The sequence below is a fragment of the Sunxiuqinia sp. genome (assembly GCF_055140945.1).
In genome coordinates this window covers 1-57,671 of sequence record NZ_JBSQYS010000024.1, presented here as the reverse complement: position 1 = coordinate 57,671, position 57,671 = coordinate 1, and the positions used below count along the sequence as shown (strand labels likewise).

Genomic DNA, 57,671 nt, shown 5'->3' with positions numbered 1-57,671 from the left:
AAGCTTTATCTTGCACTTGAAAACGAGACGATAAGCTATGTTATTCAAGCAAATCCCATTGAGTCAACAAGTTTTGCTCTCAACACTGTTGGTCTTAGTGTAAACATCTTCGAAAAAGCTCCTAAAGACTTTTCATTCTTATCGTCGCTCGATTTTGGATCCATGCCTATTTGGAAGATTGCAGAAGCTGAAAAACTAAAAACCAACTATGACGAGCTATTGTTGCTTAACAGCAAGCATGCGATCTTGGAGACTCCCGGGAAAAACCTCTACGTTGTCAGTGGCAATCAGGTTTTAACTCCATCCCCAACATGCGGAGCTTACATTGATCCTGTTCAATCGGCAATAGCTAAAACATTAAAAATTTCAGGAATGGAATTGACAGCTACAGGAAATTTAAGAGAAGAAAATCTTTTAAAGGCAGATGAAGTTTTTGTTGCAAATTCACTGAGCGGAATAGAGTGGGTCAAAGCGTTCAAACAAAAACGATATTTCAATAAAAAGGTAAAAGTTATTCAACAGGAATTCAACCGGCTAGTGCTAGTTTAAAGAAGGATTTTCCGGAAAATGCTCCCATAGCGAGTATTTACCACCAATATCGCGGACAGCATGCACCCACATACTTTTGGTTTGTCGATCCATCATGACAAAGTCGTCGTTAATTTCGGAAACTAACCAGGAATTTTCATTGATCTCATCTTCTAATTGACCATCATCCCAACCGGAATACCCTAAAAAGAAACGTATTTGAGTTGGAAGAATCAACCCCTCACTGATCAGCTTCTTCACCTCATCAAAATCGCCACCCCAGTATAGATTATCTTTTACGTGCACACTACCGGGAATTAGCGAACCTAATGAATGCAGGAAGTATAAAGTGTCGGTACTTACCGGCCCACCAATGCATACATCTGATTCAAAATCAGGAAAATCTCCAAGAATTTCGTTTACAGGATATTCTATTTTTTTATTCAGAATAAAACCAACAGCACCCTTTTCACTATGAGCAACCAATAGAACAATCGAACGATTAAAATAACTGCCTGGCAGAAAGGGCTCAGCAATCAACATCCGACCTTTAGAAGGTGCAACATGATTCGTTTCTATTTTAAACAAATTGATATTCAAGTTCATAATCGATTAAATTCTTAGTCAATTTATGAAAAAAACAAGCATTAATCAAATACCTTATTGAAATTTATTCTAAATAGGTGTTTTGCATGATGATTTCTTACCGTCAATTATCAAGAAAAAAGAGGTACGGTAAAGAAAAACGAAATGAACTAGTCCTCCTCAACCACGACATAGACATCTTCGTTTTCTTTTTTCATCAGAAATTCTTCCCGGGCGAATTTTTCGAGATTTGTTTGGTTGGTTTGAAGCTCGTGAATCTTGCGTTTATCGGAAACTATTTTATTTTTCAAATAAGCTTCCTGCTCGGTGTACCGGGCTAGTTTTCGTTTATTCTGAAAATGTTGCAACAAGCTATGTTCATCAAAAAAACCAACCCACAAGACAAATATGGCCAATACGATACCATATTTTGTTCGAAGTTTAGACCAAATGATCGTAATCATTTTATTCATGCGCTTGTAAATTTACAATAACAAAAGTAAGGTATATTCAATCAAAAAAAAAAGGAGATGAAAAAATTCATCCCCTCTTCCGAGAAATATTGATTTGTTGTTATTTATTATCTGGCAAAAAGCTCGGATACATATAATCATGAGGTGGCACAAAATTTTCTTTGATGGTGCGAATAGACACCCATCTCAAGAAATTAAAGACAGAACCAGCTTTATCATCGGTGCCGGAACCTCTTGCGCCTCCAAATGGCTGCTGGCCCACGACTGCACCCGTTGGTTTATCGTTAATGTAAAAGTTTCCGGCAGCATTTTCCAAACGCTTGGTTATCTTTTCAATATTGTAACGATCTTGCGACATAACAGCTCCGGTTAAAGCATAAATTGAAGTATTATCCAAAATGGCAAGCGTTTCGTCCATTTTTTCATCTTCGTAAACATAAACCGTCAACACCGGGCCAAACAATTCTTCAACCATGGTCGTATAATCCGGCTTTTTAGCTAAAATTACGGTTGGTTCAATAAAGTACCCCACCGACTTATCATGATTTCCACCAAAAATAACTTCGGCATCTTCGTCCTCTTTAGCACGATCGATATACGCCGAAAGCTTATCAAATGAGCTTTCATCGATTACCGCATTTACAAAATTGGTGAAATCTTCGGGAGAACCCATTTTTATCGTCGACAAAGCCTTTCCTACACGTTCTTTAACGTCATCCCAAATACTTGCAGGCACATAACAGCGCGAAGCCGCCGAACACTTTTGCCCCTGATATTCGAAAGCACCGCGCACCATCGCAACTGCCAATGCCTGACGATCTACCGTATTATCAGCAAAAATGAAATCCTTACCCCCGGTTTCGCCCACAATACGAGGATACGATTTATACTTATAAATATTTTCACCTATTGTTTTCCAAATGCTTTGAAATACGCCCGTTGATCCTGTAAAGTGGATACCTGCAAAATCAGGATGAGCAAAAACGGTTTCAGCAGCAACAGGTCCGGAAGCGTAAACAATGTTAATTACCCCGTCAGGCAATCCAGCTTCCTTGAAAATTTCCATGATTACAGCAGCCGAATAAACAGCTGTTTTTGAAGGCTTCCACACAGCGACGTTCCCCATCATTGCAGGCGCAGCAGGAAGGTTTCCGGCAATTGAGGTAAAATTAAACGGAGTCAATGCAAATACAAAACCTTCCAATGGACGGAACTCACTGTAGTTCCAGATTCCCGGCGCTGATTCCGGTTGCATTTTATAAATATCAGTCATGCACTTTACACCAAACCTGAAAAAATCCGCCAGTTCGCACGCGGCATCAATTTCAGATTGGTAGGCATTTTTCGACTGACCAAGCATGGTTGCAGCGTTAATTTTATCACGGTATGGTCCAGCCAGCAAATCAGCAGCTTTCAAGAATATTGAAGCCCGATGCTGCCAACTCAAGGCAGCCCACTTTTCGCGTGCTTCAAGAGCCGACTCAATAGCCATTTGAACATGCGACGCATCGCCTTGATAGTAATAACCCAAGGTATGTTTAAAATCATGTGGTGGCGAAATTCTCATTCGTCTGTTAGTTGTAACTTCCTTTCCTCCAATAATCATGGGTAGCTCAACTTCCACACTTTTCAACTCCTCAAGCTTAGCTTTTAGCGAGACTCTTTCGGGAGATCCGGGAGCGAAACTTTTTACCGGTTCATTCTTTACAACCGGAACGTTAAAAAAACCTTTTGCCATAACCAATTTATTTAGTAGTGATTTCTATATCAGTGCTATTGCAAAACTATCGAAAGGACAACAATTAATTGCTAATAAAAATCAGTTTTGAAAATTAGAACAAACAATATGTTGGATAAAATTTATTCCCACCTAAAAATTGCTATATTTAGTCCGATTTTAAACGGCACATTTTTTCATGCTTAAAGCAATATATCACTTCATTACGAAACCCTATTTATTGTCAACAAGTGAGGATAAACGAAAAATTATCGGGCTTCACATTGTCTTGTTTCTGGGATTACTATATTCATTAACCGACTTTACCATTTCCATTTCAGGTTATAACCTGAATGAATGTATTCCCGGGGATGTTTCAATAATGGCTATCACGATTGTTGGCCTGTATTGTTTACGTAATGCACGTCCTCAATGCGCTGTAAATACCGCATTTCTTATACCGTTTGTCGTTTATTTCTTTTTTATCTCATCGCAGTATTCAATTCTTCCAATAAAGAATGCTCTTCCTTACACCGTATGGTCGCTCATTCCCGGATTTTTATTCATTCTTCTTTTAAGTAATAAGACTGGGCAAAAACTACTTATTAACTATGCGGTGAGCATTATTACAGTTTGCTTTCATTTATACAAGGCAGATCGTTTTGGGGATGCAACAGGCATTTATTGGCCAACCGATGAGCTAATACTAAACCCTCTGCTAATCATTACAATTGCTTTTACGGTAACTTTTCTTATTTCCACGAATTACGAACTTGTCCTTAAAGAATTACGAAATCAGGTTGAGACAACCGATTACCAAATTAATAATACGGTAAAATCGTTTCAGCAAGGGGTTTTATTAATGCGCATCATTAAAGATGAAATGAACACTCCTATTGGGTTGAAGGTGATAAAAACGAACCCGGCATTTCAACGAATGTTTAAGATTAATCCACGGGAAATTCACAACACCGATGCAGATGTTATTTTCCCAAAAGTTTTTCGCAACTCATTCGACTGGAACAACCACTACTTACAGAGCAAAACAAAACAACGGACGGAGGTTTTTGTAGAGCACCTCGACAAGTGGTTCGATGTTTATGTCCTAAATCCCGGATCAGATCAGATCGCCAGTATTTTTTATGACACAACCTCTCACAACGAAACCATTAAAGAATTGGGGGACAGTCGCAGACGCTACAAGGTTTTGCTGGAAGCAATTCCCGACATCTTCTTCATTATCGATAAAGATGGTATCTACATGGACTTTGTCATTAAAGAATCGGAGTTGATTCAGATTAATGCCGATGATATTATTGGAAATTCTATTTTCGAGGTTGGTTTTTCTGAAAAGATGTCGCGAAAAATCTTTCAATGTATTCAGGATGCCATTAGCCGGGATACCATTGAGACAATTGAATATGCGTTAGATGTTAAAAAAGGAACAGCGATGTTTGAAATGCGCATTGCCCGTTTAGATGACAACTCAGTAATTTCGATCGCCCGCGATATTACCAAACGAAAAATAGCTGAAATTCGCCTGGAAGAAGCCAAACATAAAGCAGAAGAAGCTGACCAGTTGAAATCAGCCTTTTTAGCCAATATTTCTCATGAAATCAGAACTCCGATGAATGCGATTATTGGATTTTCAAAAATGATTGGCTCTTCGGATTTCGACCTGGAAGAAAAAAATAAATTCATCGACATTATCGTCTCCAATGGTAAATTACTTATGGAAATGATCAATGACATGATCAGCCTTTCGAAGATTGAAAGCAAACAGGTGTATGTAAAAGAAGGCTTTTGTAAAGTTAATGACTTGATGGTTGACCTTTACCGTGAGTATAGTTTTGATTTGACTTCAAAACCTATCCGATTGAAACTAAACAACCAAAATGCCAATCCAAAGTTTGGTGTTGTAACGGACAAACAGTTGCTAACCGAAATACTAAAAAAACTGCTCGATAATGCCGTGAAGTTCACCAACGAAGGAGAGATTGAGTTTGGCTATCAAATGGATGGTAAAGAACGGCTCCAATTTTTCGTGAGAGACACCGGTATCGGAATTGATGAGGCCCAAATCATCCGTATCTTCGAACGCTTTCATCAGCTAGACAATAAGACAACCCGGAAATACGAAGGAACGGGATTGGGTCTGGCTATTGCGCAACATTACGCCAGCTTGCTGGGCGGACCAATTGAAGTTAATTCAGAAATCGAGAAAGGCTCCAGATTCTATTTCAGTATACCTTTTAAAAACGGAGAAGGAACCCTTCAGGTCGTTCGTTAAAAATCGGCTTTTAGTTGTTTGTAGCCTACCAACTGATCATACCTGCCGGATATGCCTTTATAATATACGAAAATCTGATACTCATTTTCGGTTTCGTAATGCGACCCTTCAAGAACCGTTGCATCGGCCTTTTTACTACCCTCGGGAACATAAACATACTGGTAGTTGTAATACCCTTGCTTCAACAACAGTGTCAATTCATAGCTGGCGGTTTCATAATTCCAGGTCATCTCATTACTTTTATTGGCATTCCAACTGGTCAATGCTCCAAATACATTCACCGACCCTCCAACCAGTTGTGCTTCCAATGGCAAAGTAAAATGTACGAAAAAATAATCGCACTCGGTGTCATAATCATCTACCCGATCCTGACTTTCAACAACGTACTTTCCATTCATTTCTTTGTACGGAAAATATTTCTTATTTGCCCGAAGCTCATCTGCCATCAATGTCGCATGATAATATGGTCTGAAAAAATTGATTGATGCGACATTCTCCCCGGTATACTTTCGCGTACGGATATCAAAATACCGATATTCATTGCCCCCGGGAAAAACGTTTTCCTTATCGTAATTATAATCCAACTCATGCTCCTTAATAAAAAGTGGTTTCAAATCGCGAATTGCGGTATCCCACCTTCCATTTTTCATGATCACCACTTTCACCTCTTCTCTTGGATTGAGAATCGGCAAATTTTCGTGATAAATTGTAAAGTCAACTTCCTGGTTATCTCCTTTAAACGGATCGAACGTAGCCCGTTTCACAATTCCCGCAACACTAACCTTGGGTTCAAGAACCTGAAACCTGCGGGTAAGCACTAATTTATCTTTATCCTGATCTTCGTATACAACTAATACATAATTACCCGACTTGGTAATGCGCACATCATCGTTTGGCACCCGGATCAGGTAATTGATATATGTCATTGTCGTATTAAAGCTGGGGGCATAATCGGTCACCGGATTATCAAAGAATCCATCTAAATATTCATTCTGAAGGATGTATGATTCATTCCAATCAGCATCGCAATGCAAGATCGTATAGTAGTAGTTTTTTGTTTCGTTTGATAAATCATCAAACTTAAAAATCAGATTAACATCACTTCCCGATTCATAGATTGGATCACTAAGCTCATACCCCTCCCGAAAAGCCTTTACCGTTCTAATTTCTTCTTTGAAAACTGCATTTTGATAATGGTACTCGCTCTCATTTTGTGCCTGAGAATTTAATGTAAAAATAACGCAGCAATTTATGACAATTATGTAAATGATAATCCGCATTTGTTTGATCTTTTTTCACCTAAGTTCTACATTTTCAAGTCAGAACTTACAATTACCGTTTAAACGTCTTTGGGTTCGAACGTTTAAACGTATATAAATATTTCAATCATTATAAGTTTGTAAAACAAAGATTGTGAAAAGTTTTTTAAATATGTACTTTTGCCACCCTAAATAATAACTACAACAAGGGATTACAATGTCAAAGCATTTTAAATTGAAACGCGGATTCAATATCCGGTTGAAAGGAACTGCCGAGGTGGTTCTGGAGGATGCTCCCGCACCGAAAACAGTAGCCCTAAAGCCAACTGATTTTCCAGGCTTAACGCCTAAGCTGAAAGTGAAAGCTGAAGCAAAGGTTAAAGCTGGTGATGCCCTCTTTTTCGACAAGTACAATCCAGAAATTATATTTACATCTCCCGTAAGTGGTACAGTAAAGTCTGTCAACCGAGGCGAGCGTAGAAAGGTTTTAGAGATTGTGGTTGAGCCTGACGGCACTAGTGAATATCTCAAATTCACAAAGGCTGATCCATCAACCTTGTCGCGTGAACAAATTCGGGAACAAATCCTAAAGAGTGGCATCTGGCCATTTATTAAGCAACGTCCTTATGGTGTTTTAGCAAAGCCCGGTGATGTACCAACCCACATTGCTATTTCAGCTTTCGATTCATCGCCACTGGCACCTGATTCCGATTTCTTGTTCTCCAAAGAGCAAGCAGCACTTCAAACCGGAATTGATGCAGTAAGCAAACTAACGGATGGAAAAGTATTTTTGGGATTATCACCGGAACAGTCTTCCGGTGTATTCTCGAAACTGAAAAACGTTGAAACCAATACATTCAGCGGTCCACATCCGGCAGGAAATGTAGGTATCCAAATCAGTAAAGTTTGCCCAATTGGCAAAGACGATCTTATTTGGACACTAAGTCCACAGGCGCTTGTTTATATTGGTCGTTTATTTGCTACAGGGCAGGTTGATTTCAGTAAAACGATTGCTTTGACTGGCTCGGAAGTGAAAACTCCCAAATACATAAAAACCATCCACGGAACTGAATTGACCGACCTTTTAAAAGGAAAAACAAAAGGAGAAGTCAAAGAAAGAATTATCAGTGGAAATGTACTGACAGGAGAAAAAGTTGATTCAGATAATTTTTTGGGTTATTTCGATCAACAAATCACAATTATCCCTGAAGGTGATGAGTATGAATTTATGGGCTGGGCTGCTCCTGGCTTTGATAAATTTTCAGCCAGCAAGGCCTTTTTCTCCAAGCTCCTTCCAAAAAAAGAGTATGCGCTGAGTGCCAACATGCATGGTGGTGAACGCGCATTTGTTCTTTCGGGACAATACGAAAAATTCCTTCCGATGGACATACTGCCAGTTCATTTGCTAAAAGCCATTTTGGTTAACGATATCGACAAAATGGAACAACTCGGAATTTATGAAGTAATTGAGGAAGATTTGGCTTTATGTGAATATGCCTGTACATCCAAAATCAAAGTACAGAATATTTTACGTGAAGGAATCAACTCAATGATTAAAGAGTTAGGATAAATGATGTTGTTCTCAAAACAAAATAGATAATTCAATGAAAGCGTTAAAGAACTTTTTTGAGAAAACGAAACCATATGTACAGAAAGGAGCCAAATACCATTGGCTACATTCGACACACGATGCTTTCTTCACATTGGCCTTCGTCCAGAAAGATACATCCAAATCAGGAACTCATGTCCATGATTTTATTGATTTGAAAAGAACCATGGGAATCGTGGTTTTTGCTCTTGTCCCTGCATTACTTATGGGAATGTACAACATCGGGTACCAACACTTTGGTGCTTTAGGCCAATTGGAAACGGCTGCATTTTTCGATCTGTTTCTTTTTGGATTCCTAAAAGTACTGCCTGTTATTCTTGTTTCATACATTGTTGGATTGGGTATTGAATTTATTTTCGCCCAATTCCGAGGTCATGAGGTGAACGAAGGATTTTTGGTTTCCGGTATTTTAATTCCGATGGTAATGCCAATCAATACACCACTTTGGATGATTGGTGTGGCCACAGCCTTTGCTGTTGTATTTGGAAAAGAAGTATTTGGAGGAACGGGAATGAATATTTGGAACCCGGCACTCGTTGCCCGGGCATTCTTATTCTTTGCTTATCCGGCACAAATGTCTGGTGATTCCGTGTGGATTTCAGCCAGTGGGATTGAAAAAATGGCAGATGGCTTTACCGGTGCGACGCCGATGGCTCAAGCTGTTTTAGGAGAAACAAACCTTAATGTTTGGGATGCCTTTGTAGGTTTGATACCCGGCTCGATTGGCGAAACTTCAACATTAGCCATTCTTATTGGTGCTGCAATTCTTATCATCACCGGTATTGGAAACTGGAAAATTATGCTCTCGACTGTTTTAGGTGGACTGTTTATGGGTATTCTGTTGAATATTTTTGCAGTAAATGCTTATATGGAAATGCCTTTCTGGGAACACTTAATCATTGGAGGATTTGCATTTGGTGCTGTATTTATGGCAACTGATCCGGTATCAGGAGCACAAACGGATAAAGGGAAATGGATCTACGGATTTTTAATTGGTGTGTTAGCCATTTTAATTCGCGTAGTAAACCCTGCTTATCCGGAAGGAATGATGTTGGCCATCTTACTGATGAATACATTTGCTCCACTGATCGACCATTACATCATTCAGGGCAATATCAAACGTCGTTTAAAACGTGTTCAACAGAGCGCTTAATCCCTAAAAGAATAAAGAAATGGATAGGAACAGTAATGTTTACACATTTATATACGCATCGGGAATGGTGATTTTGGTTGCTGCCATACTTTCATTGGCTGCCATCAATTTAAAACCATTTCAGGATAAAAATATTGAGATTGAGAAAAAGCAAAACATTCTCTCCTCCGTCAATATAGCAGCTGATGCGACAAATGCAGAAGAAATCTACGCTGAAAAAATTGTCAATAGTTACATTGTCAATTCGAAAGGTGAGAAATTGGAAGGTAATGCTTTTACCGTTGACTTGAAAAAAGAACGTGCAAAAGCATCTGACCAACAACAACTACCGGTTTTCGAATGCCAGATTGATGGCGACATCAAATACATTGTTCCACTTCGTGGAACTGGTCTTTGGGGTCCAATCTGGGGGTACCTGGCGTTGAACTCCGATATGTCTACTATTTATGGTGCTTCGTTTGACCACCAGGGAGAAACTCCCGGACTTGGAGCCGAAATTTCTACGCAGGTTTTTCAAAGCCAGTTTAAAGGAAAAGAGATTTACGACAATGGCGAGTTAGTCTCAATCACCGTTGCTAAGTCAAATGAAACAGCTCCGGAAATCCATAAAGTCGATGCAATTTCGGGAGGCACAATCACATCAAAAGGATTACAGAACATGATTTCTGATGATTTGAGTCTCTATAATGCTTTTTTCAACCAGAAAAAATAGAAGAAAATGAGCGATAAAGAACCTTTATTTTCAAAGAAAAATTTAAAACTGCTTAGCGATCCGCTTGATAGCAGTAACCCGATTACCGTGCAGGTTCTGGGTATTTGTTCAGCTTTAGCTGTAACCGCCCAATTAAAACCTTCGGTTGTTATGTCTTTATCAGTAATGGCAGTATTGGCATTCGCAAATGTTATTATATCGCTGTTACGAAATACAATTCCAAACCGGATTCGAATTATTGTTCAGCTGGTGGTAATTGCAGCCTTAGTAATTCTGGTTGACCAGGTACTGAAAGCATTTGTTTACGATGTAAGCAAGCAACTGTCAGTTTTCGTGGGCTTGATTATTACGAACTGTATCATCATGGGACGACTGGAAGCCTTTGCCTTAGGAAACAAACCCTGGCCGTCATTCCTCGATGGGATTGGGAATGCTGCCGGCTACGGTGCAATTTTAGTTATTGTTGGTTTCTTCCGCGAGTTATTTGGTAGTGGCACACTTTGGGGATTTCGTATTATCCCAGAGAGCTGGTACATCGAAAACGGTGGTTTTTACGCCAATAATGGTATGATGATCCTGCCTCCTATGGCCTTAATAACTGTAGGAGCAATTATTTGGGTTCAACGCAGCCGAAACCGAAAACTGATTGAAGACTAACCCGCAAAAGAATTGAAATTATGGAAAACCTGATTAATATATTTATCAAATCCATCTTTATTGAGAACATGGTTTTTGCCTACTTCTTAGGCATGTGTTCTTATCTGGCGGTATCCAAATCAGTAAAAACAGCTACCGGACTTGGACTAGCTGTTATCTTTGTTTTGGGTATAACCGTTCCTGTTGATTACCTATTGGAAAACTATGTATTAAAAGAAGGAGCCTTAACTTGGTTAAGCCCAACTTTTGGCAATGTTGACCTGAGTTTCTTAAGCTTTATCATGTTTATCGCAGTTATTGCATCCATGGTACAGTTGGTTGAAATGGTTGTTGAAAAATTTGCCCCGGTACTTTATACGCAGTTAGGTATTTTCTTACCGCTGATTGCTGTTAACTGTGCAATTCTTGGGGGATCTTTGTTCATGCAGCAAAAAGCCTTTCTAAATATTGGCGAAGCTTCAGTTTATGGTTTAGGTTCCGGCGTTGGTTGGTTCCTTGCTATTGTTGGTATCGCTGCCATTCGTGAAAAAATTGAATACTCTCATGTTCCCGGCCCTTTAAAAGGTCTTGGTATAACCTTTATTGTTACGGGTTTAATGGGATTAGCATTCATGGGATTCATGGGAATAAAACTATAATAAGATAAAAACTAAGAACAATGATATTTTTAGCAGCTCAAGCTACAGTGGTTATTACCAGTATCGCCGTCTTTCTATTGATGGTGATCCTACTGGTTTCAATCTTACTGTTTGTCAAACAAAAGTTAACCCCATCGGGTGTTGTTAAAGTTGATATAAATAAAGGCGATACAGTAATTGAAACCAATCCTGGCGACACCCTGCTAACCACTTTGGGAAATAACAAGATCTTCCTTCCATCAGCATGTGGTGGTGGTGGAACTTGCGCCATGTGTCGTTGCCAGGTAGTCGATGGTGGAGGTTCAATTCTTCCAACCGAAACCGGTTACTTCACCCGTAAAGAGCAAAACGACAATTGGCGTTTAGCTTGCCAGGTAAAAGTAAAAGAAGACATGGAATTGAAGATTCCTCAGGAAATTATGGGAATCAAAAAATGGGAATGCGAAGTGGTTTCCAACGACAACGTGGCGACCTATATTAAAGAGTTTGTGGTAAAATTACCTGAAGGTGAAAACTTAGATTTCAAATCGGGAGGTTATATTCAAATTGATGTCCCTAAAATTGAAGTTGACTTTAAAGACATTGAAGTTGATGACAAATTTAGACCTGAGTGGGAACAATTCAATCTATTCGACCTGAAAATGAAAAACCCGGAACCAACATTCCGTGCCTACTCTATGGCTAACCACCCTGCCGAAGGAAATATTGTAATGCTAAATATTCGTATTGCAACTCCTCCTTTCGACCGTGTTAATGGAGGTTTCCAAAAACTAAATCCCGGTATTTGTTCTTCTTACATCTTCTCACGTAAACCAGGTGATAAGGTAACAATTTCAGGCCCTTATGGAGAGTTCTTTTTAAAGGATAATGATAACGAAATGATGTTTATTGGTGGTGGTGCAGGTATGGCTCCCATGCGTTCGCACTTGTTTCACCTGTTTCATACCCTGAAAGAATCAGATAAGAAAATTACTTTTTGGTATGGTGCCCGTTCCTGGAGAGAAGTTTTTTACTACGATCAATTCCGTGACATTGAAGAAAAATACCCGAATTTCTCATTCCACCTGGCTTTATCCGACCCACAGCCAGAAGACAACTGGGATGGACCAAAAGGGTTTATCCACCAAGTAATTCACGATATGTACCTTGGCAAACACGATGAACCGGAAGAAATTGATTACTATTTGTGTGGCCCTCCAATGATGAACGACGCCGTTCAGAAAATGCTTTATGATTTAGGAGTTCCTGATGAAAATGTAATGTTTGACGACTTTGGAAGCTAATTCCAGAAATCAAAAAAAATACAGAGAGCTTTCAACTACAGTTGGAAGCTCTTTTTTTTATCTCTTATCCTGAAAAAAGGCAGTCATCAAATCTCCACAATCTTCAGCCATCACTCCACCTACTAACTCGGTTTTTGGATGAAGTGCTTTGGAAGCGAATTTTGAAAAGCCTCTTTTCTCATCAGAGGCCCCAAAAACAAGCTTCCCCAATTGAGCCCATCCGAGAGCTCCAGCGCACATCACACAAGGCTCAAGGGTCACATAAAGTGTACATTCATTCAGGTATTTTCCACCCAAAAGATTTGCCGCAGCAGTAATTGCCTGCATTTCGGCATGTGCAGTCACATCTGTCAACGTTTCGGTCAAGTTATGTGCACGAGCAATAACCCGATTTTGAGCAACCACCACCGCACCAACAGGAATTTCACCTTCATCGTAAGCAAGCTGAGCTTCCTGAAAGGCTTTCTTCATAAAGTATATATCGTCAAAAGGCTCCATCTTTTAAATCCATTCAGAATTAATCACAAACCTACAATTTTAATTGCTAAAATCTCCTTATTTTTGCAGTCAAACAAAAACGAACAAAGATATGTACAGAACACATACATGTGGTGAATTACGACTGGAAAACCAAGGAAATGAAGTAACTCTTGCCGGCTGGGTACAACGCAAACGTGGATTGGGTGGAATGACATTTGTAGATCTTCGCGATCGATATGGGATCACACAATTAGTATTTGACGAAACCTCTTCGGACGATATTACAAATCAACTCAAAAAGCTTGGCCGCGAATTCGTCATTCAAACCACTGGCATTGTTCGTGAACGAAGCAGCAAAAACAACAACATTCCAACAGGAGAAATTGAAATTGATGTTAAAAGCTTGAAAGTATTAAGCCCATCAGCAGTTCCTCCATTTACAATTGAAGATGAAAGTGACGGTGGTGACGATATCCGCATGAAGTATCGCTACCTGGATTTACGTAGAAATCCGGTGCGTGAAAACTTGATTTTACGATCGAAAATGGCTCATGCTGTTCGTTCCTATTTGAATGAACTGGATTTTATTGAAACTGAAACTCCTGTTTTAATTAAATCGACTCCGGAAGGTGCTCGCGATTTTGTTGTGCCTAGCCGTATGAATGAAGGTGAGTTTTACGCATTGCCACAATCGCCACAGCAATTCAAACAATTATTGATGGTTGGCGGATTTGACCGTTATTATCAAATCGTAAAGTGTTTCCGCGATGAAGACCTTCGTGCCGACCGTCAGCCTGAGTTTACGCAGATCGACTGCGAAATGGCTTTCGTAGAGCAGGAAGATGTATTAAATACTTTTGAAGGATTGACCAAATACATGTTCAAGGAAATTAAACATCTAGAAATTCAGGAATTTCCTCGCATGCCCTATTCTGAAGCGATTGCAAAGTATGGATCAGACAAACCAGACACTCGTTTCGAGATGCTGATTAGCGACTTAACAGAAGTCGTAAAAGGCAGCGATTTCAACGTGTTCGACGAAGCTGAATTCATTGGTGCCATTTGTACAGAGGGTTGTGCTGAATACACTCGCAAACAACTGGATGCATTGACTAATTGGGTAAAACGTCCTCAAGTTGGAGCAAAAGGATTGGTTTACGTAAAGTGCAACGAAGATGGTTCTTTCAAATCGTCGGTTGATAAATTTTATTCTCAAGAAGATTTACAAAAATGGGCAGATGCCACCGGAGCAAAAGCCGGTGATTTGATTTTGGTACTTTCAGGACCTAAATCGGACATGCTGGATGCTCTTGGAGCTCTTCGCTTAGAAATGGGGAAACAGCTCGGGTTAATGGATAAAAATACGTTTAAACCACTTTGGGTTGTTGATTTCCCGCTATTGGAATGGGATGAGGAAACAAAACGCCATTATGCGATGCACCACCCATTTACCGCACCTAAGCCTGAGGATATTAACTTACTAGATACCGAGCCCAGAAAAGTTCGCGCCAATGCCTATGACTTGGTTATTAATGGGGTTGAAATTGGAGGTGGTTCTGTTCGTATTTTCAACTCAGAACTGCAAGCCAAGATGTTCAGCTTACTTGGGTTTACGAAAGAGGAAGCTGACGCTCAATTTGGATTCTTAATGAATGCATTCAAATATGGAGCACCGCCACATGCCGGTATTGCTTTCGGATTTGATCGCTTGGTTTCTCTGTTTGCCGGACTAGACTCAATTCGTGATGTTATCGCATTCCCTAAAAACAATGCCGGACGCGATGTTATGATTGATTCACCGTCTCCAATTGCTAAAGATCAGTTAGATGAATTGAATCTAATGCTAAATTTAAAAGCAAAAAAGAACTAAAGAGTAATACGATTATAAAATATGAAGGGAGCTAGCAGCTCCCTTTTTTTATTTCAGGAAATCCTCCCGAATCGGATTAAAGCTATCAACCAAACGGGCTGTTTCTGACAGCAATTGAATGGTATGGCGTACACCAGAAGGCACTGCAAACATATCGCCTGCTACAAGTTCCTTCGGCTCTTCACCATCGCAGAAAAAGATGATTTTACCATCTGCGATATACGATGTTTGTTCATGCGGATGACTATGTTTTGGCTCAGGCTCTGCCCATGGACCATCTGTAAAGTCAATTAAAACTGTCATTAAATTATCTGTGTGGATAATTTTTCTATTTAACCCTTCCCTTACAAGCTCGTAAGGAACCTCTTCAAATTTTAATGTCGCCATAACTTCTATTTTTATTATGATGAAAAAAGGGAGAACTAAACAGTTCTCCCTTCAGGTATATCTGATAATTCAAATTATCTTTCGGCCTTTTTCCGTGATGAATAGTTGATGTGCAAAGCAGCTGCTTTACGCAGTTCTTGTTTAATATCTGTAACGATACCCATCTTAGTATATTCATCTACTTTAAGCGAAGTAATCATAAAAGGCACCTCAGCTTCATCTCGAGCTTCACGTTCAGCTGTAATGTAATCAGGAATATCTGATACTTTTGCAAACTGATCATTCAACTGGATACGAGGTTCAGAACCGAATACATTTTGGTATTGCTTAAAGGGAGTTCCTACATAAATGTAACTCACCAACGATTTCTTTTCTAGCTTCGATAACTCTGTTGCTGAAGGGACTGTTACTTGTACCTTCATAGTTACTTCACGCATGGTTGTACTAACCATGAAGAAGAACAACAACATGAATACGATGTCGGGCAATGAAGCCGTAGAAATCGGTGGTAATTCTTTAGTATCATTCTTTCTAAATTTTGACATACTAATTTCCTCCCACTTTTTTAGGTTCTGCTTCTGAGATCCGAGATGGATAAATATCTTTTATCGCACCTTGTTGATCACTATCAAGTTTTTCATAAGGCTTGCCAAACTTTTGTTTTGCAAGCTCTTCTCTTAGCTCGTTAATGGCACCTACCAACTCGTTTTGTACAGCGATGTATGTCCCATATTGAGTTCCCACGTCATTCCTCAACGAAATAACCCCTTTCGTAATTTCTACCTGCCCAAAAAAGTCTACAGTTTCGATCTTCTTTTCTGGCAGATCCTCGTCATTGTAAGGGTTAGCCATAAATTCCTTGGCTTTATCACGTAGTTCATCAATATCGGTTATTTCACCTTCAACTAGTAATTGGTTTTTGGCATTTACCAAAACCACAAAAACATTACGTTCTTTAATTGGAGGTGTATCATCTTCTTCCTGATCCTCTGGGGGCATCGGAGGAAGACGACGTTCTAATCCGCTGTCAACATCCATCGTGGTAGTTACCAGGAAAAAGATCAACAACATAAAAGCAATATCAGCCAAAGATGCTGCCGGTATTTCGGGTATTTTTTTTGCCATAATATTATTTTTTCCTGTTTTTAGTCACCACAATGGGTTATTTAAAAATACGAAAGACGGCAGATCCAGCAATAGACAGAATCGTAAGTCCTAATAAGATATAAGTTGCATAAAGGGTTGTTCCAACCCACTTCGATACCGTAGCATTTAAAGTTCCTTCAGCAACAAACTTATCAACTCCGTAAAATTGTGGAATAGCGTCAGAAGCAATAACATATGAAATAGCTAAAACAACTCCAGCAAAAACCAGAGCCATAGCACCTTTCTTTGCAGCTTCTTTATCTGTAAATGTGTGATACAATGCGAATACAATTGCCAATACTGCCCCTACACCTAGTAGAATGTAAGACCATGTTAAATTGGTATTGATCCAGGCACCCATAGTGGGATCAGCTTCGTTCTCCGAGATATTGGTCATCATAGACACAATCAGAACCGCTGAAACTCCTAAAAGCACCCACAATACAATGGATAATACTTTTTCTAGCTTCATAAGTCTAATTATTTTTTAAGATTGTGTTTTACCAAAATGTCGATCAAAGAGATGGAAGCATCTTCCATATTGTTGATAATGCTGTCAATTTTCGCGATACAATAGTTGTAAAAAATTTGAAGAATAATAGCAACTACAAGACCTGATACCGTAGTAATCAAAGCTACTTTAATACCACCAGCAACCAACGACGGGCTGATATCACCAGCAACTTCAATCGCATCGAAGGCAGCAATCATACCAATTACAGTACCCATGAAACCAAGCATCGGAGCAAGAGCGATAAATAACGAAATCCAGCTCAATCCTTTCTCCAACAATCCAGCTTGAACTCCACCGTAAGAAACAACCGTTTTTTCGACCACATCCAAACCTTCATCTGATCGGTCTAAACCTTGGTAGAAAATACTAGCAACAGGTCCACGAGTATTACGACATACTTCTTTAGCTGCCTCAACGCCACCATTATCAAGAGCTTCTTCAACATTCACCAATAATTTTTTAGTGTTTGTAGTTGATAAGTTTAGATAAATAACTCTCTCAAGAGCTAACGCAAGACCCAAAATCAAAGAAATCAATACAGTTGACATGAACGTTGGACCACCTTCAATAAATTTTTGTTTCAACTGACTGTGTAATGATTTTCCGGCTTCAGCTTCAGCTGCTGCTTCTTCTTCAGCATCGGCTGTTAAATCAACGGCAGGAGCAGTTTCTTCTGCTGCGACTTGTTCGGTTGCTGTCGTGTCTTCTGTTTGATCCTGAGCAACAACACTGTTTGATGCTCCAACATAAAGCATCCCAAAAACTGCTATAAACGCAAATAGTTTTTTCATCATTGGTTGAATTTTAATTAGTAAATCTTCTGAATTTTTAAGTTTATAATACTATTTGTTTTTTGTTCTTAATCTATAATATAAGATGTGTGAATTATAGTCGAATTATCTGTTTTTTTTTCAAACTTTTTTTAAGTCATCCTGTTAATTAAAACAACTTCCCTTTATCGGCGGAGAGAGAGGGATTCGAACCCTCGGTACCCTTTAGGGGTACACACGCTTTCCAGGCGTGCCAGTTAAGCCACTCCTGCACCTCTCCAATCATTTTGGGAGCCAAAATTTTTCAGGGCTGCAAAATACAAAAAAAATGTGAAATAAAAATACGCTACTCACTTATTTCACCACTCAAATTTTTTCTCAAATGTAACTTGACATCATCAAGTCCCAAGCCTTGTCCAAGCAAAAACATAAGCTTGGTTACTGCTGCTTCTGTCGTCATATCTTTGCCACTTATCACACCCATTTTTTTTAATTCCCGACTGGTTTGATACTGTCCCATTTTAACCGTACCACCCTGACATTGCGTAACATTGACACAGACAATATTTCGTCTAAGAGCTTTCCTTACCGCTCTTAACAACCAGCTCGCCGTTTGAACATTCCCAGAACCAAAAGTCTCCAGAACTACTCCCTTAATTTCAGGGATGCATAATATTTGTTCAAAAATATCACGATTCATACCCGGGAAAAATTTCAAAATCACTACATGATCATCGAAATTGGGACTAATTTTTAATATTCCTTTTTTCTCGGAATGGTAAATATTCTCATGAAAAAACTTAATATCGACCCCGGCTTTTGCTAATATTGGATAGTTGACCGAATCAAAAGCACTAAAATGATCAGCATGCCTTTTCGTAATCCGGTTTCCCCGGTACAACTTATTATCAAAATAAACCGAAACTTCAGGGACAATAGCCATGCCATTATCCTGTGCCGCAGCAATTTCAATAGCAGTTATTAAATTTTCTTTCCCATCAGTCCGCAACACACCTATTGGTAATTGGGAGCCAGTCATTACAACCGGCTTATCCAAATTCTCAAGCATGTAACTCAATGCCGAAGCCGTGTAAGCCATCGTATCGGTTCCGTGCAAAACAACAAAGCCATCGAATTTACTGTAGTTTCGCTGAATCATTTTTGCCAAACGAGCCCAGGTTTTTGGCGACATATCAGAAGAATCAATAGGCGGATTAAATGCGATAGTCTCCAGATGGCAACCTAATCGTCTGATTTCGGGAACTTCATCAGCGATTTGGTCAAACCGAACCGGAGCTAAAGCGCCACGTCCATTTTTTTGAACCATTCCGATAGTACCGCCTGTATAGATTATGAGTATAGATTTATTTTCCACCTCAACTTAATTTAATAGGTGCACAAATGTAAAGAAAGAATTTGAACTAAGTAGTGCGAATAATTTAGTGTCATGTTTCGAGTCTTTAACAATTTATGATAGAAGCGAAACCGAAAATATCAAATAGGTCCGTGACCTTAAATCCCAAATAATTCAGTCGCATTGGCTGAAGTTACTTTAGCGACTTCATTAACTGATACATCATGAAGTTCAGCGATTTTCCGTGCGATATGAATGAGATAGGAACTTTCGTTGCGTTTACCTCGAAATGGGACAGGTGTCAAGTAAGGTGCATCGGTTTCAAGGATTAGATGCTTGGGATCAATCTGGCCAATAACCTGATCCAGCCCACTGTTCTTAAAGGTGACGATTCCTCCCACACCAATCTTAAATCCTTGCTCAATAACTTTTTTTGCTTGCTCAATTGTTCCTGTAAAACTGTGAAACACGCCACTCAAATCTTCATCATTTTCCTCTTCTACAATGGCAAAAACTTCATTAAAAGATTCCCGAACATGCAACACAGCCGGCAACTTATATTCTTTAGCCAGCTTCAGTTGTTGCCTAAAAGCAATCGACTGTTCTTCCAAGTAGGTAGTTTCCCAATATAAATCAATTCCAATTTCTCCAATTCCATAGAAGGGTCTTCTTTTCAACCAAAATTTCACCAGTTCAAGTTCTTCCTGATAGTCTTCGCTGACAGAAGTAGGATGTAAGCCCATCATCGGATAACAGATTTGAGGATACTGATCAGCCAGATCCAACATCTTCTTTATCGAGGAACTGTCAATATTGGGTAGAATTATTTTCCGAACATCATTGTCATAAGCCCTTGTTATTACTTCGTCAATGTCGTCTTTATAATCTTCGGAATAAATATGAGAGTGTGTATCAATAAGCATTTCAAGAATTTGCATCAAAGAAAACCAATTTGCCTTAGTTATCCTTAATCTGAATATTATCTAATTGATAATTTCCTCAGAAATTTACTCCGTTCCGGCATGAGTCGTCACTGATTTAGACAACCCCCTGCGCCAACATCGCATCTGCGACTTTCACAAAACCACCGACATTGGCTCCTTTCACGTAATTGATTTTATCACCTTCTCGACCATAACGCACACAGGTGTCATGGATCTCACGCATAATAATATGCAAACGTCCGTCAACTTCTTCTCGTGTCCAATTTAATCGCTGACTGTTTTGAGTCATCTCTAAACCAGATACTGCAACTCCACCCGCATTTACAGCCTTACCAGGGGCATAACTAATTGCTTTAATCAAATACTCAACGGCATCAGCAGTGCATCCCATATTTGAAGCTTCGGCCAATAAAAAGCAACCATTTTTAACCAACAACTGAGCATCTTCCAAATTCACCTCATTTTCGGTAGCACATGGAATGGCGATATCAACCTTTTGCTCCCAAGGTTTTCTATCGGGGTAAAATTTGGCACCAAACTCTTCAGCATATGGTTCCACAATATCATTATTAGTTGCTCGTAGCTCCAGTAAATAATCGATTTTTTCGCCACGAATACCATCAGCGTCATAAATATAGCCATCGGGCCCGGAGATGGTAACCACCTTACCACCAAGCTCTGCTATTTTAGTGATCGCCCCCCAGGCAACATTGCCAAAGCCGGAAACGGAAAAAGTTTGTCCGGCAATGTCTTTACCCAACAGAGAGAGCATGTGATGCACAAAATATACGGCTCCAAAACCAGTAGCCTCGGGGCGAATTAAACTCCCCCCCCATGCGAGTCCTTTGCCTGTCAGCACGCCTGTAAACTCATTCCGAATTCGTTTATACTGCCCGAACAGGTAACCAATTTCACGTCCGCCGACTCCAATATCGCCGGCAGGGACATCGGTATGAGGTCCAATATGCCTCTGCAATTCGGTCATAAAGCTTTGACAAAAACGCATAATTTCATTATCCGATTTCCCTTTGGGGCTGAAATCTGAACCTCCTTTTCCTCCGCCCAGGGGTAGGCTTGTAAGGCTATTTTTAAAGGTCTGTTCAAAACCCAAAAACTTTAAAATTGAAAGAGTTACTGTAGGGTGAAAACGTAATCCGCCTTTGTATGGACCCAAAGCCGAATTGAATTCGACACGGTATCCTCTGTTAATTTGAACCTCTCCTAAATCGTCAACCCAAGGAACACGAAACATAATTACCCGCTCAGGTTCAGTCATACGTTCCAATATTTTTGCCTTTTTATATCGAGGATTTTGTTGATAGATGTCCCAAATGCTTTCTACCACTTCTTGAACCGCTTGATGAAATTCCTTTTCACCAGCTGTTTTTGCTTTTAATGCCGTCAAAAATTCGTTAATATCCGCTTTCATCTTATTATTTTTTCAGAATAAAATTGCCAATTACCTTAACAAAGGAAACGACGAAATTAGCCTTAAAAACTGATTTTAGCCCAAGTCTTAATAACAATAGTAATGTTTAAGAACAGCAACTAACATCAAGGTTCAGCCACAAAAACAGATAACTGACTAAGCCATAAGATGACGATACATTTTATAAAAAAACACATACTCTGCGCACATGCGATAGTCTCCCCCCGGGGGGTTTGCATTTTATACATATCCCTGAGCCATCATAGCTTTGGCTACTTTCACAAAACCAGCTACATTTGCTCCGTCAACATAATTTATCCATCCATTATCATGTTTTCCATAACTTACGCACATTTCATGAATACTTTTCATGATTGTATGCAGCCGACCATCAACTTCTTCCCGGGTCCAGTTTATACGCATGCTGTTTTGGCTCATTTCCAATCCTGAAACAGCGACGCCTCCAGCATTAGCAGCCTTGCCGGGTGCATACAAAATCCGTCCCTTGTGGAACTCATGCACAGCCTCGGGGGTGCTCGGCATATTTGCTCCTTCTGATATAACTTCACATCCATTTTTAAGAAGCATCGCTGCTTCTTTCTGATTAATTTCATTCTCGGTTGCGCAAGGCAGGGCAACGTCACATTTTACCGACCAGGGTCGCTCGCCTGCTTTGTAAATACAACCATACCTCTCAGCATATTCTTTTATCCTGCCCCGACTGATGTTTTTAAGCTCCATCACATAATCTAGTTTTTCGCGATCAATTCCATCCGGATCATGTATAAATCCGCTCGAATCAGACATTGTAACGACCTTCCCTCCAATTTGAATTACCTTTTCAGCAGCAAACTGAGCCACATTTCCCGAACCAGAAATGCAAACAACTTTTCCATCAAACGATTCTCCCTTTCGCTTCATCATTTCTTCAGCAAAATAAACCGTCCCATAACCAGTCGCCTCAGGACGAATCAAACTCCCTCCCCACTCCAGTCCTTTACCGGTTAACACACCGGTAAATTCATTTCGTATTCGTTTATACTGACCAAACAAAAAGCCGATCTCTCTTCCTCCTACCCCAATATCGCCGGCTGGAATATCAGTATTTGGACCGATGTGCCTCTGAAGCTCAGTCATAAAACTCTGGCAAAAACGCATGACTTCGTTATCCGATTTATTTTTCGGGTCAAAATCCGATCCTCCCTTTCCTCCGCCAAGAGGCAAGCTGGTTAAGCTATTTTTGAAAACCTGCTCGAAAGCAAGAAATTTTAAAATACTTAGATTAACCGTTGGATGAAAACGCAACCCTCCTTTATAGGGACCCAAGGCAGAATTCATCTCCACACGAAACCCACGATTTACCGAAACCACTCCCTTATCATTCGTCCAGGGAACCCGAAACTGAACAATACGCTCAGGTTCAATAATCCGTTCCAATATTTTGGATTGATTATAGTTGGGATTATTCAACAAAAAGGGAGCAATGGATTCAACCACCTCATGCACTGCCTGATGAAATTCTTTCTGAAAAGGATCTCTGGCTTTCACATAATCCATAAACGAATGGATAAACTTACTCGTTGATTTTTCCATAGTAAATAAATTTTATTTTAATCTATAAGTTCGCAAACCAACATGAAACTTACAAGCTGTTATTGAGCAGTGGGAAAAAGACGTCAGCAACTATAAATCAACACATTCAAGCTGTTTTATTTTAAGAAGAAGAATTCTTTCTCGCATCCATTCGAATCAAAATATTTTTAATTGTTGATTACACCAGAGCCGTTCTACTGTAATCGACAAAAAACTCATCTCTATTCTAATAGAATCAAAAAAAGTCTATTCATGCATGGAAATGTGCTATTCATCATTCGAAATGCGGTGTACATCAAAAAGTAATGAAAAAGATATGAAGTAATCTTGCAGCACTGTAACTTTGCTTTGTTACGATTAACTAGCACAAGCAACATGTTCAGAAAATTGACACAGAAGAATTCCACGATAGGCAAACTCATTTTAATTACACTGTTTTTTTACCTCCCGATATTAACTGCCCAACTATTTTTAAAAAAAGCAGGCTCCAGTGACAACACATTTATTGTCTTATACTTTTCTCTTTCTACCATACTCATCAACGTACTCCTGATCAGCTACGCCGTTAAACGAAAGAAAGTTGAAAGCTTTATGATTCAAAAAGATTTGAAACAGCTGCGCTTATCTTTTCTTCCAATTGCTTTTGTTAGCACGCTGGCATTATTTTTTGTCGTTGACCCACTAGACCAAATCCTTCCCTCTTCTAGAATTCACTTAAACTATCTGGAACAACTAATGCAATTAAAAACCTACTCCTTTTTAGTAATTGTTGTGATTGTCCCAATTTTAGAAGAAATCCTTTTTCGTGGTATTATCCTGAGAAACTTACTCCATAAGTTCAGCCCATTCCGGGCGATTGCGATTTCAGCATTTTTCTTTGCTGCAATTCATTTTAACCTGGCACAACTAGTAACCGGATTTATTGGAGGCTCTTTTCTCGGCTATATTTTCTGGCAAACCCAATCGTTGCTAGCATGCATCTCTGTTCACATCATATACAACGCTCTTTCATTTTTTTCTTATCACACATTAAGAACTGATTTCAGTATTGAGTCTGCAATTGACAACACACCGGTGTACCTCATTTTATATTTGGCTGCAGCCTTAACTTTGGCTTTTAGCATTTTATTCATCTACAAAACAAACTATACAAAGCATATTAATTCAGGGAATCTTTAAACTTGGACAAAAACTAATAGATCGCTAAAAGTTGTATTTTTGCAACTCATAAAAACATAAATAAAAATGAAACAAGCAGAAATTCATACCGAGAAAGGTATCATGAAAGTTAACTTTTACGAAGATGATGCACCTTTAGCAGTTGCTAATTTCATCAAACTATCGAAAGAAGGCTTTTACGACGGAGTAACTTTCCACCGGGTAATTCCAAATTTTGTTGTTCAGGGAGGTTGCCCCGATGGAACTGGTGCCGGAGGCCCCGGATATACAATCAAATGTGAATTGGATGGCGACAATCAATACCACGATCGTGGCGTTTTATCAATGGCCCATGCAGGGAAAGACACCGGAGGTTCGCAGTTTTTTATTTGTCACAGCCGCGAAAATACGGCTCATCTTGACCGAAAGCACACGTGCTTCGGAAAAGTTTACGAGGGATTGGAAGTGATTGATAATATTCGTCAGGGAGATGAAATTGAAAAAATAGTAATCATCGAAGAATAATACATTGGAGGATTGGGTGATGAAACTCATCCAATCCTTTATCAAATAACAACACCCTATGTCTGGAGGAGGAGCCATTGCTGCCATGGTGCAGTCAATAAAAAGTAATCGTAATCTTTTAAAAGAAAAAGGTCATGCATTCAAAAATAGAATTGGTAATGACTCTCCATACAAACATAATAAACTGAGCTTCAAAAAGGCCACTAGCGAGGAACTTCAGGAATTTCGGCAAAAACTATTGAAGCAGAAAAAATTTGAACAGAAAATTCGAATGACCATTTACCTGATTCTACTTCTTATTCTATCCCTCGGCCTTTATTATATCTCAATATAAACACGAACACTCCCGGTGTTTACATTCCATTTTTCGCCATAAATTTCTCTGCAGCAATAAGGTCTTCGGGTATATCAATCCCGATACTTTCAAAGCTGGTTTTTGCCACTTTAATCCGGTATCCATTTTCCAGCCAACGCAATTGCTCCAATGATTCGGCCAGTTCCAATCGCGAAGGCAATAATAAAGTAATCTGTTCTAACACCTCTTTCCGGTAAGCATACATCCCTAGATGACTGAAAAAATCATGACGGGTTAACCATTTTTCCTTTTCTTCATCTCGAATATGAGGAATTGCCTCACGGCTAAACAGCAATGCATTCTGATTATGATCCATCACCACCTTCGGACGATTCGTATTAAACAATACTTCATTACTTTCAATCTGCTTAACCAAGGTTGCAATTTCAGTTTCCGAGTCATCAAAACATGATTTGAGCGCATTTAATTGTTCTTGGCGCACAAATGGTTCATCCCCCTGAATATTAATAACCACATCAAACTGAATTTCGGCTGACAAAAGTGTAGCCGCTTCAGCACAGCGGTCGGTTCCACTCTGGTGATCATCGCGCGTCATCACATACTTCCCCCCAAATCCGGCCACTGCTTTTGCAATCCGCTCATCGTCAGTAGCAACCCAAACATCGTCTATCGCATTTTCAGCATTTTCATAAACATGCTGAATAATCAGCTTATCGCCCAGCTTCACCAAAGGTTTTCCGGGAAACCGGGTTGAAGCGTATCGAGCGGGTATAATTCCAATAAACTTAGTTTTGATTGATTCCATTGTTAAATCACATTTTTCTTTTTAGTAATGACTCCCAGATTCAAGAAAAAACTAAAAATTGTTAAAAAACTCGTTATATACCGACTCTAAAACATTCTTAACCGATAAAACAAAGGCTTTAATAGTTAAAATTGTAACTTTGTCAGTCGAAAATTCAGTGTCAAAAATATGGATGTTCAGGAAATAAAACAACGCTTTGGAATAATTGGTAATGCTGAAGTACTTAATCGTGCCATAGAAGTGGCTGTACAGGTAGCTCCTACTGATTTATCAGTTTTAATTACAGGAGAAAGCGGAACAGGAAAAGAGGCATTCCCACAAATCATACATCAGTTTTCTTCCCGCAAACATGGGAAATATATTGCTGTAAACTGCGGAGCCATCCCGGAAGGAACCATCGATTCGGAGCTATTTGGTCACGAGAAAGGATCTTTTACCGGGGCGATGTCTGACCGCAAAGGTTATTTTGAAGAAGCCGACAGTGGAACCATCTTTTTAGATGAAATTGGAGAACTTCCTCTATCGACACAAGTTCGTTTGCTTCGAGTACTCGAAGCCGGCGAATTTATGAAAGTTGGATCTTCAAAAGTCCTGAAAACCAACGTGCGAGTTGTTGCTGCAACAAATGTCGATATCCCTGTTGCCATTCAGGAAGGAAAATTTCGCGAGGATTTGTATTATCGACTAAATACGGTTCCCATCCGCATACTTCCTCTTCGCGATCGAAAAGAGGACATCTTCTTGTTATTCAGGAAATTTGCTATGGATTTTGCTGAAAAATACCGGATGCCCCCTATTCGTTTAGACGAAGAAGCTCAGAATGTATTGATTAATTTTGACTGGCCGGGCAATGTTCGTCAATTGAAAAACATTACCGAGCAAATTTCAATTATTGAGCAAAACAGGATGATTGATGGAAATGCGATGCGTGGCTACCTCCCGGTTGAAGCCAGCAAGTTGCCTGCACTGTACAACGGCATTGATCAAAAAACATTTGCCAACGAGCGGGAAATTCTGTACCAGGTTTTGTTTGATATGAAACGAGATGTGAACGACCTGAAGAAATTGGTCCATGACTTAATGGTAGATGGAGCTGACCGACCTGAATTTCACTCAGACAATGCGCAAATCATTCGTAAAATTTATCAGCAAGAAGAAGAGCCCACAGTTCCTGAGCCTCACAATCACCCTCCGACTCATTACAATGAGCCCATCAACCGGGAAGATATTCAGGATACCGAAGAGTTTGTTGAAGAATCATTATCATTGGAAGATAAAGAGATTGAGTTGATCAAAAAAGCATTGAACAAACACAAAGGCAAACGGAAATATGCCGCTCAGGAGTTGGGAATTTCAGAACGCACCCTTTATCGAAAAATTAAGGAATATGACATTAACTAATCGATTCAACAGCCTTCTACTTATTGCACTATTTGTGTTAGTCGGAGGTGGCCTGTTTCAAAACTGCAAAGTATCCTACTCATTTACAGGAGCCTCGATTGCGCCCGATGTAAAAACCTTTACCGTTTATTATTTCCCAAACAGGGCGCGGTTAATCAATCCAAATTTGAGCCAGCAAATGACTGAAGCCTTGCAGGATAAGTTATTGCGCCAAACATCGTTAGATCAAATGCAAGAAAAAGGCGATCTGGAGTTTGAAGGACAGATCACAGGCTACGACACACGACCGATGAATATTTCGGAAGGAGATTTGGCAGCTGAAACGCGACTAACAGTAACTATAAAAGTAAAATACACCAACAACAAAAGCCCTGATGACAACTGGGAAAAAACATTCTCGGCCTATGAAGATTTTAATAGCAATCAAATTTTAAGTTCAGTTGAAGACGAGCTAATTGTTGATATTTTGGATAAATTAACCGAAGATATTTTTAATGCTTCTATCGCAAACTGGTAATGCAAAAAAACGTTTTCTATAATTACCTGAAACATCCTGAAACACTTAACCGGGAAAGTTTAACCGAGTTAAAAACTTTGGTTAAAAATTATCCTACTTTTCAATCGGCATGGATGTTACTCTTAAAAAATCTAAAAATACTGGATCATCCTGATTTTGAAGAATACCTTAAACAAGGAGCCATTCATGTTGCAGACAGGCGAATACTTTATCACTTTATCCATCACGAAATCCCTGAAACAGATCAACAATCGCCCATCGAAACTCAAGTTGATCCATTAGCCTTGGAATACATAACTCCCGGCTTTTATCGACTGCAAGAACCGACCGAGCAAAAAGATGAGTCGCTAGTTGACCTGATTCGTTCTATTCGTAAAAAGGAAGTGACAAAAGAATTAGAGGAGGTTGACAAGCCTGTTGAAGAAAAGGAAGAAGAAAAATCGGACAATTCTTTTGTTACTGAAACACTTGCTAAAATTTACTGGCAACAAAAACACTACCGAAAAGCAATTCAAGCTTATGAGAATTTAAGTTTGAAATATCCGGAAAAAAGTACTTACTTTGCCGGGCAGATTGAGAAAATAAAAAAATTAACGAATTAAATAAAAGCACACCATGTACACGCTAATTACTGTTTTAATTTTCATCACTTGTGTTCTTTTGATCCTGATTGTATTGGTTCAAAATTCAAAAGGTGGTGGTTTAGCCAGCAACTTCCAATCATCAAACCAAATTATGGGTGTTCGTAAAACCACCGATTTTCTAGAAAAATTCACTTGGGGTTTGGCCGGAGCGCTATTAGTCCTTTCTGTTTTAGGGAGTGCTTTTATTCCACGAACAGCTGAAGAAGTAAATCAATCGGCTATTCAGGAACAAATTGAAAACGCAGTTGATCCTAATGCTGTTCCAAACTTCCCGACAACAGTACCAGATCAAGAGCAACCAACAGAAGAAACACCTGCTGAATAAAACGCAGAAAAAATGATATTTAAAAGCCACTCAGATGTTGAGTGGCTTTTTTTATGTCCATATGTCAGGTTAAACCGCAAACTGACAAAACCTGCAAAACACTGACAAACACATGCAAACAACGACATCTCAAAAATCAGGGACTGTCAAAAATGAAAAAATGTCTCAAAAAAGAAGGCTTTTTTAGACCTACCTCTTTTGGCACAAAATTCGATATACAAAGGTGTCAATTAAAAAAAATGTCTAACTAAAATAATTAAAAAAATGGCAGAGTTAAAAGGTAAAATCCTTGCAGGTAAAATCCTGGTTCAACCTCAGGAAGCAGAAACAAAAACAGCTAGTGGAATTATTATTCCTGATTCCGCAAAAGAAAAGCCACAAGTTGGTCAAGTAGTTTTGGTTGGTGCCGATAAAAAAGACGAGCCAATGGAACTGAAAGCTGGAGATGCTGTTTTCTATGGAAAATATTCCGGTACAGAGTTGAACATTGATGGGACTGACTACTTGTTGATGTCACAAACTGATGTATTATACATCGTTTAATTAAGTTTAACAGAGAATTAAAAGAAAATAACAATGGCTAAAGAAATTAAATTCGATATTGAAGCAAGAGATTTGCTGAAAAAGGGTGTTGACCAACTGGCTGATGCTGTTAAGGTAACTTTAGGACCAAAAGGTCGCAATGTAGTTATTGAAAAAAAATTCGGAGCTCCTCAAATCACCAAAGATGGTGTTACGGTAGCTAAAGAAATTGATCTTGCAAATGCCTACGAAAACATTGGTGCTCAAATGGTGAAAGAAGTAGCCAGCAAAACCGGTGACGATGCGGGTGACGGAACAACAACAGCGACTGTATTGGCACAATCAATTGTTAATGTTGGCTTGAAGAACGTTGCTGCAGGTGCGAACCCAATGGATTTGAAACGCGGTATCGACAAAGCAGTCACGAAAGTGGTTGAAAGCATTAAATCGCAATCACACAATATTGGCGACGACAACAACAAAATTAAGCAAGTAGCCAAAGTTTCGGCAAACGGTGATGAAGAAATCGGCTCATTGATTGCTGAAGCCATGGAGAAAGTACACAAAGAAGGTGTAATTACTGTTGAAGAAGCCAAAGGAACAGAAACTTATGTTGATGTTGTAGAAGGTATGCAATTCGACCGTGGTTACATTTCTCCATATTTCGTAACCAATACCGAAAAAATGGAAGCTGACCTTGAAAATCCGTTCATCCTGATCCACGACAAAAAGATCAGCACGATGAAGGATCTGCTTCCCGTATTGGAACAAACTGCTCAAAGTGGACGTCCATTGATGATCATCTCCGAAGATGTTGATGGTGAAGCATTAGCTACTTTGGTTGTTAACCGCTTACGTGGTTCACTAAAAGTTTGTGCTGTAAAAGCTCCCGGATTTGGCGACCGTCGCAAAGAAATGCTGGAAGACTTGGCTATATTGACAGGCGGAACAGTAATTACCGAAGAAAAAGGTATGAAACTGGAAGACACAACCATCGAAATGCTTGGTCAAGCTGAAAAAATTACTGTTGATAAAGAAAACACAACTGTTGTTGCCGGAGCTGGCGATGATGAAGCCATCAAAGCGCGTGTAAGCATGCTCAAACGTCAGATTGAATCAACAACTTCTGACTACGATCGTGAAAAATTGCAAGAGCGTTTGGCTAAATTAGCCGGAGGTGTTGCAGTGCTTTATGTTGGTGCTGCTTCGGAAGTTGAAATGAAAGAAAAGAAAGACCGTGTTGACGATGCATTGAGTGCAACCCGCGCCGCTGTTGAAGAAGGAATTGTTCCTGGTGGTGGTGTAGCTTATATCCGTGCTATTGCTTCGCTGGAAGGTTTAACCGGAGAAAACGATGACGAGACAACAGGTATTGAAATCGTAAAACGTGCCATTGAAGAACCATTGCGTCAGATTGTTTCTAATGCAGGTAAAGAAGGTGCTGTAATTGTACAAAAAGTGCTCGAAGGCGAAGGCGACTTCGGCTACAACGCACGTGTTGACGAGTACCAAAATTTATACGAAACTGGTGTTATTGATCCAGCTAAAGTAACTCGTGTAGCACTTGAAAATGCAGCTTCAATTGCCGGCATGTTGCTGACAACCGAATGTGTCTTAGTTGAAGAAAAAGAAGATGCTCCTGCTATGCCTCCAATGGGCGGCGGCATGGGCGGTGGTATGGGCGGCATGATGTAGTCCACACACAAAATATATACTAGAAAAGGCGGAGTTGATATCAACTCCGCCTTTTCTATGCCCGGATTTCAAGGCTGTACTTCCGAATCTCTCTTCCAAAAAAAACCACAAGCCAGCGAACATCCTTTCATACTATCGCGACAACTTCCACCAGTGTGTATGTCTCAATTATCCTTTTCTTTTCCTTTTATGATCCCGAATCGATTTCAAGGTGTTATTATTATCAACACTATTATTCAGATTGGCTTTGGAAACGCTTACCCGCTGAGAAGTATAAATACCCGTATGTCCGGAGAAATAATAAGCAATAAAGCAAGCCACTGCATAGTACAATACATATTCGCCACCAAAAAGCTCAACCCCCATAAAAGTGCAAGCCAGGGGCGTATTCGTTGCTCCGGCAAAAACGGCAATAAACCCGAGGCCGGCAAACAACTCAACCGGATTTCCGGACACCATCGCCAGGGTATTTCCTAAAGTAGCACCAATAAAAAACAGAGGAGTTACTTCCCCCCCCTTAAATCCGGTACTCAGTGTAATTGCCGTGAGCAAAAGTTTCCAAAACCAACTAAAGGTCTCAGATCCTCCCGCTTTAAACGCATTCACAATGCTGACTCCCGTTCCATCAGGAGTGGTCACTCCAATACCCAAGTAATCTCGAGTGCCAAGCAAGAAGGAGATCGCGAGAACCAGCCCCCCTCCAATAACCGGAATCAGTAATTTTTTGCTGATGTATTTATTCGACAAGCTCTTTATAATATGCGACAACTCAGAAAATGCAAACCCGGCCAAGCCAAACAATGCTCCCGCCACCATTACCGAAAGTAAAAGCGGAAGATCGAAATGAAGAAATGCTGTACTTCCCGACAGCGTGTCCTGAAAATCGATATGGTAATGGGTATGCTGGATTCCGTAGGCTGAACACACGATATCAGCCATTACCGAAGCCAGAAAGGCAGGCAGCAAAGCATCGTACTTAATCCGACCAATGGCCATTACTTCAAGGGCAAAGATTGCACCGGTAACCGGGGTTCCAAAAACAGCTCCAAAGCCGGCAGCCACACCCGAGATTAACAGAATACGCATGTCATCTTTATTCAGCTTTAACTTTTTACCGATATAATGAGCCATGCTACCTCCTATTTGCACCGCCGTTCCCTCTCGCCCGGCCGACCCTCCAAATAAGTGCGTAACCACCGTAGTGATCAGCACAAAAGGAGCCATTCGAACCGGAATACCCCCACCCGGCTTAGAAATCTCATCCATTACCAGGTTATTGCCCGCCTCCGAATTCTTCCCTTTAAACCGATACAAAGCAACAATTACAACACCGGCGAGCGGTAAAAAAAAGATCAACCACCCGTAGTTCCACCGCAACAGTGTAGCCTGATTGAGCAGGTATAAAAATAGTGCCACCATGGATCCGGAGACCAGGGCAACCGGTATCACCAGTAAAAACCAACGAACGACATATTTAAGAATTTCCCATTGGTCAAAAGACCATTGAATTCGCTTTATCATGTGTAAAAGTTTTCAGAATATCGGAGTTAAGCTGTTATACATACTTTTATGAAAACACGTAACAGCCTACGAAATTAGCAATTTTTACCAACTCACTTTATCAGAAGTCACTACTCCTTCCAACTTGCATGAATCAGGCTCCCGCGTTCGCTCTGGTTGTCAATACGAAGATGGACATCAATTTCCTGCTGCATTTCTTCAACATGCGAAATCACTCCGACAATGCGTCGTTCTTTTCGCAGCGATTTCAGCGTGTCAAACACAATCGATAATGACTCTTTATCGAGCGAGCCAAACCCCTCATCTAAAAAGAAAAAGTTTTGATTCGATTCTGTTATTTTCTGAATGTTATCAGCCAATGCCAATGCCAACGATAACGCCGCCTGAAAAGTCTGTCCTCCCGAAAGCGTTTTCACACTGCGCACTTTACCGCCATTCATAAAATCGCGCACCTGAAAGTTGTTATCGGGGGTGATCTCCAGGCTTAACTTTTGCCGGGTCAATTGAAAAAAACGGTCGTTGGCAGCATTACACAGGTTTTGCAAATAAACCGACGAAATATAGTTAACAAAGCCACTCGCTTTAAACAGGGACTTCATGGTGCGAATGTTTTCTGCTCGCAAATTCAGTGCTTCCAGTTCCTTTCGCAGCGCACCTTGACTCTCCAAATCCTGTTGTAGCTTTTTCAGCAATTCTGTAAGCTTTCCAAACTCCTGATTCATTTGCTTTGTTTGCTCGCTTATCATGCCAATTTCGGTAATTAAAGCTTGATGCTTTTCGGGCTCATATTTTCGATCACCAATTTCTTGCAGCAACTGCTGCTGCTGCTTTCTGGAAAGCACCAACTGTTCTTTAAAATCAGCCAATTTTTGCTTTTCCTGTTTCAGATTAATTGACTGTGCCAATATTTCTTTTACCTCATCTGTTGATTGAAATTTAGTTTTCTTCAACTCTTCATGAATCCCCGTCGCCAGTTTTTTATGGTTTTGCTTTTCCTCTTCCAACTCTTTGCAGTTCGCATTCAAACTACCAGTCAGAGTATCTTTCCGTTTTTTGCTTTCAGTCAACAAATTGCTTTGTTTCTCAAACTGTTCTTTTAATCGGGTAAAGCTTTTCAACAACTGCTCCTGCTCTGCGACAAGCTCCTCTGCCGGCTTCTGCTGGTATTCGGAAAAATCAATCAACTTCAACTGCTTCTGTAGTGTCTTTTGCTCGGTTTGCCGAACGGTTAAGTCCGTTTTAATTTTATCGATTCCAAGCTGATATCGCTCCTTGTCTTTAGCAGCTTTTTCCTGCTTTTTAGTAAACTCTTCCAGCTCGGCTTCCTTTTTCTTAATTGAAACCTGAAGTAAGTTGGATTCCTGAAATGCCTTTTCTAAAACAACGATATCGCGGTATTTCTCCCACTTAAAATCGGACTGGTGAACCTTTCTTTTTTTGTCAACCTCCGTCCGCTTCTCCACCCACTCTTTTAGGTTTCTATCCGTATATTTCAGATGACTATCCAGCTCCTTTAACCGATTAATTTGCTCGCTGATCTGTTCAATCTCTTTTTCTCTTTTCTCTCTGGTTTGCATTAATTGCTGCTGTGCCTCATGCGAGCTTTCAGCACTGTAAATCTGTGGATGATGATCGGAGCCGCAAAGCGGACAAGGCTCTCCATCCGTCAGGCCATCGGCAAACGCTTTCAATCTCTCTTTCAACTGCAAATCGCCAGCCTCTTTCTCCAACAATTTCAATTCCTCTTTAATCTTTACAAGCTTATCATCTAAGAATTTTACCATCGCGAAAACATCTGATTCCTTAGGTAAACCTTCGAATAAGGAATTCTGCAATAATCTCAGAATGACATCTTTCGCTGTCTTTACCTCATCCTCATATTTCTTCTCCTGATTGTGAATCTCCAACAACTGCTTAGCAAGGTTCTGATCCTCAACATGCCAGGCTTTGGCATTTGCTAAAACAGCCATATCCGGGAGCTTGGCTTTATCCGATTTAAGAGTGGCCTCCAACTCGGCCTTTTCTTTCTTCAGCTTTTCAACATCTTCCAAAAGCTTATCGCATATTTCGTTTCCCTTCTTCAATCGCTCCTGGTCATCTTTAACTTTACGGGCCAGATCTTTAATTTTGATCATTCGCTCCAGTTCATCCGCTTTTTGCTTCAGTTCGTCGCGCTTTTCGTAGGCTGGCGTTAGTTCTTTCAATTCCTTTTCCAGCCGACGAATTCCCTCATCTTCCCGTTTTAGTTTGTCCTCGTCCTGCTTAATCTGCACTTCTTTCTGGGCGATCCTCTTTGTGCTTGTCTGAAGCGATTCAAACAAATGCCTGAACTGCATGACACACAACTCGTAGTTGGCAATACTTTGCTCCAGTTTCTTAAATTCGGGCTCTTGACGTTGCAAAGCTTTTAAGCCAACTTCTGTTTCCTCCAGTTTCTTTGTCAAGTCCAGCAGCTGTTTCCATTCCTGCTCCTGCTTTTGTGAATTCGTTAATTTAACAAGCTGCTCATCCATCTCCTTTTTCAAGCGGGCAAGCTGTTCCTGATACTTTTTCACCTGCTCCAGGTCAATTTCACCCAGTTGTTGTAACTGCCCATCCAAATGCTGCTTGCGGGCATTGTTTTTTCCTTCGAGTGCCGTTACTTTATAATACAATTCAAACTTTTGCAGATTGAAAAGTTCCTTCATCATCTGGGTACGATCTTTATTGCCCAACTGCAGAAACTCCTGAAACTGCCCTTGTGGAATGATGATTGTCCGTTTGAAATTATCGTAACTCAGTCCAATTGCCTGTTCCAGCACCATCGGTTCAATCGGAATCCACAAGCCATCCAGCTTTTGGTAGGCTGAGCGATCCAGCTTCTTAACATCATCAAAACGCTTGCTATTTCGTTTTCCGTGCACGACCGCCCGGTAAGCTGTTTGATCCTTCCCCGTTTCAAAAATAAACTCGATCAGCAGCTCATTCGATTTCAGGTTCATCATGTTGTAGTTGCGGTTATCTCCCGACAGGTTGAACCGATCGGTTTTACCATAAATCGCAAAGGTAATCGCTTCCAATATGGATGATTTACCGCTGCCAACCGATCCGAAAATTCCAAACAAGCTGGCGGCTGTTAGTTTTGTGAAATCGATGGTTTGTTTTTCCTGGTAGGAGTACAAACCTTGTATGGTGAGTTGTACGGGTATCATTCTTCTTCTGCCAGTATTTCGGTGAATAAACTCATGAGTTCGGCATTGGGATCCTGACCTTTTTCATGCTTAAAATAATCACGGAAAAGTTCTTCCATGCTGCGAGTCAGATCAATCTTCTTTTGATTCCCATCAATAAGCCCTTCTGCATTTTCAACTTCAGGAATAATAGCTACAATTCCCGAGTGGGCGCCATTCAGTTGCTTGCGCTCCGCAGCAGTCAGAAAGGTTTCAGTTACCAAAGTCAATTCAACCAAGCATTCCTGATTCTCAGCCAGCCAGTTCAATGCCTCCTCCATTCCTTCGGCACGTTTGCGTAACAGCTTCTTTCCTTTGGTCAGCTCCTCCTCCCGAACGCTTGCTACTGCTCCGGGCTCAACATCAACCAATAGCGCGTACTTTTTCTGGTTCGCTTCTGAAAAGCTATACGACAACGGACTGCCGCTGTAGTAAGTGGGGCAAGGATCAGCATCCACCTGATGCATGCGATGAAGATGCCCCAGCGCGGTATATTGAATCTGCCTGGGGATGTTTTCGGTGAAAATAGCCTGCGCCCCTCCAACATGTAAAATAGGTTTTTCATCGGTAGGCTCCTCCGGTAATTCATTCCCTTTTTTTATCATAAAAAGATGTGAGATGAGCACATTCACACCGTTCTTATCGCAATATTGATCAGCCAGATCTTTCCATTTTTCTTCCAAAACTGCCCGGAGTTCCGCTTCGCTATTTTCCAAGCCGAAACAGGTTTTAAGCCGATACTCGTTCGCATATGGAGTCAATAAAATACGCAGCGGGATGTCGGTTCCCGGCAGACGAAGTTCCAAAAAACCTTCCCTGCTTTTTAGCACCTTCAGCCCTGATTCCAATTCAAAAGGAGAAACGACTGAATTTGGGTATCCTGCGAAAATAATTCCGCACTCCCGGGCCAGCGGGTCGGGCGACTCAATTCGGTCAGGCGAATCGTGGTTGCCGGCAATGGCAATCACCGGACGATGCCCATTATTGGAAAGTCGCTTCAAACTCTTGTAAAATAGGTCGACCGCTTCTGTGGGCGGATTAAAAGTATCGAACAAGTCGCCGGCTACCAGCACCGCATCCACCTGTTCTTGTTCGGCAACCTCACAGATCTCCCGCAAAACAGCGTGCTGTTCTTCCATGCGGGAAAAATCGTCGAGTCGCTTGCCAAGGTGCCAATCGGAAGTATGGAGAAGTTTCATTGGTTTTCCAGTTTTAAATTTTCGAACGTATTCAAGAGAACTCGCAAGCTCGTTTCGATGAAATGAGCACATCCTGATTTTCCTTTGTGAAAAGACTTTTAAGGTCACGGACCTATTTGATATTTTCGGTCTCGCTTCTATCACAAATTGTTAAAGACTCGAAACATGACACTAAATTATTCGCACTACTTACATGCTCGTTTCATTAAATGATTAAACGTTTAGAATTGTGAAATTAATTCTTTCCTCACACCCTTAAAAATTCCCATTCATAAATTATCCGAATATTGTGAACTTTGATGTCAAATCAACAAAATTTATTTCTTTAACCTCATCGATAGTATAAAAAGCTTCGCAAGAATCAATTCACCGGACGCTACCAAAACTAAAAGGGAATAAACTTGTCCCGCCGGGCAAGCACCAGCCAAAAAAAATAAAGCCAGGAGATAACTTCCGGGCTTTATTTGCAATTTGTTACTGTCTGTTATTTCACTTGAAAATCAAACATCTTTTCACCTTCCAGAAACCCTTCCAGCCGATCGCCAATAGCTACCGGCCCAACGCCCGCAGGCGTTCCGGTATAAATCAAATCTCCAATTTTCAAGGTGAAGTATTTAGATACCTGACTGATAATTTCATCAATCGGGAAAAGCATGTAGGCAGAATTTCCTTGCTGCACCATTTCGCCATTCTTTTTCAATTCAAATTTAATGGAATCAAAATCCGGCAATTTCCCTTTTTTTACAAAGCGTGAAGAAATAACAGCCGACCGATCAAAGCCTTTTGCTTTCTCCCAGGGCAATCCTTTGTCTCGCAGTTTATTTTGAAGGTCGCGCGCGGTGAAATCAACCCCCAATCCAATCTCATCATAATAACGATTTGCAAAACGGGGTTCAATATTTTTTCCCAATCGGCTGATGCGAACAATCAATTCACATTCGTAATGTACGTTCTGGCTAAAATCGGGGATATAAAAAGGATCATTATTGCGAAGCAAAGCGGAATCAGGTTTCATGAAAATAACCGGCTCATCAGGAATTTCATTATTCAACTCCCGCACATGATCACTGTAATTTCGTCCGATACAAATAATTTTCATGATACAATTAGTTATTTGGTCTTTAGAAAATCGGCCACTCGAAACTAGTCTTTTGTTAAAAGTATGACGACAACTCACACTTTCTCGAGTTCGAACTGTCTCTTCGTCATCCGCTTCTCTCTCAGTCTTTCATTCTTAGTTTAATAGCAGTCAATACCTTTTTTGTGTAAAGCGGAAATTCACTGTTGATGATCCAGCCAAAATAGCCGGGCTGTTCGCGCAGTACTTTTTCAACCGGAACTCCTTTGTTCTTGCCAAAGTTAAACACCTCAACACCATCTTCATTATAAACAATGCGCCCTACGAAATCTACATTTTTATCGTACGATGAAAATTCACTCAGCGCATTCACATCATTTTGAATTGGAGTAGTTTTCTTCCCTTTATTATCTTCGTATTCTGTCTCTTTATACATATCAAGCTGCGATTTCAGCACATCGTACGTTGCTCTGGTGTCGGCCATGGCACTATGCGCATCGATCAATTCTTGCTTGCAATAAAACTTGAAAGCCGCCGCCAGTGTGCGTTTTTCCATTTTATGAAATATGGCCTGCACATCCACAAACTTGCGTTTTTTAAAATCAACATCTACTCCAACGCGTAAAAACTCTTCAGCCAGTAACGGAATATCAAACCGATTCGAATTAAAGCCGGCCAAATCAGCTCCTTCCAGAAACTTTGCCAACGACTTGGCAACCTCTTTGAACGTTGGAGCATCTTTTACATCTTCATCATAAATGCCATGAATTTTACTGACATGTTCAGGAATCGGCATCTCCGGATTGATACGCAGATCCCTTTCTTCCTCCTTCCCATCCGGATGCACTTTTACCAGAGCTATTTCAACAATACGATCAGTTACAACATTAATTCCGGTTGTTTCGAGGTCTAAAAAGACCAATGGATTTTTCAGGTTTAAATTCATGGTATATTTTTAATTTGCTGAAAATAAAAAAAACCTAACAAAACATAATCTTGTTAGGTTTTAGCATGTATTCAGTTACAATTTACGCATTTATCATCATTGGCATTAAAAGCATCAGTACATCTTCTTCGTCAAGTTCCTTTTCAGCCGGCAGCAATAAGCCTGCACGAGTTGGATCAGAAAGTTCAACTTTAACATCAGAAGACGACAAATTTGAAAGGATTTCCAGTAAGAAAGTTGATTTAAATCCAATTTCTATTTCATCACCCTCATATTGACATTTCAATCGTTCGACAGCCGAAATAGAGAAATCAACATCTTGTGCCGAAACCACCAACTGGTTATCATCAATATGCAACTTAACCAAATTACTAGCCTGGTTAGCAAAAACTGAAACCCGTTTAATCGTGTTGAATAGTTCCAGGCGGTCAACAATCATTCGATTGCTGTTGTTGGTCGGAATTACAGAGTTATAGCTTGGATAATTTCCTTCAACCAAACGACAAATCAATTTATAATTACTCAAAGTGAAAAAAGCATTCTTATCGTCAAACTGCAATTTCACATCAAACTCTTCTTTGGGAAGTAGGTTGCGTAATAATGCAGCCGGTTTTTTAGGTAAAATAAATGATGATTCCACTTCCGCTTTGGCATCAGCACGTTTGTAACGCACCAACTTGTGTGCATCAGAAGCCACAAAAGTCAGATCGTCATTTCCCAATTCAACAAATATACCATTCATTACCGGGCGAAGTTCATCATCGGCCGTGGCAAACAATGTTTTCGTAATTCCATTCAACAACACATCGTGGTTCACATCAATAGTCGCAGTTGCTTCTTCTTTTAGCTCAGGCAGTTCAGGAAAATCTTCTCCGTTTTGCCCAATAATACTGAACTTTCCGTTTTCGGAATAAATATCAATCGCCGAATTTTCTCCATTTATCTGGAAGGTCAGCGGTTGCTCCGGAAACTCCTTCAGCGTATCGTTGAGTAACTTTGCAGGAACAGCAACATCACCAGTTCCTTCTGTATTATCCAGTTCAATGCTGGTAATTAAGGTCGACTCCAAATCTGAGGCAGTAATCGTTAACCGATTATCTTCCAGTTGAAACAAATAATTATCCAAAATGGGTAATGTATTCTTTGAACTGATCACCTTACTGATCGCGTTCAGATGACTCAGTAATTCGGTACTGGAAACAACAAATTTCATTGATATGTATTTTAAATTTTTGTTCTAGATCCTGCGCTGTTCACTGAAATATTTTTCAGCACAATTACACGAATATACAAACTTTGGTTTTTTTAACCTATCCTTTCTTATGAGATTTTATACAAAGTAATTAACGACCATATTTCCGTCTGCGAACAATGTTGAAAATCAGTCCCAATAAGGAGATCAACACAAGTGGAGCCACCACATTTAATAGCTGCCAAAACAAGCGTTGCTCCCGAATTTGAACCTTATCGAGCAGGCGAATTTTAAACACCTGCGTCCGCAGCGACATAATGCCGGCATCGTCGCACAAATAACTAATGGCGTTGACTAAAAAGGCTTTATTGCCAAACGTTTGCTGCGAATAGCGATCGTAGCCCAAAGGAAGCGTCTGAATTTGACCATTGCGCCTGGAAACCTGGTTAGCAATCAGACTTCCGTCAGCCAACACAATCATTTTTGCTGGTTTTGATTGGGGAAGTACTTCTATATTTTTTGTATTGAAATTGCCTAACATTCTATTTTGAAACACCGATGCAAACTGTCCTTCCAACAAAACACCAACAGCAAGTTCCGATTGACTAAACAAACTGCGGGCCGGCGGACTATTTATACTTTGCAAACTCACCTCAACAGGAGTTTCTACCCGGCGTGAATAATTGGACGTGTGCAAAATAACCGACTTATTGATAGCCGGATTTTTACCAACCGTATCAATCGAACTGACAAACTCTGACTTGACACGATTCAGATTGCGACTTAACTCGTGTGATTGCGACGGGCTGAGCAGAGGCGAATAATACCAAGGAGCGGGCGTATATTTTGGTGTACTTCCCAGCGGTGCAGTATTTACCGGAATCATGACGCACTCCACGTCCTGCACCAAGTCCGTATTTACCCGAACGCCATATCGAAACAGCTGATCATTCAGATTCAGGTCGCGAGGAAAAGCAATGGTTGTTTCCCCACTACTTAAACTATCCAAGCTCACCTGCACCGGATCAATCAGCCAAAGCAAATTTCCTCCGCGCATCAGATACTGGTCGATGTAGAATTTGTCCTTTTCGCTAAAGGCCTGAACAGGATCGGCAATGACAACAGCGTCAGGCAAGGTATCCTGAATCAACTCATCGGCAACCACATCGGTAAGCGAAAAATTCTCCGAAAGTGCCTGACGGATATCCCGTGTTTCCGGCTCTCCCAATTCTCCGTGATCACCCATGAAAGCAACAGTTGGACGACAATCGTCAACCAACAACTTGAAAGCCCGCATCAGTTCAAATTCCAGTGTTTCAACCGACTGATTTAAATTTTGTTCGGCCGATAAGGATGGGTTATTTTTCAGCAGGTTGATACCGATCTCATAATCTTTATAGTGAATGACTGCTCCCGGGAAAATGAGTTTTGTTACCGTTCCCTCGTCGCGCTGCAAGCGCAAATCAGTTGGTTTCAGTCCTAATGACACGAGGCGTTCAAACAACTGCTTTTGCTCTTCTGTATTGCTAACCATTTCATACGGATCCATCAATTCTTCGCGAATTTGGTAATCGGCATAAGCGTTAATATCCTGTATTTTTTCGACGACCGCTTGCTGTAACTTCCGAAAGCCGGGAGGCAACTCCCCTTCCAAAAAGATATCAATTTTCACAGGTGACTCCAGCTGACTAATAAACTGCTTCGAAATTGGCGATAAGCTGTATCTCTTTTCAGAAGTCAGGTCGATACGAAAAAACCAAACCGACGAGATATAAGCCAACAAAACAAGTCCGACAACCAGCATTCCCATTTTTCTCAACTGACCACTAATTGCAGTCTGCTTTTGACGCAAAAAAACGCTGGTTAATAACAGGAAAAAGAAACTAAAGGCAATGAAATAAAACAGATCCCGTGAATCCACCACTCCCCGACTAACGGACAGGTAATGCTCGTTGATACCCAGTTCAATTAGAAATCCGTTGACTGAAAATGGCCAGTTTAATGAGGCAACAAACTCGAAGCCCAGATAAGCAGCAAACGACAAGAACAAAGCAACTACGAACGCAAACACCGGATTGTCAGTAATGGCGGAGGCAAAAACACCGATGGCAACATAGGCAGCAGCCAAACAAAACAGGCCTATAAACGATCCCCATGCCGCACCGGAATCCCAGTTTCCAACCGGATTACCCAAACTGTAAATAGAGTAGAAATAAACTAAAGTTGGAAGCAAGCACAGCAATACGAGCACAAGTCCGGCGAAGTATTTTGCCCAAACGAGTTGTAACAACGATATTGGTTTGGTGATCAAAATCTCGAGAGTGCCGGATCGTTTCTCTTCGGCAAACAAGCGCATGGTCAATGCCGGAATCAGAAAAAGGAAAATCCATGGAGCTAATGAAAAATAACCATCCAGGGTAGCATAACCAGCATCCAATAAATTGTAAGTGCCGGGGAACACCCATAAAAAAAGACCATTGGTAATCAAAAATACAAAGGCAATTAAGTATCCTGTTATTGATCCAAAAAAACTGGTGATTTCTTTTCGAAATAAACTGTACATATTGACTTTCGCTTTTTGCTCAAACGAAGATAGAAAAAGATTAATTCTTTTCGTTCAATTTATCAATCATCATCGATGCAGCACGGGCAGAAGCACCAGGCTCTCCCAATTTTTCGCTTAATTCGTCGTAGCTTTTCATGATTTGTTTTTTATGCGAGGCGTTATTCAGAATCAAGTTCAGCTCTTTGCAAATATTGGCCACAGTGCAGTGGTGTTGCAACAATTCTTTCACGGCCATCCGCTTCAAAATAAGATTTACCAACGACACCAATGTAATTCCAACAACATATTGGCCGATCCAATAAAACAGAGTCCCCCCATCCATTCGGTAGCACACAATTTGCGGGCATCGTAAAATACCGGCTTCCAGCGAAACGGTACCCGATGCCAACACCGCAGCTTCTGCTTGCTGCATTAATTCGTAGGTTTTGTCATGCAAAACACGCACTTCAGGATAAGCCTGAGTTAGCTTCTCATAAACAGGCTCTTCAATATTTGGTGCGGCTGTTACCACAATCTGGTATTCCGGAAAAGAGGCTGAACCTTCCAGCATTCGGGGCAACAACGATTTTATTTCCTGTAACCGGCTACCCGGAAGCAATGCGATGATAGGTTTGTCCGGTAAATTATTTTGATTGATAAAATCGGAAAAATCAGTTTTTGCAGGCTTGGCTTTTATTGCATCCAATAACGGATTGCCAACATAGTTGACCTCATAACCTAGCCCTTTATAAAACTCGGTTTCGAAAGGAAGAATGGTAAACATTTCATCAACAAAAGCCTTGATCTTTTTGATTCGGTATTTCTTCCAAATCCATATTTTGGGAGAAATATAGTAGAATACCCGAATGCCATGTTTTTTTGCAAATTCAGCCATGCGAAGATTAAACCCGGGATAATCAACCAACACCAATACATCCGGTTGAAATTCGAATAAATCCTCCTCGCAGGCTTTAAAATTTCGTTGAATAGTTTTTAGGTTCATCAGCACCGGCAAGAAACCCATGAAAGCCATTTCGCGATAATGTTTGCTTAACTGCATACCGGCTTGTTCCATTAGCTCGCCACCAAATCCACGAACTTCGGCTTGTGAATCCTTCTTTACAATCTCAGCTATGAGGTTGGAGGCATGCAAATCGCCCGAAGCTTCGCCGGCTATAAAATAGTACTTCATAATGATTGAATAGCCACTGAAATGATTACCAGAAAAGCATATATGAATGTCGCCATTAAAACACCGCGAGCTGCCATGTCATATTTTTTTTTGAAGAATACCAGAAAAAGCAGCAGATTGGGCAAGACACACAGAGTCATCAATTTGATGAGAATTTGAAACCGCCAAAGATTTGACAAATATTCGAGAATCCCGACTTCGTGATAACGAACGAGGTACATAATCAGAAACATGATTAACGGAAAAATTAGCCCGGGCCAAAAACCATATTTCAGGTGATTGATATTTGATGCTGAGTTATTCATTAAAACTTCCAGTTTTTCATTATTTCCAAAGTTTCCTGACAGGTCATATCTACATGAATAGGCACTACCGACACTTTCTGATTGTCTAAGGCAAACAAGTCAGTATCTTCAGCATCGGGCTCAAAATTTTTAAAGTATCCAGACAACCAGTAATACTCACGGTTGTGCGGATCGGTACGTTTTTCCAGTTCTTCCACCCACTTGCCTGAGGTTTGCCGGCAAACTTCAATGCCTTCAACATCTCCCTTGGGGATATTCACATTCAGGCAAACAAAAGGTGGTAACCCTTGCTCGAAAACCGATTGAAAAACACGGGCAACCCACATCTTTGCTTTCGAAAAATCGGCATCCGGCAAATAGTCGCACAACGAAAATCCGATTGCCGGCACACCATGCAAACACCCTTCGATGGCAGCTCCCATTGTACCGGAATACACTACACTTATCGACGAATTAGAACCATGGTTAATTCCTGAAATAACAAAATCCGGCAATCGATCTACCAAATGATTGAATCCCAACTTCACGCAATCTACCGGAGTTCCATTGCACTTATACGAAATATATCCGTCCTCTTCCTCAACTTTAGAAGCCCGCAACGGACGATCAACCGAAATTGCATTGGACATCCCCGACATAGCCACCTCGGGAGCTACTACCACGACATCTCCAAAAAGACGCATCACATCAGAAACCTCTTTCAGTCCTTTTGCCTGAATTCCATCGTCGTTGGTAATAAATATGAGCGGACGTTGTTTCATTTTTTCTTTTCTTTTTTGCGAAACACAAAGATACGTTTATCTCCTTGCCTGACTAAATTTTTAATCCTAATTTTCCAACAGCATCAATCCAATCGTTACACTCAGAAAACTAACCGGTGGTGACCATTAAAGATGGTAAACTTTTCGGTTTTCTGCAAAGCAGAACAGCCCAACTTCAATCGAAGTCGGGCTGTTTTTATATCGAAAAAATAATTGACTATTTCGCATAATTTACTGCACGCAATTCGCGGATAACAGTAATCTTAATTTGTCCCGGATAAGTCATTTCATCCTGGATGTGCTTCGCAATATCAAATGACAGTTGTTCTGATTCTTTATCAGAAATCTTCTCGCTACCAACAATCACACGCAATTCGCGTCCAGCCTGAATGGCATAAGTTTTCAATACACCAGGGTACGAAAGCGCCAAATCTTCTAATGCTTTTAAACGCTTGATATAAGATTCCACCACTTCGCGGCGAGCTCCCGGTCGGGCACCTGAAATAGCATCACAAACCTGCACAATTGGTGCCAACATGGTTTGCATTTCCACCTCGTCGTGGTGCGCTCCAATTGCATTGCAGATATCCGGCTTTTCTTTGAATTTCTCAGCTAGCTTCATCCCCAGCACTGCGTGTGGAAGTTCCGGCTCGTCGTCCGGCACTTTACCAATATCGTGAAGCAAGCCGGCACGTTTTGCCCACTTGGTGTTTAGTCCAAGCTCTGAAGCCATGATCGCACAAAGATTGGCCACCTCACGGGAGTGCTGCAATAAGTTTTGTCCGTACGACGAACGATATTTCATTTTACCGATCATGCGGATCAGCTCAGGATGCAGACCATGTACTCCGAGGTCAATCGTGGTGCGTTTACCGGTTTCAATAATTTCTTCTTCAATCTGCTTTTTCACTTTCGAAACAACCTCCTCAATACGAGCAGGGTGAATACGTCCGTCAGTTACCAGTTGGTGTAAAGCCAAACGGGCAATTTCGCGACGTACCGGATCGAAACCTGAAAGCACAATCGCTTCGGGTGTATCATCTACAATAATTTCAACACCTGTTGCAGCTTCCAATGCGCGGATATTACGTCCTTCACGACCAATAATCCGACCTTTAATTTCATCGCTTTCAATGTGGAAAATAGTAACAGAGTTTTCAATGGCAGTTTCGGTTGCCACTCGCTGTATCGTTTTCACCACAACTTTCTTTGCCTCTTTGTTGGCAGTAAGTTTAGCCTCTTCCATTATTTCGTTAATGTAAGACATGGCTTCAGTTTGTGCTTCTCCTTTTAATGATTCAACCAACTGGCTTTTGGCTTCCTCTGCTGACAGTCCGGAGATCGCTTCCAACTGCTCAACCTGTTGTTTGTGCATGCGATCCAGATCATCTTCCTTTTGTTGAACCACATTCAACTGGTTCGTCAGGTTCTCGCGAATAACGTCAACATCTTTTTTGGTTGTTTCAAACTCTTTTACTCTTCGTTGTAGTTCATCCCGACGTTGTAAAAAAGCACTTTCTTTTTGTTTTAGTTTATTTTCGACCGAATCAATCTTGTTGTTCTTCTCATAAATAAACTTTTCATGTTCTGTTTTTAACTGTAAGAACTTCTCTTTTGCCTGAAGTATCTTATCTTTTTTTATTACGTCGCCTTCAGCCTCGGCCTCTGTTATGATCTTCGTTTTCTTGCTTTTTAGTGCTTTATCCCACAAAAAGTAGGAAAGCCCTCCGCCTAGCAAGAACCCGGAAATAGCATATATTATTTCCATTTCAATTAAGTATTACTGTATATATTTAGTTTAACAAAAAGCCCGCTAATACATTCATCCCCAAGGCAAATCTGTTGGGAGTGAATAAAAAGCGGGCTTCAACAATCTTATTTATAATCTACTCGTTAATCGACAAATAATCACCTAACTGCTCATTAAGTATTTTTATTTCTTCAATAAAAGGAGAATCGTCTGCTTGTTCTTCCAACGCCAAATTCTTCAATACAAACTGAAAGGCAGTCATTGCAAGAAAATCTTTCGAATCGTGGTCAGCATATTTTTTTCTGTATTGAAGAATAATGTCATTTAATATTTTCGCAGCTTTCCTGTATTTCTCCTCGTCTTCCCTAACAATAGTCAATGGGTAAACTCGCCCATCGATGTTGATATTTATTGAAAGCTTATCTGTCATTTCTTCTTGTATTGGCTACACATTCAGTTGAGCAATACATTTATCAATTTCCCGCACTATTTTATTTAACACTTGCTTCGCATCCTGTTTTTCATCATCCGAAGCAGAAAAAATCTTTGCTAACTTAAGATTTTCATACTTTTTGACCAAAATCTCATTTTCATTGCGAACGACATCCAACTCATCCTGCATGCCTTTCAGCTGATCCCGCAGCTGTTTATTTTCATCTTTCAAGCGATTCTGCTTGCCAATTAGCAGTCTGAGTCGGGTCTTAAATTCATCAATTAAATATTGATCCTTCTCGGTCATTTCTGCATGCTTTCTAGGACAAAATTAATATTTTTGCCCAATAGTTTATACGAAGATAGTTTTATTTTGCGTAATGCAAACCGCCGTACAACAATTCTGGCTTTGCCTAGTTTTAATCACCAAACACTTAAGGATTCTATTTATGAAAATTCGTTTTCTAATATTTTTTGTTCTGATTTCATCCATCATATTGGCTCAAGCCCCTGATCGAAACTACTTTCGACCGCCTGTTGACATCCCTCTTATTTTATCGGGTAATTTCGGAGAACTGCGATCCAACCACTTTCACTCGGGCATTGACATTAAAACTCAGGGCAAAACCGGACTCCCGATATATGCTGCTGCCGACGGAGAAATTTCGAGAATAAGAATATCGCCCTACGGATTTGGGCTTGCACTTTACCTTGATCACCCGAATGGGCAAACCACCGTTTATGGACACTTATTGAGCTTTCGTGATGACATTCAGGAATATGCGAAAAAAATTCAATACGAGCGTCAATCATTCGATGTTGACTTAGCTGTTCCAGAAGGAACGTTCTCTGTAAATAAGGGCGACCAAATTGCTCTAAGTGGAAATACCGGTGGCTCCGGTGGACCACATCTCCATTTCGAGATACGCGATACCGACAGTCAACACCCACTAAATCCCTTGCTTTTCAATTTCCCGATTAAAGATGAGATTAAACCAAAGATTTTATCAGCTGCAATTTATCCGTTAACGGACGATTCTCATGTGTATGGAAAAACACAAAAGACACTGATTGAAACAGTTTTTTACGGCGGCGCTTATCATTTAAAAGGAAATCCGACTGTCCCTGTTTATGGAAATATTGGTTTTGGCCTCCAAACCATTGATTACCTTGACGGAAGCTGGAGTAAATGTGGCATCTACGAGATTAAGTTAAAAGTAGACAACAAGGCGATCTACTCCTTTCAAATGAATGAACTGAGCTTTGATGAAACCCGTTATTTGAACAGTTATATCGACTATGATTATTACCGAACCAACTATAGGAGGCTACAAAAAAGTTGGGTTGAACCGGGAAACAAGCTGAGTAATTATCGGGAGCTGATCAATGGAGGAATTGTCGATCTTTCGGATGGAGAGGTTCATGATATTGATTATGAAATTACAGACACGTACGGCAATAAAAGTACACTTTCATTTCGGGTTCAATCGAAACAGATGAACCTTGTTCCAAAAGAAAAAAACGGGCAACTGATTTCTTATAAGGAAAAAACGACACTTGAAAAAGAGCAACTGAAAGCAGTTTTTGAGCCGGGCACTTTTTACTCCGATTTTTATATGGACTTAGAAACCAAACCGGCCAACAATTTATACTACTCAAAACTATACCAGGTTCAAGATGATCATCATCCGGTGCACCAGCATTATTCGCTAAAAATTAAAGCCGACGGTGTTCCTCCAGAACTTCAGGACAAAGCATTGATTGCCGCCGTTAGCGAAAAGAGTGGTAGAAAATGGCCGATGGGTGGAAACTATGAAAATGGATGGATAACAGCACGCGTTCGTCAGCTGGGAACTTTTGCGATCAGTGTCGACACTGTTGCACCGACAATAAAACCACTCAGCATATACAACAACAGCCGGTTAACCGAGCCAAACCGCATTCGCTTTAAAATAAGCGATGATTTTTCGGGAATCGCCAGCTACAATGGACAGATTGATGGCGATTGGGTACTTTTTGAATACGATGCTAAAAATGCGTTGATTACTTATTACTTTGACAAAAAACGCTTTCAATTTGATCAAAAGCATGAGTTAAAACTTCGGGTGAAGGATGATAAGGGGAATACGACTGAATACCTGGCCACTTTTTACAAGTAACAGAAACTATCGAACATTTAATTTCAATAGTCGACACGATAAGAGAAAAATATAAGCTAAAGAAGTGGATTACTTGCAATTACTTTTTGTGGGTAAAAAAACGTTTTAACTTTGTCGCCAAATTTTAACTAAATGTTTTTACGATGAAAGCATATGTATTTCCAGGGCAAGGTGCCCAGTTTTCCGGAATGGGAAAAGACCTGTACGAAAACTCGCCACTTGCCAAAGAACTATTTGATAAAGCCAATGAAATACTTGGTTTCAATATTACCGATATCATGTTCGAAGGCTCAGCCGACGATCTGAAACAAACGAAAGTTACACAACCCGCCATTTTTCTGCACTCGGTTATTCTGGCTAAAACATTGAAAGAATTTAAGCCTGAAATGGTTGCCGGCCACTCATTGGGTGAATTTTCAGCCTTGGTTGCCAATGGTGCGATGAACTTTGAAGATGGGTTAAAATTGGTTTCGCAACGCGCCATAGCCATGCAGAAAGCCTGCGAACTAGAGCCTTCAACAATGGCAGCCATTGTTGGGTTGGAAGACGCGATTGTTGAAGAGGTTTGTGCCTCAATTGACGATGTTGTGGTACCGGCCAACTATAACTGCCCCGGGCAATTGGTTATTTCCGGTTCAATCTCAGGAATTGACAAAGCATGCGAACTGCTGACTGAAAAAGGCGCTAAACGTGCCTTGAAATTACCTGTTGGCGGAGCATTTCACTCACCACTCATGGAACCTGCTCGCGAAGAACTGGCAGCTGCCATTAAAGCAACGACCTTTAATAAACCAATTTGTGCGGTGTACCAAAACGTGGATGCCAAGCCGGTTACTGATCCTGAAACCATCAAGGAAAACCTGATCGCGCAGCTCACTGCTCCGGTAAAATGGACTCAAACAGCTCAAAATATGATTGCTGATGGTGCTACATTATTTACTGAAATTGGCCCGGGCAAAGTATTGCAAGGACTGATCAAAAAAGTTGACCGCCAGGCACAAACTGCCGGAGTCAACAACTTCGAAGGCTAATTATTAGCTCAAAATATGTAACAGAAAAGCTGCATGACGACCATGTGGCTTTCTTTATTTTGGAAAGAACAGGATATCAAACTCTTCGGTATCGTCTTTCTCCTTTAACTTAAAATAACCAGAATCAACAATTTTCAATTTCCTTTTCTGAGCTGCACCAACCAAATTCTTTTTGATATCATCTGATTCTTTTTGATCGACCTCTGTATTTAAATACAGCTTTAAATTCTCTGGATTCTCATCATCAAACTGAAACATAAAAGCGGTGTGTTCAACAAATACCAGATCATCATAAGCGTAAGAAACATCGTTTCCAATTTCTTCCAACATCATCTTCACTTCTGCTAACGGACGGAATGCAATAGTCATAATTTTTCAATTAAAATTTCCACAAAGTTATTTCGCGATTTTTTTCAGGTTTTGGTTCGAAAGTGATTTAGTAGAGCTGAGTCGCTAAGCAGAACAACTGGTTGATGAACAGCTTTCGGTTGTAGAACAACTACTGCACGAAGATCCGCAAGAAGATGCAGTTTCAACATCAGCCGGATCGTAAAGAGCAAGCTCTCCCCGCTTCAATCGGTCGATATTTTCCTCAACCAGGTTGCTATCAGGGCGATAAACAGTAATCTCATTGTCGTGCAAAATTTTGTAGGCCATTGGCCTTACATTTGGACTGATAATCGCTTTAATCGCTCCTTCGCCATCGTCTTTTCGCAAATCCAATCCAAAGCGTTCCATCAAGTCCGACTTGGAAAAATACACTGTTTGATCGCTGTTCATATCAAACAGGCAATAAAAGTTTGCTTTATAGAAATCATCAGCTAAAAAATGGGTTAATTGGGAACTTTGTCCCATCACCGGAATACATACCTTCATAATCGTTCATTTTCAGTTCAACGTTCACTAAATTTCAATCGTCAAATATATTCCGACCATCAATTACAATTGCCATTCCGAAAAAACGACATCTCTCAAAACAAAGAAGATAGCATTTTATCGAACACGAAAATCCTACATTTTTGTAGGATGAAATTACGTATATGTATGAAACGAACATGAATTTTAAGATGCAAAAATTCGCAAACAAGCATATTAAAATTCATCGTGAGTTCTATCGAATGCAATTGAAAACTAAAAATTTTAATGAAATGAGAAATAAAACAACTACTCGTTCAGCCCATTTTGCTTGATCAAAGCTTGTCGGGAACGCCCATCCATTAAGATGCTCAGGTCATGGTCAAACTGCACGTGTTTTACGAATTTCAACTCCTCAATCACCTTCTGATTGTTTAGCACATCAATATTGATTTTTTCATCTTCCGAGTTGTGCTTCACGGCAAAATAGCCAACATTCATTGAAGTTACATTGTGGAAAAAGTGCGATCCCAAGGAACCATCCAAAGGAAAATCAGGCAAGCCCATTTCCACAATAATGCGGGCTCTGGATATTTGCGACCACACGACCGGAATTCCGGTAAACTGGTCTTTAGTTCCCCAACGCCCGGGGCCAATCAAGATGTACTCTTTCCCTTCAGCATCCATCTTTTTATTCATGTGATGAATTTCCTGAGCAATTGCTTTGGTTTGCATTTTATCAAATTTGTCAGGATCGACAAAAATTGCATCGCGAACACCAAACACCTCGCCATTACCCATTCCCTGTTTGGCAAAAAGCACGACCTTTTCCAGGTTAACCTCACCCAAATCAATATGTAATTCTTCTTCCCGCCTGATTAGTGGTTTTATCTGTAATAAGTAAAAAGTTGGTAGTCCTCCATCTCCCTTGCTTAAATCGACGGCATACTCCATTTCAACAGGCGACCCCATCGCTTCACGGAACAAGCGAAGCAAAAACTGCAAGGTGTCAGCCAACGGCACATAGTTATACTTTAAGATATTGGCAAAATCAATGACACGCGGTCCTTTCATATTGAGCCCCGGAACGAGATCATCATTCTCAGCATCATAAACAGAGGCACAATGCTGCAGAAAATCATCATCGTCAGCATTTCGAATCCTGATTTTTGTAATGGCTGCATCTTCACCATCGGCAATTATATTTACGTCGGGATGAGACATGTCTACCGCATAAAACTCTTTTTGGGAATCGCGTACCTGATCGCGAACAGTTGTTGGGTTGATGGTTGGATACTTAGGACAAAAGCGAAATGCCTGCTCTCCGCCAACGACATACATCCCCAGGCCAACCGCCGCCACTGCAAAGCCATCTTCGGGCTCCATGTATGCCACCGGATAATAATTATACGATTGCGCCACTCCACTAATCGAAGGGTAATATTTTTTATCGTGTTCGTGCCCCACCACTTTTTGGATGATCACCGCCATCTTTTCCTCTTCAATTTTATAGTTTACGGCATCAAAATAGGCGACCGCTGAATCGGTGAAGATACTGGCATAAACCAGCTTGATCGCATTCACCAACTGATTGAAACGAACAAATTTATCGGGATGATTATTCGGCAACAGGTAAGTTGAATAAACCCCCGAAAAAGGCTGGAGGAGCGAATCTTCGAACAATCCGGAAGAACGCACGGCCAGCGGCCCCTGCATGACTTCGATATAACGAAACAACTTCGCTTTTAATCCTTCGCTCAGGTGCGAATCCAAAAACATGGTTTTAATATGTTCGTAATCGTTGTTGCTGTATATCTCGTCGTAAAGGTTGTTGAGCTCTAAGAATTTATCAAATTCGATGGCTCCGATAACTGCCGTGGCCGGAATGCGGATATTGATCTCAGGAATGATTTTTTTGAAATCGATATTTTCGATAAAATTACTCATGAAAGCCATTCCACGTCCTTTTCCGCCTAATGATCCTTTCCCCAAGCGGACGATGTAACGGTCGCTGTCAACAATTGCAGGATCAAAATTAATAATGCGCCCCCGCATTTGCTTGACCCGAACATCCTCAAAAACCCGCAAACAAAAGCTCCGCAGCTTTTCAGTACCTTTAAAGTCTTCGAAGCGATAGGGCAACAATCGTTCGGCAATATTGATCTCGCCACGAGCCATCAGCCAGGTGGAAAAAGAATTACGCTTTCCGTGATACGAAAGTGCTTCATCCGGAATCAGTTTAAACATTTCCTGAAATTCCTGAAGGTTGCGAGCCACCATAATTGGATTTCCGGCCAAATCTTTAAACACAAAACTCCCAAAGCCCAATCGCTTATAAATGAAATTATGAATGTCCATCGATAAGCTTTCAGAGTTTTTATCGATAAACTCAGCATCAATTTCTTTTGCTCGTGCAGCATTCGACACGTCGTGACTTTGCAGCAATAGTGGCACCGGGAAACGAAGAATTTGCTTCACGTATTTTAAAAGTTCTACACCGGCCTCGGCGTCATCAACTCCATTTCGGGAAAATTTCACATCTGAAATCACACTCAGCAAATAATCCCGGTACTTGTTAATCACTTCAATCGCATCTTCGTAAGTACTTACCAAAATAACCTTTGGCCGGGCGCGCATTTTCAGGATCATGTGTAAGTCATCTGCCGACTCGTCCTGCACCAGGTTTTGCGTTTGAGTCATGATGTTGGTGTACAGCATGGGCAAATATCGGGAGTAATACTGAATAGAATCTTCCACCAACAACAGCACCCTCACATTACCGTTTTTAATATCGGCTTCGATATTCTTTTTATCTTCAATGTACTTGATCATCGCCATGAACACATTGGAATTTCCGTTCCACACAAACACCCGGTCGATTGATTCGAACTGATTCGCTGTTTCCTGAAAGTAACGCAAATCGGCATTGTTATTCACCAGCAAAAGTTTCGGGATGATCTTATTCGCATCGTGCAGGACATCAGCCATCTTCACCGGAATATCCTTATCAACACCAACCATAATAATAATGAGATCGAAATCGCGCTCATTGACCAGTGTCAGTGCATCCGCCTCTGAATTGACGCTCGTAAAACGCGGATACGTATAGAGATTGAGTTGAAGAAACTCGCCAAAAATCTTGTCGGTAAACTGCCCTTCGCGAACAATGGAATAGCTATCATACAAGGTTGCCACCAGCAGCACTTCCTTAACCTTGGTTGGCATTAGCTCTTCAAAAATATCGCGGTCGCTCTTTTTGCGCTTGTAGATTGATGAAAGGGAGATATCATCTAAATTTTGCATGTGAAAGAATTTTCCATGAAATTATGAAAAATCCGCTTGACCCAACAAAAAAAGGAAGCCGAAGCCTCCTTTTTAAAAACATATTGTCGTATGATTTCTATTCCAGAATAGGACATTTCTTTTTAAAGAAAGGTACCGGATCGCTACTTCCTGGTTCATCTACTTCCCAGGTATTACCTGATTTCAACAACTCGTCAACACTGTTTATTTTGCGTGTTGCTGAAACTTCGGCTACTTGCTTTTCCAGTTCCTGATCGTAAACAGGAGCATCAACTGCACGAATAACTCCCATGGCAATTGGGAAATCGGGCATACTCATATTGATCAGTTGCATGTGCAAGTACGGATCTACTTCTTTAGCATCATGAACAAGGATGTCGTCCTCAGTCACACCATTTTCGCCAATAACAGCTACCTTCAGCCGGCCTTTTTCAACAATCAAACCTTTTTCGTTATCGTGCCCAAAACGCATTGGTTTGCCATGCTCCAAAAATAATTGACGCTCGGCACGATGTTTTGGATCAGCAATCTGTGCATGAATCCCGTCGTTGAAGATGACACAATTTTGCAAAACCTCGACAATGGAAGTTCCCTGATGTTTTGCAGCTTCTGCAAAAACAAGCTGGTTGTGTTTTACATTTGAATCAACCGCACGGGCAAAGAACGTTCCGCGTGCACCCAACACCAATTGTCCGGGAACAAATGAATCTTCGATGGTTCCGTTTGGTGAAGTTTTCGTTACAAATCCACGATCAGTTGTTGGTGAATACTGCCCTTTCGTCAATCCGTAAATCTTATTATTGAAAAGAATTACATTCAAGTCGATGTTACGACGTACGGTGTGGATAAAGTGGTTTCCACCAATGGCCAATGAATCACCATCGCCGGTAATCACCCAAACGCTCAACTCAGGATTCGCACTTTTCACACCCGAAGCAATGGCTGCCGCGCGACCGTGAATGGAGTGAAATCCATAAGTACTCATATAATACGGAAAACGAGACGAACAGCCAATACCGGAAATTACGGCAAACTTTTCATGAGGAACGTTCATGTCGGCCATGGTACGCTGAACGGCATTCATAATCGCGTAGTCACCACAACCGGGACACCAGCGAACTTCGTTTTCGCTCTTAAAATCTTTCAATGTATATTGTAAATCTATATTGCTCATGTCTTATTCCTCCAGTAATTTTTCAAAGTTTTCCTTCAACTCGGTTACCGTAAATGGTAATCCTTTCAACTTATTGACCTGGTGATATTCATACTCAGGTAATTTATCGCGTAGGAATGAAACAAATTGTCCGAGGTTCAATTCACAAACGATAATCTTTTTAAACTTGCTAAACACCTCTTTGGTATTTGCAGGAAGTGGTTTGATAAAGTTGAAATGAGCCAGGCTCACTTTTTTACCATCCTGACGCATTTCACGCACTGCGCTAATCATGTGTCCGTAAGTACCACCCCATGCAACAACCAATAATTCGCCTTCTTCGTCGCCACACACTTCCAATTCAGGAATCATATCTGCAACTTTCTGAACTTTCGCTTCACGGATTTCGGTATTCTTGTGGTGGTTTTCCGGATCGTGACTTACGGCACCTTCAACATTCTTCTCCAATCCACCAATACGGTGCTGGAATCCGTCCATTCCCGGGAATGCCCATTCGCGCGCCAAAATGTCTTCATCACGTTTATACGGTTTAAACTCTTTGCTGTCTTTTGCAATACGAGGTGTAATTTCGGGTAGCTCCGACATGCTTGGAACACGCCATGGTTCGCTACCATTTCCAAGGAAACCATCGGTTAACAAGATGACTGGCACCATGCGCTCCAACGCAATTTTACACGATAGGTAGGCGTAGTAAAAGCAGTCGGACGGTGTGCTGGCAGCCAGGACAACAACCGGGCTTTCGCCATTCCGTCCGTAAAGCGCCTGCAATAAATCAGACTGTTCCGTTTTTGTTGGCAAACCTGTCGATGGACCTCCACGCTGAACATTTACAATGACCACCGGAAGCTCGGCCATTACTGCCAAACCAATCGCTTCGGATTTCAACGCCAACCCCGGGCCTGAAGTACTGGTAACCGCTAATTTACCGGCAAAGGCAGCACCAAGGGTGGTACATATACCGGCAATTTCATCTTCGGCCTGAAATGTTTTCACACCCAAATCGCGGCGAGCAGCTAAAGCCACCAACACGTCGGTTGCCGGGGTAATTGGGTAAGAACCTAAAAACAGGTCTAAACCTGATTTTTCAGCAGCGGCCAACATCCCCCAAGCGGTAGCAATGTTTCCATTGATGTTTCGGTAAGTACCTTTTTCAATTTCGGCAGCGTGCACCAAATACTGAGGTGTCATGTGCTGCATATTCATTCCGTAGTTGAAACCATCGTGTAAAATCTTCAGGTTCGATTCAACCACGGTAGGTTTTTTGGCAAATTTTGTCTTGATGAATGATTCGATATAATCCATCGGACGTCCAAACATCCAGCAAATCAACCCCAACGCAAACATGTTTTTGCTTCGCAGAACTGATTTATTGTCCATTCCAAAATCCTTCAGGCTCTCACGCGTCAGGCTGGTAATTGGAACTGCAATTTTGATGTAATCATCCAACTGCAATTCTCCAAATGGATCGTCGGTTGCAAAATTGGCTTTATCTAAATTTTTCTGAGTAAAAGAATCAGCATCGTAAATGATTGTTCCACCAGGTTTCATAAACCGCGCATTGGCTTTCACTGCTGCCGGGTTCATGGCAATCAACACATGGGCTTCATCTCCCGGGGTGTTTACTTCTTTATGACCAAACTGAACCTGAAAACCTGATACGCCACCAACAGTCCCTTGTGGCGCCCTGATTTCGGATGGGTAATCCGGAAAGGTCGAAATA

At 40.7% G+C, this 57,671-nt stretch carries 53 protein-coding genes and 1 tRNA gene (1 of these 54 running past the window's edge); 20 read left to right on the top strand and 34 right to left on the bottom strand.

Going from position 1 to position 57,671, the window contains the following annotated elements:
• Positions 1-549: the 3' portion of an aminotransferase class IV gene (locus ACTB00_RS12445; protein ID WP_463300242.1), read on the top strand. It extends 276 nt beyond the left edge of the window; 549 of the gene's 825 nt are visible here — the last part of the coding sequence; its start codon lies off the left edge, out of view; the stop codon is at positions 547-549.
• Here the strand turns inward: ACTB00_RS12445 and ACTB00_RS12440 are convergent.
• The 3 genes from ACTB00_RS12440 to pruA all read right to left on the bottom strand — a co-directional run bounded on the left by ACTB00_RS12440 (position 541) and on the right by pruA (position 3,324).
• A complete protein-coding gene (locus tag ACTB00_RS12440) occupies positions 541-1,134 on the bottom strand; it encodes a YqgE/AlgH family protein (protein WP_463300241.1) in 594 nt (197 codons plus the stop codon). The genes ACTB00_RS12445 and ACTB00_RS12440 overlap by 9 nt on opposite strands.
• 149 nt (positions 1,135-1,283) lie before the next feature.
• The gene (locus tag ACTB00_RS12435; RefSeq protein WP_463300240.1) at positions 1,284-1,586 is read right to left on the bottom strand and encodes an FtsB family cell division protein; all 303 of its coding nucleotides are present in this window, start codon (positions 1,584-1,586) and stop codon (positions 1,284-1,286) included.
• Between the two features lie 100 nt (positions 1,587-1,686).
• Complete coding sequence (pruA, locus tag ACTB00_RS12430) at positions 1,687-3,324, bottom strand: L-glutamate gamma-semialdehyde dehydrogenase (protein ID WP_463300239.1); 1,638 nt, start codon at positions 3,322-3,324, stop codon at positions 1,687-1,689.
• A 178-nt stretch (positions 3,325-3,502) separates the two neighbouring features.
• Here pruA and ACTB00_RS12425 point away from each other — a divergent pair, with 178 nt between their 5' ends.
• Positions 3,503-5,593, top strand: coding sequence for a PAS domain-containing sensor histidine kinase (locus ACTB00_RS12425; RefSeq protein WP_463300238.1), 2,091 nt, complete (start codon positions 3,503-3,505; stop codon positions 5,591-5,593).
• Here ACTB00_RS12425 and ACTB00_RS12420 read toward each other — a convergent pair.
• The gene (locus tag ACTB00_RS12420; RefSeq protein ID WP_463300237.1) at positions 5,590-6,873 is read right to left on the bottom strand and encodes a type IX secretion system plug protein; all 1,284 of its coding nucleotides are present in this window, start codon (positions 6,871-6,873) and stop codon (positions 5,590-5,592) included. The genes ACTB00_RS12425 and ACTB00_RS12420 overlap by 4 nt on opposite strands.
• 196 nt (positions 6,874-7,069) lie before the next feature.
• On the opposite strand from ACTB00_RS12420, the gene ACTB00_RS12415 reads away from it, so the two are divergent.
• The 6 genes from ACTB00_RS12415 to nqrF are packed head-to-tail and all read left to right on the top strand — an operon-like array spanning position 7,070 to position 12,904.
• Positions 7,070-8,422: a Na(+)-translocating NADH-quinone reductase subunit A gene (locus ACTB00_RS12415; RefSeq protein WP_463300236.1), complete on the top strand. Its 1,353-nt coding sequence runs from the start codon at positions 7,070-7,072 to the stop codon at positions 8,420-8,422.
• A gap of 34 nt (positions 8,423-8,456) precedes the next feature.
• Positions 8,457-9,614, top strand: a complete 1,158-nt coding sequence (locus tag ACTB00_RS12410) for an NADH:ubiquinone reductase (Na(+)-transporting) subunit B (protein WP_463300235.1) — start codon at positions 8,457-8,459, stop codon at positions 9,612-9,614.
• A gap of 19 nt (positions 9,615-9,633) precedes the next feature.
• Entirely contained in the window at positions 9,634-10,326 is a 693-nt protein-coding gene (gene nqrC, locus ACTB00_RS12405) for an NADH:ubiquinone reductase (Na(+)-transporting) subunit C (protein ID WP_463300234.1), read from the top strand.
• Positions 10,327-10,332: 6 nt separating this feature from the next.
• Complete coding sequence (locus ACTB00_RS12400) at positions 10,333-10,983, top strand: NADH:ubiquinone reductase (Na(+)-transporting) subunit D (RefSeq protein WP_159519275.1); 651 nt, start codon at positions 10,333-10,335, stop codon at positions 10,981-10,983.
• A gap of 20 nt (positions 10,984-11,003) precedes the next feature.
• On the top strand, positions 11,004-11,621 hold the full coding sequence (nqrE, locus tag ACTB00_RS12395; RefSeq protein WP_159519277.1) for an NADH:ubiquinone reductase (Na(+)-transporting) subunit E: 618 nt from the start codon (positions 11,004-11,006) through the stop codon (positions 11,619-11,621).
• Between the two features lie 20 nt (positions 11,622-11,641).
• A complete protein-coding gene (nqrF, locus tag ACTB00_RS12390) occupies positions 11,642-12,904 on the top strand; it encodes an NADH:ubiquinone reductase (Na(+)-transporting) subunit F (protein ID WP_463300233.1) in 1,263 nt (420 codons plus the stop codon).
• A 57-nt stretch (positions 12,905-12,961) separates the two neighbouring features.
• Here the strand turns inward: nqrF and ACTB00_RS12385 are convergent, their stop codons facing one another.
• Positions 12,962-13,402 carry a nucleoside deaminase gene (locus ACTB00_RS12385; protein WP_463300232.1) on the bottom strand — a complete coding sequence of 147 codons (441 nt, stop codon included), beginning with the start codon at positions 13,400-13,402 and terminating at the stop codon, positions 12,962-12,964.
• A gap of 91 nt (positions 13,403-13,493) precedes the next feature.
• Here ACTB00_RS12385 and aspS point away from each other — a divergent pair, with 91 nt between their 5' ends.
• On the top strand, positions 13,494-15,254 hold the full coding sequence (aspS, locus tag ACTB00_RS12380) for an aspartate--tRNA ligase (protein ID WP_463300231.1): 1,761 nt from the start codon (positions 13,494-13,496) through the stop codon (positions 15,252-15,254).
• Between the two features lie 48 nt (positions 15,255-15,302).
• Here aspS and ACTB00_RS12375 read toward each other — a convergent pair whose 3' ends face one another.
• The 10 genes from ACTB00_RS12375 to gdhA (ACTB00_RS12330) form a co-directional block, all read right to left on the bottom strand.
• Positions 15,303-15,641 carry a cupin domain-containing protein gene (locus ACTB00_RS12375; RefSeq protein WP_463300230.1) on the bottom strand — a complete coding sequence of 113 codons (339 nt, stop codon included), beginning with the start codon at positions 15,639-15,641 and terminating at the stop codon, positions 15,303-15,305.
• Between the two features lie 74 nt (positions 15,642-15,715).
• Positions 15,716-16,186 (bottom strand): ExbD/TolR family protein, encoded by a 471-nt coding sequence (locus ACTB00_RS12370; protein WP_463300229.1) that lies wholly within the window; start codon positions 16,184-16,186, stop codon positions 15,716-15,718.
• A 1-nt stretch (position 16,187) separates the two neighbouring features.
• Complete coding sequence (locus ACTB00_RS12365) at positions 16,188-16,766, bottom strand: ExbD/TolR family protein (protein WP_159519287.1); 579 nt, start codon at positions 16,764-16,766, stop codon at positions 16,188-16,190.
• 37 nt (positions 16,767-16,803) lie between these two features.
• Positions 16,804-17,259 (bottom strand): hypothetical protein, encoded by a 456-nt coding sequence (locus tag ACTB00_RS12360; RefSeq protein WP_463300228.1) that lies wholly within the window; start codon positions 17,257-17,259, stop codon positions 16,804-16,806.
• 8 nt (positions 17,260-17,267) lie between these two features.
• Positions 17,268-18,095 (bottom strand): MotA/TolQ/ExbB proton channel family protein, encoded by an 828-nt coding sequence (locus ACTB00_RS12355; RefSeq protein WP_463300227.1) that lies wholly within the window; start codon positions 18,093-18,095, stop codon positions 17,268-17,270.
• 168 nt (positions 18,096-18,263) lie between these two features.
• Positions 18,264-18,351: transfer RNA gene (locus ACTB00_RS12350), tRNA-Ser, on the bottom strand.
• Between the two features lie 66 nt (positions 18,352-18,417).
• Entirely contained in the window at positions 18,418-19,446 is a 1,029-nt protein-coding gene (locus tag ACTB00_RS12345; RefSeq protein WP_463300226.1) for an asparaginase, read from the bottom strand.
• Between the two features lie 137 nt (positions 19,447-19,583).
• Entirely contained in the window at positions 19,584-20,363 is a 780-nt protein-coding gene (locus ACTB00_RS12340) for a TatD family hydrolase (RefSeq protein ID WP_463300225.1), read from the bottom strand.
• Positions 20,364-20,463: 100 nt separating this feature from the next.
• A complete protein-coding gene (gdhA, locus tag ACTB00_RS12335; protein ID WP_463300224.1) occupies positions 20,464-21,798 on the bottom strand; it encodes an NADP-specific glutamate dehydrogenase in 1,335 nt (444 codons plus the stop codon).
• Positions 21,799-22,038: 240 nt separating this feature from the next.
• The gene (gene gdhA, locus ACTB00_RS12330; RefSeq protein WP_463300223.1) at positions 22,039-23,391 is read right to left on the bottom strand and encodes an NADP-specific glutamate dehydrogenase; all 1,353 of its coding nucleotides are present in this window, start codon (positions 23,389-23,391) and stop codon (positions 22,039-22,041) included.
• Positions 23,392-23,766: 375 nt separating this feature from the next.
• On the opposite strand from gdhA (ACTB00_RS12330), the gene ACTB00_RS12325 reads away from it, so the two are divergent.
• The 3 genes from ACTB00_RS12325 to ACTB00_RS12315 all read left to right on the top strand — a co-directional run bounded on the left by ACTB00_RS12325 (position 23,767) and on the right by ACTB00_RS12315 (position 25,408).
• Positions 23,767-24,570: a lysostaphin resistance A-like protein gene (locus ACTB00_RS12325; RefSeq protein ID WP_463300222.1), complete on the top strand. Its 804-nt coding sequence runs from the start codon at positions 23,767-23,769 to the stop codon at positions 24,568-24,570.
• A gap of 66 nt (positions 24,571-24,636) precedes the next feature.
• Entirely contained in the window at positions 24,637-25,074 is a 438-nt protein-coding gene (locus ACTB00_RS12320) for a peptidylprolyl isomerase (protein ID WP_463300221.1), read from the top strand.
• 58 nt (positions 25,075-25,132) lie between these two features.
• A complete protein-coding gene (locus ACTB00_RS12315; RefSeq protein ID WP_463300220.1) occupies positions 25,133-25,408 on the top strand; it encodes a hypothetical protein in 276 nt (91 codons plus the stop codon).
• Positions 25,409-25,427: 19 nt separating this feature from the next.
• Here ACTB00_RS12315 and kdsB read toward each other — a convergent pair whose 3' ends face one another.
• Positions 25,428-26,195, bottom strand: a complete 768-nt coding sequence (gene kdsB, locus ACTB00_RS12310) for a 3-deoxy-manno-octulosonate cytidylyltransferase (protein WP_463300219.1) — start codon at positions 26,193-26,195, stop codon at positions 25,428-25,430.
• A gap of 168 nt (positions 26,196-26,363) precedes the next feature.
• Here kdsB and ACTB00_RS12305 point away from each other — a divergent pair, with 168 nt between their 5' ends.
• The 6 genes from ACTB00_RS12305 to groL all read left to right on the top strand — a co-directional run bounded on the left by ACTB00_RS12305 (position 26,364) and on the right by groL (position 31,299).
• Positions 26,364-27,596 carry a sigma-54 interaction domain-containing protein gene (locus ACTB00_RS12305; protein WP_463300218.1) on the top strand — a complete coding sequence of 411 codons (1,233 nt, stop codon included), beginning with the start codon at positions 26,364-26,366 and terminating at the stop codon, positions 27,594-27,596.
• Positions 27,583-28,113 carry an LptE family protein gene (locus ACTB00_RS12300; RefSeq protein WP_463300217.1) on the top strand — a complete coding sequence of 177 codons (531 nt, stop codon included), beginning with the start codon at positions 27,583-27,585 and terminating at the stop codon, positions 28,111-28,113. Before ACTB00_RS12305 ends, ACTB00_RS12300 begins: the two co-directional genes overlap by 14 nt.
• Positions 28,113-28,715 (top strand): hypothetical protein, encoded by a 603-nt coding sequence (locus ACTB00_RS12295; protein ID WP_463300216.1) that lies wholly within the window; start codon positions 28,113-28,115, stop codon positions 28,713-28,715. The genes ACTB00_RS12300 and ACTB00_RS12295 overlap by 1 nt, the downstream gene beginning before the upstream one ends.
• A 13-nt stretch (positions 28,716-28,728) precedes the next feature.
• Positions 28,729-29,082: a preprotein translocase subunit SecG gene (gene secG / locus ACTB00_RS12290; RefSeq protein ID WP_463300215.1), complete on the top strand. Its 354-nt coding sequence runs from the start codon at positions 28,729-28,731 to the stop codon at positions 29,080-29,082.
• A 264-nt stretch (positions 29,083-29,346) separates the two neighbouring features.
• Complete coding sequence (locus ACTB00_RS12285) at positions 29,347-29,625, top strand: co-chaperone GroES (protein WP_159519313.1); 279 nt, start codon at positions 29,347-29,349, stop codon at positions 29,623-29,625.
• 33 nt (positions 29,626-29,658) lie between these two features.
• The gene (gene groL / locus ACTB00_RS12280; RefSeq protein ID WP_463300214.1) at positions 29,659-31,299 is read left to right on the top strand and encodes a chaperonin GroEL; all 1,641 of its coding nucleotides are present in this window, start codon (positions 29,659-29,661) and stop codon (positions 31,297-31,299) included.
• A 168-nt stretch (positions 31,300-31,467) separates the two neighbouring features.
• Here the strand turns inward: groL and ACTB00_RS12275 are convergent, their stop codons facing one another.
• The 13 genes from ACTB00_RS12275 to ACTB00_RS12215 all read right to left on the bottom strand — a co-directional run bounded on the left by ACTB00_RS12275 (position 31,468) and on the right by ACTB00_RS12215 (position 47,736).
• Entirely contained in the window at positions 31,468-32,820 is a 1,353-nt protein-coding gene (locus tag ACTB00_RS12275; RefSeq protein WP_463300213.1) for a voltage-gated chloride channel family protein, read from the bottom strand.
• Between the two features lie 110 nt (positions 32,821-32,930).
• On the bottom strand, positions 32,931-36,011 hold the full coding sequence (locus ACTB00_RS12270) for an SbcC/MukB-like Walker B domain-containing protein (protein ID WP_463300212.1): 3,081 nt from the start codon (positions 36,009-36,011) through the stop codon (positions 32,931-32,933).
• Positions 36,008-37,228 carry a metallophosphoesterase family protein gene (locus ACTB00_RS12265; protein ID WP_463300211.1) on the bottom strand — a complete coding sequence of 407 codons (1,221 nt, stop codon included), beginning with the start codon at positions 37,226-37,228 and terminating at the stop codon, positions 36,008-36,010. The genes ACTB00_RS12270 and ACTB00_RS12265 overlap by 4 nt, the downstream gene beginning before the upstream one ends.
• A 484-nt stretch (positions 37,229-37,712) precedes the next feature.
• Entirely contained in the window at positions 37,713-38,327 is a 615-nt protein-coding gene (locus tag ACTB00_RS12260; protein ID WP_463300210.1) for a fumarylacetoacetate hydrolase family protein, read from the bottom strand.
• Positions 38,328-38,448: 121 nt separating this feature from the next.
• Entirely contained in the window at positions 38,449-39,252 is an 804-nt protein-coding gene (locus tag ACTB00_RS12255; RefSeq protein ID WP_463300209.1) for a 3'-5' exonuclease, read from the bottom strand.
• An 82-nt stretch (positions 39,253-39,334) separates the two neighbouring features.
• Complete coding sequence (dnaN, locus tag ACTB00_RS12250; protein ID WP_463300208.1) at positions 39,335-40,465, bottom strand: DNA polymerase III subunit beta; 1,131 nt, start codon at positions 40,463-40,465, stop codon at positions 39,335-39,337.
• Between the two features lie 130 nt (positions 40,466-40,595).
• Entirely contained in the window at positions 40,596-43,007 is a 2,412-nt protein-coding gene (gene gldG / locus ACTB00_RS12245) for a gliding motility-associated ABC transporter substrate-binding protein GldG (RefSeq protein WP_463300207.1), read from the bottom strand.
• A 40-nt stretch (positions 43,008-43,047) separates the two neighbouring features.
• Complete coding sequence (gene lpxB / locus ACTB00_RS12240) at positions 43,048-44,181, bottom strand: lipid-A-disaccharide synthase (protein WP_463300206.1); 1,134 nt, start codon at positions 44,179-44,181, stop codon at positions 43,048-43,050.
• Positions 44,178-44,486, bottom strand: coding sequence for a hypothetical protein (locus tag ACTB00_RS12235; RefSeq protein ID WP_463300205.1), 309 nt, complete (start codon positions 44,484-44,486; stop codon positions 44,178-44,180). Before ACTB00_RS12235 ends, lpxB begins: the two co-directional genes overlap by 4 nt.
• Entirely contained in the window at positions 44,486-45,247 is a 762-nt protein-coding gene (surE, locus tag ACTB00_RS12230; protein WP_463300204.1) for a 5'/3'-nucleotidase SurE, read from the bottom strand. The genes ACTB00_RS12235 and surE overlap by 1 nt, the downstream gene beginning before the upstream one ends.
• A 217-nt stretch (positions 45,248-45,464) precedes the next feature.
• The gene (gene rny, locus ACTB00_RS12225) at positions 45,465-47,015 is read right to left on the bottom strand and encodes a ribonuclease Y (RefSeq protein WP_463300203.1); all 1,551 of its coding nucleotides are present in this window, start codon (positions 47,013-47,015) and stop codon (positions 45,465-45,467) included.
• A 118-nt stretch (positions 47,016-47,133) separates the two neighbouring features.
• Positions 47,134-47,427, bottom strand: a complete 294-nt coding sequence (locus ACTB00_RS12220) for a cell division protein ZapA (protein ID WP_159519343.1) — start codon at positions 47,425-47,427, stop codon at positions 47,134-47,136.
• A 15-nt stretch (positions 47,428-47,442) separates the two neighbouring features.
• A complete protein-coding gene (locus ACTB00_RS12215) occupies positions 47,443-47,736 on the bottom strand; it encodes a hypothetical protein (RefSeq protein WP_463300202.1) in 294 nt (97 codons plus the stop codon).
• 142 nt (positions 47,737-47,878) lie between these two features.
• Here ACTB00_RS12215 and ACTB00_RS12210 point away from each other — a divergent pair, with 142 nt between their 5' ends.
• Both ACTB00_RS12210 and fabD read left to right on the top strand, forming a co-directional pair.
• Positions 47,879-49,588, top strand: coding sequence for a M23 family metallopeptidase (locus ACTB00_RS12210; RefSeq protein WP_463300201.1), 1,710 nt, complete (start codon positions 47,879-47,881; stop codon positions 49,586-49,588).
• Between the two features lie 143 nt (positions 49,589-49,731).
• Positions 49,732-50,619, top strand: coding sequence for an ACP S-malonyltransferase (gene fabD / locus ACTB00_RS12205; RefSeq protein ID WP_463300200.1), 888 nt, complete (start codon positions 49,732-49,734; stop codon positions 50,617-50,619).
• Positions 50,620-50,673: 54 nt separating this feature from the next.
• On the opposite strand, the gene ACTB00_RS12200 is transcribed toward fabD, so the two are convergent.
• The 5 genes from ACTB00_RS12200 to ACTB00_RS12180 form a co-directional block, all read right to left on the bottom strand.
• On the bottom strand, positions 50,674-50,988 hold the full coding sequence (locus ACTB00_RS12200; RefSeq protein WP_463300199.1) for a hypothetical protein: 315 nt from the start codon (positions 50,986-50,988) through the stop codon (positions 50,674-50,676).
• Between the two features lie 84 nt (positions 50,989-51,072).
• A complete protein-coding gene (locus tag ACTB00_RS12195; RefSeq protein ID WP_463300198.1) occupies positions 51,073-51,495 on the bottom strand; it encodes a NifB/NifX family molybdenum-iron cluster-binding protein in 423 nt (140 codons plus the stop codon).
• A 288-nt stretch (positions 51,496-51,783) separates the two neighbouring features.
• Positions 51,784-54,777 (bottom strand): PEP/pyruvate-binding domain-containing protein, encoded by a 2,994-nt coding sequence (locus tag ACTB00_RS12190; RefSeq protein ID WP_463300197.1) that lies wholly within the window; start codon positions 54,775-54,777, stop codon positions 51,784-51,786.
• A gap of 97 nt (positions 54,778-54,874) precedes the next feature.
• Positions 54,875-55,951 carry a 2-oxoacid:ferredoxin oxidoreductase subunit beta gene (locus ACTB00_RS12185; RefSeq protein WP_463300196.1) on the bottom strand — a complete coding sequence of 359 codons (1,077 nt, stop codon included), beginning with the start codon at positions 55,949-55,951 and terminating at the stop codon, positions 54,875-54,877.
• 3 nt (positions 55,952-55,954) lie between these two features.
• Positions 55,955-57,671: 2-oxoacid:acceptor oxidoreductase subunit alpha (locus ACTB00_RS12180; protein ID WP_463300195.1), on the bottom strand; the 1,717-nt coding region annotated here is incomplete at its 5' end.

Bases quoted from the DNA above. Each gene is read 5' to 3' on its own strand.
- ACTB00_RS12440 (WP_463300241.1), bottom strand. From the start codon at position 1,134: ATGAACTTGAATATCAATTTGTTTAAAATAGAAACGAATCATGTTGCA.
- ACTB00_RS12435 (WP_463300240.1), bottom strand. From the start codon at position 1,586: ATGAATAAAATGATTACGATCATTTGGTCTAAACTTCGAACAAAATAT.
- pruA (WP_463300239.1), bottom strand. From the start codon at position 3,324: ATGGCAAAAGGTTTTTTTAACGTTCCGGTTGTAAAGAATGAACCGGTA.
- ACTB00_RS12425 (WP_463300238.1), top strand. From the start codon at position 3,503: ATGCTTAAAGCAATATATCACTTCATTACGAAACCCTATTTATTGTCA.
- ACTB00_RS12420 (WP_463300237.1), bottom strand. From the start codon at position 6,873: ATGCGGATTATCATTTACATAATTGTCATAAATTGCTGCGTTATTTTT.
- ACTB00_RS12415 (WP_463300236.1), top strand. From the start codon at position 7,070: ATGTCAAAGCATTTTAAATTGAAACGCGGATTCAATATCCGGTTGAAA.
- ACTB00_RS12410 (WP_463300235.1), top strand. From the start codon at position 8,457: ATGAAAGCGTTAAAGAACTTTTTTGAGAAAACGAAACCATATGTACAG.
- nqrC (WP_463300234.1), top strand. From the start codon at position 9,634: ATGGATAGGAACAGTAATGTTTACACATTTATATACGCATCGGGAATG.
- ACTB00_RS12400 (WP_159519275.1), top strand. From the start codon at position 10,333: ATGAGCGATAAAGAACCTTTATTTTCAAAGAAAAATTTAAAACTGCTT.
- nqrE (WP_159519277.1), top strand. From the start codon at position 11,004: ATGGAAAACCTGATTAATATATTTATCAAATCCATCTTTATTGAGAAC.
- nqrF (WP_463300233.1), top strand. From the start codon at position 11,642: ATGATATTTTTAGCAGCTCAAGCTACAGTGGTTATTACCAGTATCGCC.
- ACTB00_RS12385 (WP_463300232.1), bottom strand. From the start codon at position 13,402: ATGGAGCCTTTTGACGATATATACTTTATGAAGAAAGCCTTTCAGGAA.
- aspS (WP_463300231.1), top strand. From the start codon at position 13,494: ATGTACAGAACACATACATGTGGTGAATTACGACTGGAAAACCAAGGA.
- ACTB00_RS12375 (WP_463300230.1), bottom strand. From the start codon at position 15,641: ATGGCGACATTAAAATTTGAAGAGGTTCCTTACGAGCTTGTAAGGGAA.
- ACTB00_RS12370 (WP_463300229.1), bottom strand. From the start codon at position 16,186: ATGTCAAAATTTAGAAAGAATGATACTAAAGAATTACCACCGATTTCT.
- ACTB00_RS12365 (WP_159519287.1), bottom strand. From the start codon at position 16,766: ATGGCAAAAAAAATACCCGAAATACCGGCAGCATCTTTGGCTGATATT.
- ACTB00_RS12360 (WP_463300228.1), bottom strand. From the start codon at position 17,259: ATGAAGCTAGAAAAAGTATTATCCATTGTATTGTGGGTGCTTTTAGGA.
- ACTB00_RS12355 (WP_463300227.1), bottom strand. From the start codon at position 18,095: ATGATGAAAAAACTATTTGCGTTTATAGCAGTTTTTGGGATGCTTTAT.
- ACTB00_RS12340 (WP_463300225.1), bottom strand. From the start codon at position 20,363: ATGCAAATTCTTGAAATGCTTATTGATACACACTCTCATATTTATTCC.
- gdhA (WP_463300224.1), bottom strand. From the start codon at position 21,798: ATGAAAGCGGATATTAACGAATTTTTGACGGCATTAAAAGCAAAAACA.
- gdhA (WP_463300223.1), bottom strand. From the start codon at position 23,391: ATGGAAAAATCAACGAGTAAGTTTATCCATTCGTTTATGGATTATGTG.
- ACTB00_RS12325 (WP_463300222.1), top strand. From the start codon at position 23,767: ATGTTCAGAAAATTGACACAGAAGAATTCCACGATAGGCAAACTCATT.
- ACTB00_RS12320 (WP_463300221.1), top strand. From the start codon at position 24,637: ATGAAACAAGCAGAAATTCATACCGAGAAAGGTATCATGAAAGTTAAC.
- ACTB00_RS12315 (WP_463300220.1), top strand. From the start codon at position 25,133: ATGTCTGGAGGAGGAGCCATTGCTGCCATGGTGCAGTCAATAAAAAGT.
- kdsB (WP_463300219.1), bottom strand. From the start codon at position 26,195: ATGGAATCAATCAAAACTAAGTTTATTGGAATTATACCCGCTCGATAC.
- ACTB00_RS12305 (WP_463300218.1), top strand. From the start codon at position 26,364: ATGGATGTTCAGGAAATAAAACAACGCTTTGGAATAATTGGTAATGCT.
- ACTB00_RS12300 (WP_463300217.1), top strand. From the start codon at position 27,583: ATGACATTAACTAATCGATTCAACAGCCTTCTACTTATTGCACTATTT.
- ACTB00_RS12295 (WP_463300216.1), top strand. From the start codon at position 28,113: ATGCAAAAAAACGTTTTCTATAATTACCTGAAACATCCTGAAACACTT.
- secG (WP_463300215.1), top strand. From the start codon at position 28,729: ATGTACACGCTAATTACTGTTTTAATTTTCATCACTTGTGTTCTTTTG.
- ACTB00_RS12285 (WP_159519313.1), top strand. From the start codon at position 29,347: ATGGCAGAGTTAAAAGGTAAAATCCTTGCAGGTAAAATCCTGGTTCAA.
- groL (WP_463300214.1), top strand. From the start codon at position 29,659: ATGGCTAAAGAAATTAAATTCGATATTGAAGCAAGAGATTTGCTGAAA.
- ACTB00_RS12275 (WP_463300213.1), bottom strand. From the start codon at position 32,820: ATGATAAAGCGAATTCAATGGTCTTTTGACCAATGGGAAATTCTTAAA.
- ACTB00_RS12270 (WP_463300212.1), bottom strand. From the start codon at position 36,011: ATGATACCCGTACAACTCACCATACAAGGTTTGTACTCCTACCAGGAA.
- ACTB00_RS12265 (WP_463300211.1), bottom strand. From the start codon at position 37,228: ATGAAACTTCTCCATACTTCCGATTGGCACCTTGGCAAGCGACTCGAC.
- ACTB00_RS12260 (WP_463300210.1), bottom strand. From the start codon at position 38,327: ATGAAAATTATTTGTATCGGACGAAATTACAGTGATCATGTGCGGGAG.
- ACTB00_RS12255 (WP_463300209.1), bottom strand. From the start codon at position 39,252: ATGAATTTAAACCTGAAAAATCCATTGGTCTTTTTAGACCTCGAAACA.
- dnaN (WP_463300208.1), bottom strand. From the start codon at position 40,465: ATGAAATTTGTTGTTTCCAGTACCGAATTACTGAGTCATCTGAACGCG.
- gldG (WP_463300207.1), bottom strand. From the start codon at position 43,007: ATGTACAGTTTATTTCGAAAAGAAATCACCAGTTTTTTTGGATCAATA.
- lpxB (WP_463300206.1), bottom strand. From the start codon at position 44,181: ATGAAGTACTATTTTATAGCCGGCGAAGCTTCGGGCGATTTGCATGCC.
- ACTB00_RS12235 (WP_463300205.1), bottom strand. From the start codon at position 44,486: ATGAATAACTCAGCATCAAATATCAATCACCTGAAATATGGTTTTTGG.
- surE (WP_463300204.1), bottom strand. From the start codon at position 45,247: ATGAAACAACGTCCGCTCATATTTATTACCAACGACGATGGAATTCAG.
- rny (WP_463300203.1), bottom strand. From the start codon at position 47,015: ATGGAAATAATATATGCTATTTCCGGGTTCTTGCTAGGCGGAGGGCTT.
- ACTB00_RS12220 (WP_159519343.1), bottom strand. From the start codon at position 47,427: ATGACAGATAAGCTTTCAATAAATATCAACATCGATGGGCGAGTTTAC.
- ACTB00_RS12215 (WP_463300202.1), bottom strand. From the start codon at position 47,736: ATGACCGAGAAGGATCAATATTTAATTGATGAATTTAAGACCCGACTC.
- ACTB00_RS12210 (WP_463300201.1), top strand. From the start codon at position 47,879: ATGAAAATTCGTTTTCTAATATTTTTTGTTCTGATTTCATCCATCATA.
- fabD (WP_463300200.1), top strand. From the start codon at position 49,732: ATGAAAGCATATGTATTTCCAGGGCAAGGTGCCCAGTTTTCCGGAATG.
- ACTB00_RS12200 (WP_463300199.1), bottom strand. From the start codon at position 50,988: ATGACTATTGCATTCCGTCCGTTAGCAGAAGTGAAGATGATGTTGGAA.
- ACTB00_RS12195 (WP_463300198.1), bottom strand. From the start codon at position 51,495: ATGAAGGTATGTATTCCGGTGATGGGACAAAGTTCCCAATTAACCCAT.
- ACTB00_RS12190 (WP_463300197.1), bottom strand. From the start codon at position 54,777: ATGCAAAATTTAGATGATATCTCCCTTTCATCAATCTACAAGCGCAAA.
- ACTB00_RS12185 (WP_463300196.1), bottom strand. From the start codon at position 55,951: ATGAGCAATATAGATTTACAATATACATTGAAAGATTTTAAGAGCGAA.